Annotated in this window: 52 protein-coding genes and 1 pseudogene (2 of these 53 running past the window's edge); 34 read left to right on the top strand and 19 right to left on the bottom strand. The window is 68.4% G+C overall.

Features of this window, described 5'->3' with window-relative positions; genetic code table 11:
* The 3 genes from C5B91_RS15245 to C5B91_RS15235 all read right to left on the bottom strand — a co-directional run.
* Nucleotides 1-850, bottom strand: partial view of a branched-chain amino acid ABC transporter permease gene (locus C5B91_RS15245; RefSeq protein WP_004978186.1) — the 5' portion only. It extends 116 nt beyond the left edge of the window; 850 of the gene's 966 nt are visible here — the first part of the coding sequence; it begins with the start codon at nucleotides 848-850; its stop codon lies off the left edge, out of view.
* 93 nt (nucleotides 851-943) lie between these two features.
* Entirely contained in the window at nucleotides 944-2266 is a 1323-nt protein-coding gene (locus C5B91_RS15240) for an ABC transporter substrate-binding protein (protein WP_049913466.1), read from the bottom strand.
* A gap of 120 nt (nucleotides 2267-2386) precedes the next feature.
* Nucleotides 2387-3820, bottom strand: coding sequence for an FAD-dependent oxidoreductase (locus C5B91_RS15235; RefSeq protein WP_115819954.1), 1434 nt, complete (start codon nucleotides 3818-3820; stop codon nucleotides 2387-2389).
* A 250-nt stretch (nucleotides 3821-4070) separates the two neighbouring features.
* On the opposite strand from C5B91_RS15235, the gene C5B91_RS15230 reads away from it, so the two are divergent.
* The 8 genes from C5B91_RS15230 to C5B91_RS15195 all read left to right on the top strand — a co-directional run bounded on the left by C5B91_RS15230 (nucleotide 4071) and on the right by C5B91_RS15195 (nucleotide 11740).
* Complete coding sequence (locus C5B91_RS15230) at nucleotides 4071-4472, top strand: nuclear transport factor 2 family protein (RefSeq protein ID WP_049968857.1); 402 nt, start codon at nucleotides 4071-4073, stop codon at nucleotides 4470-4472.
* Nucleotides 4469-5446, top strand: a complete 978-nt coding sequence (locus C5B91_RS15225) for an LLM class flavin-dependent oxidoreductase (protein ID WP_115819953.1) — start codon at nucleotides 4469-4471, stop codon at nucleotides 5444-5446. The genes C5B91_RS15230 and C5B91_RS15225 overlap by 4 nt, the downstream gene beginning before the upstream one ends.
* 66 nt (nucleotides 5447-5512) lie before the next feature.
* Nucleotides 5513-6172, top strand: coding sequence for an isochorismatase family protein (locus tag C5B91_RS15220; protein ID WP_008093995.1), 660 nt, complete (start codon nucleotides 5513-5515; stop codon nucleotides 6170-6172).
* Nucleotides 6169-7569, top strand: a complete 1401-nt coding sequence (locus C5B91_RS15215; RefSeq protein WP_049968854.1) for a dihydroorotase family protein — start codon at nucleotides 6169-6171, stop codon at nucleotides 7567-7569. The genes C5B91_RS15220 and C5B91_RS15215 overlap by 4 nt, the downstream gene beginning before the upstream one ends.
* A 167-nt stretch (nucleotides 7570-7736) precedes the next feature.
* The gene (locus C5B91_RS15210; RefSeq protein WP_004978204.1) at nucleotides 7737-8942 is read left to right on the top strand and encodes a CaiB/BaiF CoA-transferase family protein; all 1206 of its coding nucleotides are present in this window, start codon (nucleotides 7737-7739) and stop codon (nucleotides 8940-8942) included.
* The gene (locus C5B91_RS15205; RefSeq protein WP_115819952.1) at nucleotides 8939-9898 is read left to right on the top strand and encodes a hydroxymethylglutaryl-CoA lyase; all 960 of its coding nucleotides are present in this window, start codon (nucleotides 8939-8941) and stop codon (nucleotides 9896-9898) included. Before C5B91_RS15210 ends, C5B91_RS15205 begins: the two co-directional genes overlap by 4 nt.
* 1 nt (nucleotide 9899) lies before the next feature.
* Nucleotides 9900-11213: a 3-isopropylmalate dehydratase large subunit gene (locus C5B91_RS15200; RefSeq protein ID WP_049968852.1), complete on the top strand. Its 1314-nt coding sequence runs from the start codon at nucleotides 9900-9902 to the stop codon at nucleotides 11211-11213.
* The gene (locus C5B91_RS15195; RefSeq protein ID WP_008093989.1) at nucleotides 11210-11740 is read left to right on the top strand and encodes a 3-isopropylmalate dehydratase small subunit; all 531 of its coding nucleotides are present in this window, start codon (nucleotides 11210-11212) and stop codon (nucleotides 11738-11740) included. The genes C5B91_RS15200 and C5B91_RS15195 overlap by 4 nt, the downstream gene beginning before the upstream one ends.
* A 100-nt stretch (nucleotides 11741-11840) precedes the next feature.
* Here the strand turns inward: C5B91_RS15195 and C5B91_RS15190 are convergent, their stop codons facing one another.
* Nucleotides 11841-12974 (bottom strand): MFS transporter, encoded by a 1134-nt coding sequence (locus C5B91_RS15190; protein WP_008093987.1) that lies wholly within the window; start codon nucleotides 12972-12974, stop codon nucleotides 11841-11843.
* Nucleotides 12975-13342: 368 nt separating this feature from the next.
* Here C5B91_RS15190 and C5B91_RS15185 point away from each other — a divergent pair, with 368 nt between their 5' ends.
* A complete protein-coding gene (locus C5B91_RS15185; RefSeq protein WP_049968850.1) occupies nucleotides 13343-13744 on the top strand; it encodes a VOC family protein in 402 nt (133 codons plus the stop codon).
* A gap of 15 nt (nucleotides 13745-13759) precedes the next feature.
* On the opposite strand, the gene C5B91_RS15180 is transcribed toward C5B91_RS15185, so the two are convergent.
* Complete coding sequence (locus C5B91_RS15180; protein WP_008093983.1) at nucleotides 13760-14410, bottom strand: helix-turn-helix domain-containing protein; 651 nt, start codon at nucleotides 14408-14410, stop codon at nucleotides 13760-13762.
* An 87-nt stretch (nucleotides 14411-14497) separates the two neighbouring features.
* Here C5B91_RS15180 and hutU point away from each other — a divergent pair, with 87 nt between their 5' ends.
* Genes hutU through hutH form a run of 4 tightly spaced genes read left to right on the top strand, consistent with a single transcriptional unit; the run spans nucleotide 14498 to nucleotide 20072 of the window.
* Nucleotides 14498-16315 carry a urocanate hydratase gene (gene hutU / locus C5B91_RS15175; RefSeq protein WP_008093981.1) on the top strand — a complete coding sequence of 606 codons (1818 nt, stop codon included), beginning with the start codon at nucleotides 14498-14500 and terminating at the stop codon, nucleotides 16313-16315.
* Nucleotides 16312-17262 (top strand): formimidoylglutamase, encoded by a 951-nt coding sequence (hutG, locus tag C5B91_RS15170; RefSeq protein WP_115819951.1) that lies wholly within the window; start codon nucleotides 16312-16314, stop codon nucleotides 17260-17262. Before hutU ends, hutG begins: the two co-directional genes overlap by 4 nt.
* Nucleotides 17255-18493, top strand: coding sequence for an imidazolonepropionase (gene hutI, locus C5B91_RS15165; RefSeq protein ID WP_115819950.1), 1239 nt, complete (start codon nucleotides 17255-17257; stop codon nucleotides 18491-18493). Before hutG ends, hutI begins: the two co-directional genes overlap by 8 nt.
* The gene (hutH, locus tag C5B91_RS15160; RefSeq protein WP_115819949.1) at nucleotides 18486-20072 is read left to right on the top strand and encodes a histidine ammonia-lyase; all 1587 of its coding nucleotides are present in this window, start codon (nucleotides 18486-18488) and stop codon (nucleotides 20070-20072) included. The genes hutI and hutH overlap by 8 nt, the downstream gene beginning before the upstream one ends.
* A 30-nt stretch (nucleotides 20073-20102) precedes the next feature.
* Here the strand turns inward: hutH and C5B91_RS15155 are convergent, their stop codons facing one another.
* Nucleotides 20103-21335, bottom strand: coding sequence for an ABC transporter substrate-binding protein (locus C5B91_RS15155; RefSeq protein ID WP_115819948.1), 1233 nt, complete (start codon nucleotides 21333-21335; stop codon nucleotides 20103-20105).
* 94 nt (nucleotides 21336-21429) lie between these two features.
* Between C5B91_RS15155 and C5B91_RS15150 the strand changes: the two genes are divergently transcribed.
* Nucleotides 21430-22686, top strand: coding sequence for an ABC transporter substrate-binding protein (locus C5B91_RS15150; protein ID WP_115819947.1), 1257 nt, complete (start codon nucleotides 21430-21432; stop codon nucleotides 22684-22686).
* Between the two features lie 90 nt (nucleotides 22687-22776).
* On the opposite strand, the gene C5B91_RS22505 is transcribed toward C5B91_RS15150, so the two are convergent.
* From C5B91_RS22505 to C5B91_RS15140, 3 genes are all read right to left on the bottom strand, one after another.
* Entirely contained in the window at nucleotides 22777-22920 is a 144-nt protein-coding gene (locus C5B91_RS22505; RefSeq protein WP_007276288.1) for an HVO_A0556 family zinc finger protein, read from the bottom strand.
* A gap of 265 nt (nucleotides 22921-23185) precedes the next feature.
* Complete coding sequence (locus C5B91_RS15145; protein WP_008093971.1) at nucleotides 23186-23842, bottom strand: lactate utilization protein; 657 nt, start codon at nucleotides 23840-23842, stop codon at nucleotides 23186-23188.
* A gap of 144 nt (nucleotides 23843-23986) precedes the next feature.
* The gene (locus C5B91_RS15140; RefSeq protein WP_115819946.1) at nucleotides 23987-25552 is read right to left on the bottom strand and encodes a cobyric acid synthase; all 1566 of its coding nucleotides are present in this window, start codon (nucleotides 25550-25552) and stop codon (nucleotides 23987-23989) included.
* Between the two features lie 195 nt (nucleotides 25553-25747).
* On the opposite strand from C5B91_RS15140, the gene C5B91_RS15135 reads away from it, so the two are divergent.
* From C5B91_RS15135 to C5B91_RS15095, 9 genes are all read left to right on the top strand, one after another.
* Nucleotides 25748-27364, top strand: a complete 1617-nt coding sequence (locus C5B91_RS15135) for a long-chain-fatty-acid--CoA ligase (RefSeq protein ID WP_049968845.1) — start codon at nucleotides 25748-25750, stop codon at nucleotides 27362-27364.
* 129 nt (nucleotides 27365-27493) lie between these two features.
* Nucleotides 27494-30196 carry a PAS domain-containing protein gene (locus tag C5B91_RS15130; protein ID WP_115819945.1) on the top strand — a complete coding sequence of 901 codons (2703 nt, stop codon included), beginning with the start codon at nucleotides 27494-27496 and terminating at the stop codon, nucleotides 30194-30196.
* A complete protein-coding gene (locus tag C5B91_RS15125; RefSeq protein ID WP_008093966.1) occupies nucleotides 30193-30567 on the top strand; it encodes a response regulator transcription factor in 375 nt (124 codons plus the stop codon). Before C5B91_RS15130 ends, C5B91_RS15125 begins: the two co-directional genes overlap by 4 nt.
* 34 nt (nucleotides 30568-30601) lie before the next feature.
* Nucleotides 30602-31768 carry a poly-gamma-glutamate biosynthesis protein PgsC/CapC gene (locus C5B91_RS15120; protein ID WP_049968844.1) on the top strand — a complete coding sequence of 389 codons (1167 nt, stop codon included), beginning with the start codon at nucleotides 30602-30604 and terminating at the stop codon, nucleotides 31766-31768.
* Nucleotides 31765-33402, top strand: a complete 1638-nt coding sequence (locus tag C5B91_RS15115) for a Mur ligase family CapB protein (RefSeq protein ID WP_081909254.1) — start codon at nucleotides 31765-31767, stop codon at nucleotides 33400-33402. The genes C5B91_RS15120 and C5B91_RS15115 overlap by 4 nt, the downstream gene beginning before the upstream one ends.
* Nucleotides 33403-33585: 183 nt before the next feature.
* Nucleotides 33586-34068: a DoxX family protein gene (locus C5B91_RS15110; RefSeq protein ID WP_004978247.1), complete on the top strand. Its 483-nt coding sequence runs from the start codon at nucleotides 33586-33588 to the stop codon at nucleotides 34066-34068.
* A 259-nt stretch (nucleotides 34069-34327) separates the two neighbouring features.
* Complete coding sequence (locus C5B91_RS15105; protein ID WP_115819944.1) at nucleotides 34328-35578, top strand: hypothetical protein; 1251 nt, start codon at nucleotides 34328-34330, stop codon at nucleotides 35576-35578.
* 196 nt (nucleotides 35579-35774) lie between these two features.
* Complete coding sequence (locus C5B91_RS15100) at nucleotides 35775-36116, top strand: winged helix-turn-helix domain-containing protein (RefSeq protein ID WP_081909268.1); 342 nt, start codon at nucleotides 35775-35777, stop codon at nucleotides 36114-36116.
* Complete coding sequence (locus C5B91_RS15095; RefSeq protein ID WP_049968982.1) at nucleotides 36116-36439, top strand: hypothetical protein; 324 nt, start codon at nucleotides 36116-36118, stop codon at nucleotides 36437-36439. Before C5B91_RS15100 ends, C5B91_RS15095 begins: the two co-directional genes overlap by 1 nt.
* A 31-nt stretch (nucleotides 36440-36470) precedes the next feature.
* Here the strand turns inward: C5B91_RS15095 and C5B91_RS15090 are convergent, their stop codons facing one another.
* Nucleotides 36471-37454, bottom strand: a complete 984-nt coding sequence (locus C5B91_RS15090) for a DUF1028 domain-containing protein (RefSeq protein WP_115819943.1) — start codon at nucleotides 37452-37454, stop codon at nucleotides 36471-36473.
* A 126-nt stretch (nucleotides 37455-37580) separates the two neighbouring features.
* Between C5B91_RS15090 and C5B91_RS15085 the strand changes: the two genes are divergently transcribed.
* On the top strand, nucleotides 37581-38336 hold the full coding sequence (locus tag C5B91_RS15085) for an SDR family NAD(P)-dependent oxidoreductase (protein ID WP_049968980.1): 756 nt from the start codon (nucleotides 37581-37583) through the stop codon (nucleotides 38334-38336).
* Between the two features lie 40 nt (nucleotides 38337-38376).
* Here C5B91_RS15085 and C5B91_RS15080 read toward each other — a convergent pair whose 3' ends face one another.
* Nucleotides 38377-38976 (bottom strand): TetR/AcrR family transcriptional regulator, encoded by a 600-nt coding sequence (locus C5B91_RS15080; RefSeq protein ID WP_049968979.1) that lies wholly within the window; start codon nucleotides 38974-38976, stop codon nucleotides 38377-38379.
* Nucleotides 38977-39057: 81 nt separating this feature from the next.
* Nucleotides 39058-39264: a hypothetical protein gene (locus C5B91_RS15075; protein ID WP_008093957.1), complete on the bottom strand. Its 207-nt coding sequence runs from the start codon at nucleotides 39262-39264 to the stop codon at nucleotides 39058-39060.
* 109 nt (nucleotides 39265-39373) lie between these two features.
* On the opposite strand from C5B91_RS15075, the gene C5B91_RS15070 reads away from it, so the two are divergent.
* Entirely contained in the window at nucleotides 39374-39802 is a 429-nt protein-coding gene (locus C5B91_RS15070; protein WP_115819942.1) for a zinc ribbon domain-containing protein, read from the top strand.
* A complete protein-coding gene (locus C5B91_RS15065) occupies nucleotides 39795-40607 on the top strand; it encodes a hypothetical protein (protein WP_181950725.1) in 813 nt (270 codons plus the stop codon). The genes C5B91_RS15070 and C5B91_RS15065 overlap by 8 nt, the downstream gene beginning before the upstream one ends.
* A 30-nt stretch (nucleotides 40608-40637) precedes the next feature.
* Here C5B91_RS15065 and C5B91_RS15060 read toward each other — a convergent pair whose 3' ends face one another.
* Genes C5B91_RS15060 through C5B91_RS22125 form a run of 4 tightly spaced genes read right to left on the bottom strand, consistent with a single transcriptional unit; the run spans nucleotide 40638 to nucleotide 43997 of the window.
* A complete protein-coding gene (locus C5B91_RS15060; protein WP_049968993.1) occupies nucleotides 40638-41057 on the bottom strand; it encodes a hypothetical protein in 420 nt (139 codons plus the stop codon).
* A gap of 58 nt (nucleotides 41058-41115) precedes the next feature.
* Nucleotides 41116-43128, bottom strand: a complete 2013-nt coding sequence (locus C5B91_RS15055) for a DUF58 domain-containing protein (protein WP_233514269.1) — start codon at nucleotides 43126-43128, stop codon at nucleotides 41116-41118.
* Entirely contained in the window at nucleotides 43125-43823 is a 699-nt protein-coding gene (locus C5B91_RS15050; RefSeq protein ID WP_008093947.1) for a DUF4129 domain-containing protein, read from the bottom strand. The genes C5B91_RS15055 and C5B91_RS15050 overlap by 4 nt, the downstream gene beginning before the upstream one ends.
* Nucleotides 43824-43847: 24 nt before the next feature.
* Nucleotides 43848-43997 (bottom strand): hypothetical protein, encoded by a 150-nt coding sequence (locus C5B91_RS22125; protein ID WP_158544187.1) that lies wholly within the window; start codon nucleotides 43995-43997, stop codon nucleotides 43848-43850.
* A gap of 182 nt (nucleotides 43998-44179) precedes the next feature.
* On the opposite strand from C5B91_RS22125, the gene C5B91_RS15045 reads away from it, so the two are divergent.
* The 4 genes and pseudogenes from C5B91_RS15045 to C5B91_RS15035 all read left to right on the top strand — a co-directional run bounded on the left by C5B91_RS15045 (nucleotide 44180) and on the right by C5B91_RS15035 (nucleotide 50311).
* Nucleotides 44180-46378, top strand: a complete 2199-nt coding sequence (locus C5B91_RS15045; RefSeq protein ID WP_115819941.1) for a PAS domain S-box protein — start codon at nucleotides 44180-44182, stop codon at nucleotides 46376-46378.
* Between the two features lie 146 nt (nucleotides 46379-46524).
* Nucleotides 46525-46641, top strand: a pseudogene (locus C5B91_RS22500) (CopG family transcriptional regulator); the annotation flags it as partial.
* A gap of 50 nt (nucleotides 46642-46691) precedes the next feature.
* Nucleotides 46692-48707, top strand: coding sequence for a hydantoinase/oxoprolinase family protein (locus C5B91_RS15040; RefSeq protein WP_008093942.1), 2016 nt, complete (start codon nucleotides 46692-46694; stop codon nucleotides 48705-48707).
* A complete protein-coding gene (locus tag C5B91_RS15035; RefSeq protein WP_115819940.1) occupies nucleotides 48704-50311 on the top strand; it encodes a hydantoinase B/oxoprolinase family protein in 1608 nt (535 codons plus the stop codon). Before C5B91_RS15040 ends, C5B91_RS15035 begins: the two co-directional genes overlap by 4 nt.
* A 222-nt stretch (nucleotides 50312-50533) precedes the next feature.
* Here the strand turns inward: C5B91_RS15035 and C5B91_RS15030 are convergent, their stop codons facing one another.
* Nucleotides 50534-51808 carry a Xaa-Pro peptidase family protein gene (locus C5B91_RS15030; protein WP_115819939.1) on the bottom strand — a complete coding sequence of 425 codons (1275 nt, stop codon included), beginning with the start codon at nucleotides 51806-51808 and terminating at the stop codon, nucleotides 50534-50536.
* 100 nt (nucleotides 51809-51908) lie between these two features.
* Here C5B91_RS15030 and C5B91_RS15025 point away from each other — a divergent pair, with 100 nt between their 5' ends.
* The 4 genes from C5B91_RS15025 to C5B91_RS15010 all read left to right on the top strand — a co-directional run bounded on the left by C5B91_RS15025 (nucleotide 51909) and on the right by C5B91_RS15010 (nucleotide 53953).
* A complete protein-coding gene (locus C5B91_RS15025; RefSeq protein ID WP_049968972.1) occupies nucleotides 51909-52634 on the top strand; it encodes an EthD family reductase in 726 nt (241 codons plus the stop codon).
* 3 nt (nucleotides 52635-52637) lie between these two features.
* The gene (locus C5B91_RS15020; protein WP_049968971.1) at nucleotides 52638-53228 is read left to right on the top strand and encodes an HD domain-containing protein; all 591 of its coding nucleotides are present in this window, start codon (nucleotides 52638-52640) and stop codon (nucleotides 53226-53228) included.
* A 65-nt stretch (nucleotides 53229-53293) separates the two neighbouring features.
* Complete coding sequence (locus tag C5B91_RS15015; protein ID WP_008093937.1) at nucleotides 53294-53665, top strand: cupin domain-containing protein; 372 nt, start codon at nucleotides 53294-53296, stop codon at nucleotides 53663-53665.
* A gap of 78 nt (nucleotides 53666-53743) precedes the next feature.
* Nucleotides 53744-53953: a hypothetical protein gene (locus C5B91_RS15010; RefSeq protein ID WP_004040881.1), complete on the top strand. Its 210-nt coding sequence runs from the start codon at nucleotides 53744-53746 to the stop codon at nucleotides 53951-53953.
* Between the two features lie 39 nt (nucleotides 53954-53992).
* Here C5B91_RS15010 and C5B91_RS15005 read toward each other — a convergent pair whose 3' ends face one another.
* Together C5B91_RS15005 and C5B91_RS15000 are read right to left on the bottom strand one after the other, a co-directional pair.
* Nucleotides 53993-54937: an NAD(P)-dependent oxidoreductase gene (locus C5B91_RS15005; protein WP_115820009.1), complete on the bottom strand. Its 945-nt coding sequence runs from the start codon at nucleotides 54935-54937 to the stop codon at nucleotides 53993-53995.
* 108 nt (nucleotides 54938-55045) lie between these two features.
* Nucleotides 55046-56358, bottom strand: the 3' portion of a protein-coding gene (locus tag C5B91_RS15000) for a thiamine pyrophosphate-binding protein (protein WP_115819938.1). The gene runs 382 nt beyond the window's last position; only the last 1313 of its 1695 coding nucleotides appear in the window; the start codon falls outside the window, past its right edge — the gene reads right to left on this strand; its stop codon occupies nucleotides 55046-55048.

Below are 56358 nucleotides of genomic sequence, written 5' to 3'. Positions count from 1 at the left end.
GAATCATCCCGACGATGAGGCCGCCGACGAACGCGCCGGGGAACGACCCGAGGCCGCCGAGGATGACGATGACGAAGGCGTTGATGAGGTACGTCTCGCCCGTGAAGGGGTCGAACCGCTGGAACAGCGCGATGGAGCCGCCGGCCACGCCGGCCAGCGCCGCGCCGATACCGAAGGTGAGGTAGTTGATTCGGCGGACGTTGATGCCGACGTAGCGCGCGCCGTCGCGGTTGTCGGCCGTGCCGCGAATCTTCCGGCCGAGGTCGGTCCGGTTCAGGAACGCCCGCACGGCGAGCATCGTCCCGAGCGCGATGACGAGCGCGTAGAACTGTCCGAGCGGGATGAAGACGCCGCCGACCTGTATCGACCCGAGCGAGAGTTCGACCTGCTGGGGGTCGGGCGTGAACACGATTTCGATGGCCGACTGGATGATAAAGAGGACGCCCAGCGTGGCGATGAGCTGGTTCTGCTGGGGGGCCTCGATGATGGGTTCGACCGTGAGTACGTGGACGACCACCCCGAGGACGAACAGCACGGCGGCGGCGATGGGGATGCCGAGGAACGGGCTGATACCCGCCATCTCGGAGACCAACCACACCGAGTACATCCCGACGACGAGGAAGACGCCGTGGGCGAAGTTGATGACGTCCATCACGCCGAATATCATGGTCAGTCCGAGCGCCGTCAGCGCGTAGACGCCCCCGAGCAGGAGGCCGAACGCGAGCAACTGCAGGAGGACGGGCTCCAGGTTGGTGATGTCAGTCAGGAACTGTACGAACGGGTCGATGAATCGGCCGAGGCCACCGCCCTGCAGCGGCAGCGGCGCGACCGATGTGACTAGGTGTCCCATGCGGTTTCTACGCTCGGGAATTGTTGGCAACCCCCATAAAAGGTGGCTATCTTTCGGGACGGTTCGTTGACGTGACGGGCGCGAGGGTCGCGGTCAGACCTGTGGGTCGGCCTCCGCGTACTCTTCGGGGTAGACGACCTTGACCGAGAGGTCCTGAACCTGGTTCACCGGGCCGAGCGCGTTGACGTTCTCGCCTTGGTCGTCGAACTCGATAGCGCCCATCGCGGAGATGTGGTCCTCGTAGCTGAGGCTCTTGAGCGCCTCGTTGATGTCGTCGCGCTCGACGCTGCCGGCCTCTTCGACCGCCTGGATGATGACCTCGGCCGCGGTGTAGGCCATCCCGACCGACGCCGAGAATTCTTGGTCGTAGTTGTCGAGGAACTGCGAGCGGACCTCGGCGGTCTTGTCGACCGTCGGGTTCAGCGCGTAGTTGTTGTCCAGCACGCCGTTTGCGAACTCGCCGATGTCGCTGACGGCGTCGTCGTCGGTGAACGTCGCGGACGCGGACGCGGTCAGATACGGCGGCCGGTAGTCTTGGTCCTGCAGCGCCTGCGCGAGCAGGACGCCGCCGGCGACGTACGTCGTGGCGATGATGGTGTCGGGGTCGGCGCTCCGGAGCCGCGACACCTGCGTGTTGGCGTTCGACGCGCCGAACTCGATGGCCGTCTCCTCGACGATTTCGACGTTCTGCTCGGGGAGGAACTCGCGGAGGCTGTCGCGAATCGCCTGCCCGTAGCTGTTGTTGATGTAGAACAGCCCCGCCGTGTCGATGGTGCCGCCGCCGTCGCGGATGACCGACGGCACGAGGTCCGCGTAGTCGCTCGCCAGCCGGCGGGCCGGGGGCTGGGGCCGGTAGACGTAGTTGAAGTCGCGGCCCTGCAGGATGTTGTCCGCCGCCGCGATGGAGATGACGAACGGGACGCCCTGCCGTTCTGCGACCTGCGTCGCCGCCGTCGTCACCGGCGAGGAGTAACAGCCGGTGAGGACGTGCGCGCCCTCGCTGAGCAGTTCCTCGCTGACCTGTCCGCCGAGTTCCTGTGCGCCCTGGTTGTCGCCCTCGATGACGGTCACTTCCGCGCCGTCGAGCGACTCGATGCCGCCCTCCTCGTTTTTCCGCATCGCGGCGAGTTTGATGGCGTTGCTCATCCCGACGCCCGTCGCGGCGAGACTGCCCGAAAGCGGGTGGTTCGAACCGATGATGACCTCGTCGACGGACTGCTCGGGCGTCCCCGTCGTGGTGCCCGTGTCGCCGCCGGACCCGCCCGAGTCACCGCCGGAGTCGCCGCCCGAATCGCCGCCGCCGTTTCCGGCGTCGTCGCTCGCACAGCCGGCTAATGTCAATGCCGCGACGCTCGCACCCGTTGCTTTGAGGAAGCGCCGCCTGTTGCTCGTCGAAGACTTGAGAGTCTTACCCATGGCAATCAATCACGAGGTTGGTGCCAATTGTAATAAATGCTATCGTACTCGTGTTGTCACGTTCCGAAGATATTCCCGCATCGAGCCGGTCGAGTCGGCCGAGTCGGCTGAGTCGGCGCGTCAGTCGAGCGACTCGCGGGCGTGGATGCCGGCGAGGCGGCCGTAGCCGAGCGCGGTCGTCAGCCCGTTGCCGGAGAGGTAGCCGCCCGCGCCGTGGCCGCTGATACCGCAGGCCGTGCCACCACCGGCGTAGAGGTTCTCGACCGTACTCCCGTCGGTTCGGAGGACGCGCCCGTCTTCGTCGACGACGAGCCCGCCCTGCGTGTGAAAGAGCGCGCCGGTGACTTTGGTCCCGTAGAAGGGCGCTTCCAGCGGGTTCGCGCCGTCGACGCGGCCCACCTCGTCCGGTTCGCCCGCCGCGGCGGCCCCGTTGTAGTCGGCGACCGTCTCCGCGGCGCGCTCGCCGTCGGCACCGAGTCGCGCGGCGAGGTCGGCGACCGAGTCGTCGCTGTGGTAGGTCCCCTGCTCGATGGCCTCGTCGAAGTCCTCGAACTGCCCGCGGAGTCGCTCGAAGATGCGCTCGTCGAACAGTTGAATCGCCTGCCCGCCGGGCTGTTTGAGCACCGAGATGGCGAACTCGCTGTACCCCGCGGACTCGTCGCCGAACCGCTCGCCGTCCCGATTCACGAGGATGCCCCCGTTCATCGTGACCGCGTAGGTCGAGAGCATCCCCGTCTGGCTCGCCACCGTCGCGTGGCCCTGATAGGCGTCCATGCAGGCGAGTTCGCCGCCGAGTTCCGCGCCGAAGCGGACGCCGTCGCCGGTGTTGCCGTCAGCGCCGAAGTACAGCGCCCGCTCGATGTCCTCCTCGCAGTAGTCGGTGACCATCTCGCGGTTGCCGGCGAAGCCGTCGGTGGCGAGGATGACCTTCTCGGCTTCGATGGCCTCGTCGTGGCCGAGGCCGGCGACGACGCCCCGGACCGCGCCGTCGTCGGCGACGAGCTGCTTCACGGGTGCGTTCGTCAGGAGTTCGATGTTCGGCGTCGACTCGACGCGCTCGACCAGTTCGGCGACGAGGTTCTCGCCGTTTCGACCCTCCGGTGCGTGCATCCGGTACTCGGAGTGCTTGGGGTACTTGAAGTCGTCCACGACGTGGAGCGTGACGTCCCAGTCGTCGACGAGCCAGTGGATGAGGTTCGTGCTCTCCTCGCAGAGGTACCGCACGCGCTCCTCGTCGGCCTCGTAATCGTTTTTCTCCAAGATGTCGCGGGCCATGTCGGCGGGCGTCTCCTCGATACCCGCCTCGCGCTGGAGTCGCGTCCCCGCTGCGGGAATCATCCCCGTCGAAAGCGAGGTGTTCCCGCCGCACTCGGGCGCTTTCTCCAGCACCGTCACACGAACGTCGGGGTTCTCGCTGGCCGCGAGCGCGGCGACGAGGCCGGTCCCCCCGCCGCCCGCGACGAGCACGTCCGTGTCGATATCCCACTCGATGTCGTCGGCCGAGACGACTTCGGCGACGCCGTCGCTCGGCGTCCGCCGGGCTAGTTCGTCCATGCACTCTGCTAGGTAGACTCTATCGTAAAACTACCGCCTCCGGCGGTGGCGGTCCCAACGAACCTCCCGATTCCGCCGGTCTCAGCGGTGCGTGCGTGAGTAGAATCGCTCGCTGTTGCATCATCGCTTGCTGTTGCATATCGTTCGCCGTTGCGTCGTCCGCTGTCGCTCCGTCTCGGACGTTCAGGAATAACAGATAGTCAGGAATATCGGAGTGAAAAATTATGTGGGTTGAGAACACGCATAGCGCATGGACTCGCCACGAGACATCGTCGAGGAGTTCTTCGACCGGATGGAAGACGACCGCAGAGACACCGTCGGAGACCTGTTCGCCGAGGACGCCGTCATCTCCCTGCCGGGTGCGACCTTCGAGGGACCGACCGCGGCCTACGACTTCCTCGCGCACCTCGAACCGCGGTACGAGTGGGCGGCCAAGGAGTTCGACCGCTGGATAGAGGCGGGCGACACCGTCGTGAGCACGGGGTCGCTCTACGGCGTCGACAACGACGGTGAGGAGTTCTCGGACGTTCGCTACGTCGATATCTACGTCGTCCGCCGGGGCCTCATCGAGCGTCTCGACATCTGGAACGACCTCGCCGTCGACGGCGTCGTCCCGGTCGAGGACGCGGCCGCAGTCCCGGCGGAGGAATGAGCGACCGAACCGCGGTTCTGTTCGCGCTCCGCGACGACCCCTCGCTCGTCGTCCGAGCCGAGGAACTCGGCTACGAGTCGGCGTGGGCCGCCGAGGGGCAGGGAAAAACCGCCTTCGGAAAGCTCGAACGCTGGGCCGTCCACACCGACGAAATCGGCCTCGCGACGGGCATCGTCAACGTGTTCTCGCGGACGCCGGCGGCGCTCGCGGCGGCCGCGGCGACCCTCGACGACCACTCGGACGGCCGCACGATTCTCGGCCTCGGCGTCGCCCACCCCGGCGTCGTCGAGACGTTCCACGGCGTCCCCTTCGACCGCCCGCTGTCGCGCCTCCACGAGTACGTCGAACTCGTGCGGCGCTACCTCCGCGGCGACGCCGACTCCTTCGACGGGGAGTTCTTCTCGCCCGAGCGCACGAGTTTCTGGGACGCGTTCGAACCCGTCCGCGAGGAGATACCCATCTACAACGGCGCGCTCGGGCCGGCGAACGTCCGACTCACCGGGCAGGTCGCCGACGGCTGGCTCCCGAACCTCTACCCCCGCCCGCAGTTCGAGGAGGCGCTGGAGTGGCTCGACACCGGGGCCGCCCGCGCCGGGCGCGACCGGAGCGACGTGGACGTGGCGATGTACGTCCTCACCGCCGTCCACGACGACCCCGACGAGGCGCGCCGGGCGGCGGCCGAACACGTCGCCTACTACCTGCGGGACGTGCCGGGCTACTACGACCGCGCGGCCGAGCAGGCCGGCTTCGGCGACGAGGTCGAGGCGGTCCGCGCCGCGCCGACGACCGAGGCGGGGGCGCGCGAACTCTCGGCCGACTTCCTCGACCTCGTGGCGCTCGTCGGCACGCCCGACGACGTGCGGGGGCGACTCGCCGAACTCCGCGAGATGGGCGTCGACCTGCCGGTCGTCCGCGCGCCCGCCGGCGTCGACCGCGAGTGGGTGGCGCGGACGCTGGAGGTGTTCGCCCCGTAACATGACCCCGGCGAACCGTGCCGTACTTTTATGCTGGATGCCACCGCATCTCAGGCGAAGCGAGTCATGACAGACCGTATCTGGGAGGACCTGCTATCTGAACAGGATAAACAGGTCATCACGAAGGCTGGTTACGACAAGGAGGGCGCCTCGTCGTGGGAGTCCCGCGGCATGGGCGAGAACCCGATGGTTCTCGTCATCGACATGCAGCGGCTCATCGTCGGCGAGAACGTCCCCATCCTCGAGGCTATCGAGGAGTACCGCACCGCGATGGGCGACATCGCGTGGGACGCCATCGAGCACATCGACCCGTTCCTCGATTTCGCGCGGGAACAGGGGCTTCCGGTGACGTACACGCGGGTCGTCCCGTCGAGCTACGACGACCCCGACCACCCCGACCTCGACATCGTCGACCCGGTCGCGCCCGAGGAGGGCGACACCGTCGTCGACAAGTCCTACGCGTCGGCGTTCTACGGGACCGACCTGCTCTCGCGGCTCGTCCGCGGCGGCCACGACTCGGTCATCATCGTCGGCAACTCCACGAGCGGGTGCGTCCGGGCCACCGCGGTCGACGCCAAGCAGAACGGCTTCAGCGTCGTCCTGCCGCAGGAGTGCATCTTCGACCGCATCGAGGCGTCGCACAAAATCGGCCTCCTCGACCTGTGGATGAAGTACGCCGAGGTGCTCGAGACCGAGGCGGTCGAAGAGTGGGTCGAGACGCTATGACCCACGACCTCGTCATCTCGAACGGCACCGTCGTCACCCCCGAACACGGCACCTTCGAAGCCGACGTCGCGGCCGACGGCGAGACCATCTCCGCCATCGCCGCGCCCGGGACGCTCTCGGGCGAGACGGAAATCGACGCGACGGGCAAGCACGTGCTTCCGGGCGCAATCGACCCGCACACCCACCACGGCATCTACCGCGGGCTGGAGGCGGACGCCGAGTCCGAGTCCAAGTCCGACCTCGTCGGCGGCGTGACCACCATCGGGAACTACTTCCGCCGGGCCGGGGCCTACGAGGAAATCATGCCGGGCTACTTCGACGAGGCGGAGCCGAACTACTACCACGATTACTTCTTCTCGCTCGGCCTGCTCTCGATGGAGCACGTCGAGGAGATACCCGCCATCATCGAGGAGTTCGGCATCACGACGTTCAAGTGGTACATGAACTACAAGGACGCCGCCCGCGAGAAGTTCGGCGTCGACTGCGACATGCACGACGACTTCGGCGACGCCTTCATCCGGAAACTCGCCGAACAGGACGTGCCGACCACGCTCGGCTACCACTCCGAGAACGTCGAAATCACGAACGCGCTCGCCGGCGGCAACGTCTACGTCACCTCCGAGTCCGACGACACCGACGCCGACGCCGACGAGGGCTACGAGGTGATGGTCGAGGAGTTCCCCGGCTACGCCGAGACCCAGAGCATGGTCGCCGGGGCCGCGCTCGCCAAGGTCCACGGCTACGACGACCGTTTTTACGCGGTCCACATCTCTGCCGGGGGGACCGCCGACGAACTCGCCGCGCTCCACGACGCGGGCTACCGGGCGTGGGGCGAGACGTGCATCCACTACCTCGCGCTCACCACCGAGGAGTGCGACGAGCGCATGAAAGTCAACCCGCCGGTCCGGTCGAAAGCCGACCAAGAGACGCTCTGGGAGCGCCTCGCCGACGGCACTATCTCGACTATCGGCACCGACCACTGCGCCAACCTCGCGGAGAACAAGTTCGGCGAGGGCATCCGCGACAGCCTGCTCGGGTTCCCCTCGACGCCGGTGATGCTCCCGCTCATCCTCTCGGAAGGTGTCAACGAAGGCCGCATCTCGCTCGAACGCGCCGTCGAGGTGACGAGCACCAACGCGGCGAAGGCGTTCAACTGCTACCCGAAGAAAGGCACGGTCAGAGTCGGGAGCGACGCCGACCTCGTCGTCGTCGACCTCGACGAGACGAAGACGGTCACGCCGGAACTGTTACACAGCGTCAGCGGCTATTCCCCCTACGAGGGTCGAGACGTCACCGGCTGGCCGACCCAGACCGTCGTGAAGGGCGAACTCGCCTACGACGACGGCGAGATAGTCGGCACGAAGGGCCACGGCACTCACATCGACCGGCCGGTGTGAACCGGCCGCGGCGACCGAAAAGGGAGTCGACGACGCTGACTGACCGGCCACGCGGGAGCCCGGGGCGCGCGGCCCGACCTGCCGCACAGACGACCGGGCACGCGGACACGCACACGCACCACCTGACGACCACCACACGCGACACAGAACGAGAAGACACACACGACATGACGAACGACACGAACGGACCACTCGACGGCCTCGTCGTCCTCGAAGCCGGGTCGATGATATCCGGCCCGACCGTCGGCCGCTTCATGGCCGACTTCGGGGCGACGGTCATCAAAATCGAACACCCGGCGTTCGGCGACCACATCCGCCGCTTCGGCCCACAGAAAGACGGCGTCGGCCTCTGGCACAAGTACCTCTCGCGGAACAAGCAGTCTATCACCCTGAACATCTCCACCGAGGAGGGCGCGGCGGTGTTCGAGGACCTCGTGAGCGAGGCCGACCTCCTCATCGAGAACTTCCGACCCGGCACGCTCGAACGCTGGGGCGTCGGCTGGGAGCGACTCTCAGATGTCAACGACGACCTCGTGATGCTCCGGATGTCCGGCTTCGGCCAAACCGGCCCGTATTCCGAGCGCCCCGGCTTCGGGACGCTCGCGGAGGCGATGTCCGGCTTTGCCTACCTCAACGGCTTCCCTGACTCACCCCCGCTGCTCCCGCCGACCGGCCTCGCCGACAACATCGCGGCGCTGTTTTCGACGTTCGCGGTGATGTTCGCGCTCTACCACCGCGACGTCCACGGCGGCGGCGGTCAGTACATCGACACGAGCCTCATCGAACCCATCTTCGGCCTGCTCGGCCCGCAACCGCTCCGCTACGACCAACTCGGCGAAATCGAGTCGCGGTCGGGTAACCGCTCGACCTCGTCGGCCCCGCGGAACGTCTACCGGACGGGCGACGACCGCTGGGTCGCCATCTCCGCGAGCGCGCAACCACTCGCGGAACGGACCTTCGACGCCATCGACCGGCCCGACCTGAAGGACGACCCGCGCTTCGAGACCAACGAGGACCGACTGGAGCACGTCGACGAACTCGACGCCATCATCCAAGGCTGGATGGACGACCACAGCCGCGAGGAGGTGCTCGCGGCGTTCGAGGAGGCCGACGCGACGCTCGCGCCGGTGTACAACGTCGAGGACATCCTCAACGACGAGCACTACGCGGCGCGCGAGGCGTTCCTGACGGTCGACGACCCGGACCTCGGCGAGGCGGTCGTGCAGAACGCCTTCCCGAAGTTCTCGGAGACGCCGGGTCGGGTCGACCACCTCGGCCCGTCGCTCGGCGAACACAACGACGCGGTCTACCGCGACCGACTCGGCTACGACGAGTCGGTGCTTTCGGACCTCGAGGCGGAGGACGTGATATGAGCCTCCTCGACTCGCTTCCGGAGCGCGTCCACGTCGTCGAGATGCTGCCCCGCGACGGGTTCCAGCGCCTCGACGAGTTCGTCCCGACCGACGAGAAAGTCGAGATAATCGACGCCCTCTCGGACACCGGCGTGGACGAAATCGAGATTTCCTCGTTCACCCACCCGAAGGCCGTCCCGACCCTGCGGGACGCCGACGAGGTGGCGAAGCGCATCACCCGCCGCGACGGCGTGACCTACCGGGCGCTCGTCCCCAACCTCCGGGGCATGGAGCGCGCCGTCGAGGCCGAGGTGGACAAGGTGAACGCGCTCGTCACGGTGAGCGAGACCTACACGAGGAAAAACCAGAACCGCACCCGCGAGGAGGTGCTCGCGGAGATGGACGACATCGTCGAACTCGCCCACGACCACGGTATCGAGGTCGAAGCCGGGATGGGAACGAGCTTCTACTGCCCCTACGAAGGCGCAATCGACCCGACGGAGACGCTCGCGGTCGTCGACAGCGTCGTCGACTCCGGCGTCGACGAGGTGACGCTGGCGACGACGATGGGCCTCGCCAACCCGGTCGAAATCACGGAGCGCTTCACCGCCGCGTTCGAGGCCCACCCCGGCCTCGACATGGGCCTGCACCTCCACGACACGAACGGGATGAGCCTCGCCAACACGCTGGCCGCGATGGCCGTCGGCGTCGACCGCTTCGACGCCTCGGTCTGCGGCCTCGGCGGCGGCGTCGTCCTCCCCGGCGACATGTCCGGCGTCGGCAACACGCCGACCGAGGACCTCGTCCAGATGCTCGAACGCATGGGCGTCGGTCACGGGGTCGATTTCGGCCGCATCGAGGCGGCCGCCCACGACGTGTCCGACCGACTGGGCCTCGGTCTGACGAGTCACGTCCTCGCCGGCGGCACGGTCGAGGGCGTCCTCGACACCGTCGCGGCCGACGGGGAGGAGGACTGAGATGTCCGGAAAAACTCTCGCGGAGAAACTGCTTTCGGCGAAGTCCGGCACCGACGCCCGCGCCGGCGACTACGTCGAAGCCGACGTGGACGTGGCGATGGCCCACGACATCACCGGGCCGCTCGCGTTCCAGACGTTCGACGAGGTGACGGGCGACGACGGCGAACTGTTCGCGCCCGACCGGACCGTCTTCACCATCGACCACCACGCCCCCGCGGACGGGGTGCAGGCCGCGAACAACCACAACGCAGTCCGCGAGTTCGCGGCGAAACACGGCGCGCACCAGTTCGACGTGGGCGACGGCATCTGCCACGCCGTCCTCGTCGAGGAGGGGTTCGTCGGTCCCGGCGACCTCGTCATCGGTGCGGACTCTCACTCGACGACCTACGGCGGTATCGGCGCGTTCGGGACCGGCGTCGGCTCGACCGACCTCGGGACCGCGCTCGCGACGGGCGAACTCTGGTTCCGCGTCCCGAAGACGCTGCGCTTCGAGGTCGACGGCGACCTCCAGGACGGCGTCTACGCGAAGGACCTCATCCTGCGTTTCATCGGCGACGTGGGCTTCGACGGCTGTACCTACATGGCCGCCGAGTACGCCGGGAGTACCATCGAGTCGCTCCCGATTCACGAGCGCCTCGTCCTGTCGAACATGGCAATCGAGATGGGCGGCAAGACGGGCCTCGTCGCGCCCGACGAGCGGACCGAGGCGTACCTCGAACGCCAGACCGGCACCGAAATCGACCTCGACGACGCGTTCGTCTCCGACGACGACGCCGACTACGAGGCGGTCCACAGCTACGACGCGGCCGCCCTCGCCCCGCAGGTCTCGAAGCCGTCGAACCCCGAGAACGCGGTCGACGTGACCGAGGTCGCGGGCACCGAAATCGACCAGCTGTTCGTCGGCACCTGCACGAACGGCCGGTACGAAGACATCAAAATCGTCGCGGACATCCTCGCGGGCGAGACCATCGCCCCGAACGTCCGGATGGTCGTCGTCCCCGCCTCGAAGTCCGTCTACCAGCATATGCTCCAGACGGGCGTCTTCCAGACGCTCACCGACGCCGGCGCGGTCATCCAGAGCGCCGGCTGTGGCCCCTGTGCGGGCTACCATCAGGGCGTCCTCGGCGACGGCGACGTCTGTCTCGCCACGGCGAACCGGAACTTCCCCGGCCGCGAGGGGTCGATGGAGTCGTCGGTCTACCTGTCGAGTCCGGCGACCGTCGGCGCGAGCGCGCTGTACGGCGAAATCACGGACCCCCGCGAGGTCGAGACGAAACGCTACGACGACACGGTCTTCGCGGAGGTGCTGCCATGACGGACGCGTTCGCCGGCGACGGCGGCCGCCCGGACCCCGCCGAACCCGGTCGCGCGTGGGTCTTCGGCGACAACATCGACACCGACCAGATAACGCCGTCGCGATTCATCGTCTCGTCGGACCCCGACGAACTCGCCACCCACGCCTTCGAGGACCTCAGACCCGAGTTCTCCGAGTCGGTCGAGCCCGGTGACTTCGTCGTCGCCGGCGAGAACTTCGGCAGCGGGTCGTCGCGGGAGCACTCGCCGCTGTCGCTCGTCGGCGCGGGCGTCTCGGCGGTCGTCGCGCAGTCGTTCGCGCGCATCTTCTTCCGCAACGCCATCAACCTCGGCCTGCCGGTGCTCATCTGCCCCGGCGCGGACGTCATCGAGGACGGCGACGAGATTCACGTCGACCTCGACGCGGGCGTCGTGACGAACCACACGCGAGACGAAACCTACGAGGCGGAGGCGCTCCCCGAGTTCCTCCAGTCGCTCGTCGAACAGGGGGGATTGAAAGCCTACACGAAGGCGAAACTCGACCGCTGAGCGAGCACTCGGCTCACGTCATCGCTTCCGCCGCACCGACCGACGACCGCACAGAGACACCCGAGAACGCCGTTCCGATGCGGTTTTCGCTTTCTGCTTTTCACCGCTTCCGCGCGTCCCAGTAGAGGAGGCCGGCTGAGACGACGAGACAGACCGCGAGCCCCGCGAACGCGGCGACGTAGCTCGCGTAGGTGGCGACGATGCCGACGTACGCCGGTCCAATCGCGTTCGCACCGAGGAACAGCGCCCGCGCGGCCCCAAGGTCGGCTCCGCGGTCGGCGTCGGGCGCGTTGTCCATGATGATGGCGTCCGCGAGGGGGAACTCCGTCTTGTAGCCGGCCGCGAGCGCGACGACGGAGACGTAGATGAGCGGGCGCGCCTCCACGGCCGAGAGGACGGCGAGCGCCCCCGCGGCGACGAGCATCCCGACGACAGCGATTGACTCGCGGCGGAACCGGTCGCTCAGGCCGCCGGCGACGGGTTTGATGGTGATGCCGACGGCGAAGACGATGGCGAACGTCGCGCTCGCCAACTGCTGGTCGAAACCTTTCGCCTCGATGAGGTAGGTCGGAAAGAAGTTGATGAAGCCGCCGACCATGAAGTAAAACAGCCCGAACGCGAGGAGCGTCCGGCGCTGTTCGGCGCTGGCGAAGAGGCGTCGGAGCGTGCCCGAGACGTGGAGTTCGGGCGACCCCACGGCGTAGCCGTCTCTCGACCAGAGCGCGTAGAGGAGGGTGAGCCCCGCGAGGGCGACGGCGACCGGGAGGAACGGCGTCCGCCACGTGGCGTAGGTCAGCGCGAGGATGGCGAGCCCCGACGAAACGAGGCCGCCGAGGTCGGTCCCGGCGGCGTAGAGGCCGAGGGCCCGGCCGCGGCGTTCGACGAACAGGTCCGACAGGAGCGCCCGCGAGGGGATGGCGAACAGCCCCTTCCCGAGTCCCGTGATGACCGCGGCGGCGACGAAGCCCGCGAGACCGCCCGCGAGGCCGAACGTGGCGAACCCGAGGACGAGGATACCGAGTCCGGGGACGATGAGCGTCGTCCGGGTCCATCGGTCGGAGTACTCGCCGCCGGGGTACTGGGTGATGGCGTAGACGCCCTGAAACAGCGCCAGCGCGATACCGGCGGTCGCCTCCGTTATCTGTAGCTCCTCGATGATAGTCGGCAGCAGCGGCGACAAGAGAAACCGACCCGTCTGGAGGACCGCCCACGCTAGCGACACGGTGACTAACATCCGACCCGGGTAGCCCGCAAGCAAGCGCTCGTCGGATGTCGGCTGTTGGTTCACACCCTCCGTACACCGACCTGCTACCAATGGGTTACGATTGCGGAACGCCGGTTCCGGTTGTCGGCGTCGCGGTTTCCCGTGGCGCTGAGTAACTCGTAAACAAATATTAGTTTATACTGAATGGTCTGAGGGAGATAAACGGAAATAAAAACGCTATAATAGCCGTCCAAACAACATAATTTTTACAAATTTTGCAATTTTTAGAAATTGTACAGTTTTAAACTTTATACAGTTTATATTCTCTCGGTTCAGCGCCCCCGTCCCCGATGGCCGCCGCACAAATTTTTACCACCCGCGGCCGCGACGGTCCGGGCATGGACGCGACGGCAATCGACCACGTGAATCTCCGCATCCCCGCCGACGGCCTCGACGCCGCGGTCGAGTTCTACCGCGACGCGCTCGGCTTCGAAATCGAGAACCGCGACCTGTACGAGTCGGGCGAAAAGCCCTTCTTCTCCGTGCGACTCACCCCGGCGAGCGTCATCCACCTCCGACCGGCCGAGAACTTCGAACCGCCGACGGAGACCGCCTTCGACCACGTCGCCATCGAGTTCGCCCACGACATCGACGAACTCCGCGGGCACCTCGACGCTGCGGGCGTCGAAATCGACCGCCAACTCGAACCCCTCGGGGCGACGGGCGTCGCGCCCGCGATGTACGTCACCGATCCCTTCGGCTACACGCTGGAACTGAAAGCCGCGCCTGACGACGACTGAGTCTCCTCTCCCGCACTACAGTACGTACTGCGCGACCGAGTCCATCACTTTTCGCTCCGCCCGGCGCAGGTGTTCCTCGGCGGTCCGCCGCGAAACGCCCATCTCGTCGGCGATGGTCGCGGTCTCGATGCCGCGCGGCAGGTCGTAGTAGCCGCCGGCGTGGGCCAGTCGCAGCGCCTCGCGCTGGCGGCCGGTGAGCTCGGGCATCGCGTCGGCGGGGGCCAAAAGCGGGCCGCTCCCGCTGGCGAACGACACCGCGCGCTTGGACTCGACGCTCACGTCGAAGCCGCTGTCCACGAGGTCGCGGAAGCACGCCGTCAGGTCGTCGGCCGAGACGGCGAGCAGGCGACAGACCTTCGCGCCGCCGCGGTAGCGAAGCGGCGGGACGAGCAGTAGCCCGTGTTTCCGCACGTAGCCCTCGATGTGGTCTATCTCGTGGTCCCGGAGGCAGTCGGCGGTGACGACGACGAGTTCGTCGCCGCGCTCGACCGACGCCGCCACGCCGACGGTGTCGTCGACGCGGTCGAGCACGTCGCTTCCGACCCCGCCGCTCACGTGGAGCATGTCGCAGTGTTCGTTGCACCACAGTTCGACGCTCGCGGCGTTGCCCGCCGTCGCCGCCGCGTAGGCGCTGTCGTCCCTGATTCGGAGGTTCGCCTCGTACATGCGCGGACCAAGGCTCGGCACGAATATATAAATCACGCACCGCATGGTGGGGGAATTGCTACCCGTCTCGCGCCCGAAGTTCGGTGTATGCACGACCAGCAATCGTCGGCACGGCGGGACCGACTCGGCGACCCGAGCGACGAGTGGCGCGCGTACCAGGGCGCGCCCACCGGGACGGACATCGAGTGCAAGGGGTGGCGACAGGAGGCGGCGCTCCGGATGCTCAACAACAACCTCGACCCCGAAGTGGCGGAGCGCCCCGAGGACCTCGTCGTCTACGGCGGGACCGGGCGCGCCGCCCGCTCGTGGGACGCCTACGACGCCATCCTCGCCGAACTCCGCGACCTCGACGACGACGAGACGCTCCTCGTCCAGTCGGGCAAGCCGGTGGGGAAGTTCCCGACCCACGAGCGCGCCCCGCGCGTCCTCATCGCCAACTCCAACCTCGTCGGCCGCTGGGACGACTGGGAGCACTTCCACGAACTGGAGGCCGAGGGGAAAATCATGTACGGCCAGATGACCGCCGGGTCGTGGGCGTACATCGGCACGCAGGGCATCATTCAGGGCACCTACGAGACGCTGGCCGAACTCGCCCGACAGCGCTACGACGACGACCTGCGGGGCAAACTCGTCGTCACCGGCGGTCTCGGCGGCATGAGCGGCGCACAGCCCCTCGCGGTGACGATGAACCACGGGGTCTGTATCGCCGCCGAGGTGCAGGCCGACCGCATCGAGCGCCGGGTCGAGACGGACTACCTGATGGAGTCAGCCGACTCGCTGGACGAGGCGCTCGAAAACGCCAAGGACGCGATTGAGGCGGGCGAGCCCTACAGTGTGGGCGTCGAGATGAACGCGGCCGACATGCTCGAAGAGCTGCTCGCGCGCGACGAGATTCCGGACGTGGTCACGGACCAGACGAGCGCCCACGACGAACTCGAAGGCTACTACCCGAGCGGCTACACCGCGGCGGAGGCCGACCGACTCCGCGAGGACGACCCCGAGAAGTACGTCGAAGAGAGCCTCGACACGATGGAGCGCCACGTGCAGGCAATCCTCGATTTACAGGACGCGGGCGCAATCGCCTTCGAGTACGGCAACAACATCCGCGGGCAGGTCCAGGACCACCGCGGGATGGAACACGCGTTCGACTTCCCCGGCTTCGTCCCGGCGTACATCCGCCCGATGTTCTGCCGCGGGCGCGGGCCGTTCCGATGGGCCGCGCTCTCCGGCGACCCCGCCGACATCCACCGCACCGACGAGGCGATTCGAGAGCTCTTCCCCGAACACGAGTCGCTCATGCGCTGGATAGACCTCGCACAGGAGCAGGTGTCGTTTCAGGGGCTCCCCTCGCGGGTGTGCTGGCTCGGCTACACCACCGACGACGAGGGGCTCACCGAGCGCGCTCGTTTCGCGCTGAAAATCAACGATCTCGTCGCCTCGGGCGAGGTCTCCGCGCCGGTCGTCGTCACCCGCGACCACCTCGACGCCGGGTCGGTCGCCAGCCCGTACCGCGAGACCGAGGCGATGCGCGACGGCACCGACGCGGTCGCCGACTGGCCCATCCTGAACGCGCTTCTCAACACCGCCGCGGGCGCGGACATCGTGAGCGTCCACGACGGCGGCGGCGTCGGCATCGGCAACTCGCTGCACACGAACAACCACGTCGTTCTCGACGGCTCGGACCTCGCGGCGAAGAAGGCCCGCGCCGTCTTCACGACCGACCCCGGCATGGGCGTCATCCGCCACGCCGACGCCGGTTACGAGGACGCGCTGGACGAGGCGACTCGGTCGAACGTCAGAATTCCGATGCGGGACCACGACGCGGCCGACCGCGCCGACCGCGCGGCCGAAGACGGCGGCCACGCGACCGAGACCGGCGAATCCGCCGCCCGAGGTGACGAATGAGCCGCACCGACCCGCCCGCGTGGGAGGGAACGTCGTCGGACCCGAACGACGAGCAGTTCGGCCACGTCGTTCGTCCGACCGAAATCGAGGACGCGGGCGACTTCCGCGCCGCCCTCGTGGGCGAACCCTACGACGGGGCCGTCATCGGCCGGCGCGGTGCCCGCGAGGGCCCCGCCGCGATTCGGCGCGCTCTCGCCGGCGTCAAGACCCACCACTTCGACGAGGGGCCGGTCGCCGGCGTCGCCGACCTCGGCGACCTCCCGGTCGAGGCGTACAACGACGCGGACGACCCCGAGAACCACGTCGCGGACGTGCAGGCCATCGTCGCCGACGAGGCCGCGGCCGTCTACGAGCGCGGCGCGCTCCCGGTCTTCCTCGGCGGCGACAACTCCCTGACCGTCGGGAACGTCACGCCGCTTCTCGGCGGCGACGACTCGGTCGGGGTCGTGAGCTTCGACGCCCACCTCGACTGCCGCGACCCCGCCGACGGCCCGACGAGCGGGACGCCCTACCGCCAACTGTTCGACGCCGGACTCGACCGCCTCGCCGTGGTCGGGGCGCGACACTTCGAGACCTCGACGGCCTACGCCGACTTTCTGCGCGACTCGGGTGGCACCATCCTCACCGCCGACGAGGTCGGCCGCGGCCCCGTCGAGACGGCCGACTTCGCCCTCGATGCGCTGGCCGCCTGCGACCGCGTCTTCGTCAGCCTCGACGTGGACGTGCTGGACCAGACGGCCGCGCCGGGCGCGAGCGCGCCGACCCCCGGCGGCGTCACCACCCGCGAACTGTTCTCGATGCTCCGCCGCGTCGCGGCCGACCCCCGCGTCGTCGGCTTCGAGGTCGTGGAGTGCGCGCCGCCGCTGGACGACGAGGACGGCCGAACCGTCAGCGCGGCCGCCCGTGCGGTCGCCCACTTCCTCGCGGGGGTGATGTCGCGTGACTGACGCGGCTTCCACGGCCGACCTCACAGTCGTCCACGATGCGGCCGAACTGGTCGTCGGCCCCGACGAGGGAACAGGCGTCGTCGTCCTCGAAGACGCCGCGTTCGCCGCGCTCGACGGCGAGGTCGTCGCCGTCGGTCCCGCGGACGAGGTGCTCGCGGACTACCCGGTCGACGACGCCGAGACGGCCATCGACGCGACCGGCAAGACGGTCCTGCCGGGCTTCGTCGACCCGCACACCCACGCGCTGTTCGCGGGCGACCGCTCCGACGAGTTCGTGGCGAAACTCCGCGGCGCGACCTACGAGGAGATTCTCGCCGACGGCGGCGGCATCCTCCGCACCGTCGACGCGGTCCGCGAGGCCTCCGACGACGAGTTGGTGGTGAACCTCACGGAACACCTCGACGCGATGCTCGCCCACGGGACGACGACGGTCGAGGTGAAGAGCGGCTACGGCCTCGACACCGAGACCGAACTGCGGATGCTCTCGGCCATCGACGCGGCCGGTTCGGACCACCCGGTGGACGTGATTCCGACGTTCATGGGCGCGCACGCCGTCCCGCGCGGCGTGGACGCCGAGGGGTACACCGAGTCGGTCGTCGCCGACCAACTCCCCGCGGTCGCCGAACAGGGCATCGCCGAGTTCTGCGACGTGTTCTGCGAGCGCGGCGTGTTCACCGCCGAGCAGTCCCGTCGGATTCTGGAGGCGGGCCGCGACCACGGCCTCGCGCCGAAGATTCACGCCGACGAGTTCGCCGCCATCGGCGGCACCGACGTGGCGGCCGCGGTCGGCGCGGCCAGCGCGGACCACCTGCTCCACACCGACGACGGGGGCCGCGAGACCCTGGTCGACGCCGGCGTCGCGCCCGTGATGCTCCCGGGCACGGCGTTCGGCCTCGGTGCCGACTACGCCGACGCCCGCGCCTTCCTCGACGCGGGCCACGAGGTCGCGCTCGCCACCGATTTCAATCCGAACTGCTTCTCCCGAAGCATGGGATTCGTCGCCACGCTCGCCAGCGTCGGAATGCGAATGACTCCACACGAGGCCATCCGCGGCGTCACGAGCGCCGCCGCGGGTGCGCTCGACCGCGACGACGGCACGGGCACGCTCCGCACCGGGGCTCCCGCCGACGCCGTCGTGCTCGACGTGCCGACCGCGTCACACCTCTCGTACCGGTTCGACACGAACCCCGTTTCGACCGTGCTGAAATCGGGGGTGGTCGCCCATGAGTGACCGCGCAGGCCTCCCCGACTCGGTCGTCCTCGACGGCGAGTCGCTGACGCCGGAGGACGTGGCCGCCGTTTCACGCCACGACGCACCCGTCGAACTCGCCGCCGAGTCGCGAGAGCGGATGCGCGAGTCGCGCGAGCGCGTCGAGTCCGTCCTCGACTCCGGCGAGCCGGTCTACGGCGTCAACACCGGCTTCGGTCACCTCGTGGAGACACACATCGACCGCGAGGACATCGAGCGCCTCCAGACGAACCTCGTCCGCAGCCACGCCGCCGGCGCGGGACGCGAACTCACCCGCGAGGAGGTCAGGTCGATGATGGTCAGTCGGGCCAACACGCTCGCCAAGGGCTTTTCGGGCATCCGACCCTCGGTGGTCGACCTGCTCGTCTCGATGCTCAACGAGGGCGTCCAGCCGGTCGTCCGCTCCCGCGGGAGCCTCGGCGCGAGCGGCGACCTCGCACCCCTCGCGCACATGGCGCTCGTCCTCATCGGGGAGGGCGAAGCCCGCGTCGACGGCGAGCGACGCCCGGGCGACGAAGCCCTCCAAGCAGTCGGCTTGGAGCCGGCGACGCTCGCCTCCAAGGAGGGCCTCGCGCTCATCAACGGGACGCAACTGACGGTCGGCCTCGCCGCGCTGTTCGTGGTCGACGCCGAGCGGACCGTCGAGGCCGCCGACGCCGCGGGCGCGCTCGCGACCGAGGTGACGATGGGGACGACGGCGAACTGCGACCCCGCCATCCACGAGGTTCGCCCCCACCCCGGCCAGAAAGAGAGCGCGGCGGCGATTCGCCGCCTCACCGCCGACTCGACCGTCCTCGAATCGCACAAGGACTGCGAGCGCGTGCAGGACGCCTACTCGATTCGCTGTCTCCCGCAGGTCCACGGCGCGGTCAGAGACGCCGTCTCACACCTCCGCGAGGCCGTCGAAGTCGAACTCAACAGCGTCACCGACAACCCGCTCGTCTTCCCGGCGGGCGCGGTGGACGAGCGCGCGCCCGGTACCGACGTGGCCGCCGTCGTCTCCGCCGGCAACTTCCACGGCGAACCGCTGGCGCTCCGCCTCGACTACGCCGCTGGCGCGCTGACCGAACTCGCGGCCATCTCCGAGCGCCGGACCGACCGGATGCTCAACCCCGACGTACAGGAGTCGTATCTCCCGCCGTTCCTGACCGAACGCAGCGGGCTCCGCTCCGGCTACATGATTGCGCAGTACACCGCCGCGGCGCTCCTCAACGAGTGTCGGTCGCTCGGTCGCCCCTCTATCGATTCGACGCCCGTCAGCGGCGGGCAGGAAGACCACGTGAGCATGAGCGGCCAGAGCGCCCTCAACGCCCGCACGGTCGCCGAGAACGTCGCGACCATCGTCGGCGTCGAACTCCTCTGTGGGTCGCAAGCCGCCGAGTTCCTCGACGAGGGCCTCGAACTCGGGACCGGCACTGGGGCCGTCCGCGACGCGATTCGGTCCGTGGTTCCGCCGCTGGACGAGGACCGCCGGCTCGACGGCGAACTGGAGACTGCGGTCGACCTCGTTCGGTTCGGCGCGATTCGCGCGGCCATCGCGGACGCCGGGCTCTCCGGCTGAGCGGGCGCGCCAGTACCGCCGGTCGCCGGCTCAGAGGTTCCCGTTGATGATGTCGGCGACGCGCTGCCGGTCGAACAGCTGTTCCTCCTCGGGAATCTCGGGGTACGGCCCCTCGCTGTACTGGGGCCACGCGCCGAAGCGGTCGGGGGAGAGCTGTTTCGCGGTCATCTCCAACTGGAACAGATTGAGTATCGGTCCCTGGTAGCGGCCGCCCTGCGCGTAGATGCGGTCGTTCTTCACGGCCGAAATCTCGGCTCCGACGGGGTCGTCCTGGAATCCCGTCCGGATGTCGGGCATGCTCGTGTTCGGGTGCATCCCGCCGAGCGTGAGAATCACGTCGGGGTCGGCTTCGAGGAGCGTCTCGAAGTCGACGGTCGAGCCGGACTCGACGTCGTCGCCGAACGCGCTGACCGGCTTCAGCGGGCGGGTGTGGGCGGTCAGGAAGCCCGGCGTGCTCAGGTTGTAGGCGTAGATGGACTCCAGGTCGCTCGGGCCGAGGAGCACGGCGGTCGGGCGGTCCTCTTCCGCCGGGAGGTCCGCCGCAATCGCCGCGAGCAGTTCCTCGCGGACCGTAGTGAGCGCCTCGTACTTCGCTTCCTCCTGTAGCACCTGCGCGACCTTGGCGAATATCTCCCAGAGGCCGTAGTACTCGTAGGCGTCGGTCCACTCGGTCGGCGGCGCTTGATGCCGCGCGCTGAAGCTGTTGCCGAACCACGGACTGACGTTCTCCTCGATTTCGTCGAGGTCGTCCTGGCTCCAACTGCCGAGCGCCGAGACGCTGGCGGGGTCTGCGAGGTGTACGTCGCTGTCGAGTTCGTAGAGCCGCTCTTTCGACGGCTCCCACGACGAGTACAGGCCGGTCCAGTCGAGTTCGACGCCGGGGAGCCGCGGCGTGAACTGGTTCCACAGCGCGTCGTAGTAGTCCGGAGCGTGCATCGAGTTGACGGCGTCGCCGTGGCCGAGGGCGAACGCCATCCCCGCGTGGTGGGTCAGCCGCGTGAAGATGCTCTCGGGAACGCGCTCGAACGTCACCTCGCCCATCGGGGCCATCGACACCGTGTACGAGTCGGCCTCGTCCGTCGATTCCGCGGTCGACTCGGCCGTCGGCGTCGATTCGGCCGCGGCGGTCTCCGTCGCGGTCGCGCCGGTCGTGGTCGCGTCCGACTCGGACGAACCGGTACAGCCGGCGAGCAGTCCGCCGGCGGCGACCGAACCGCCGTAGGTCAAGAACTTCCTGCGCGTTGGTCCGTCGCTGTCTGCCATCGTATTTTTAGGCCCGCCTAATACATATAGGCGTACCGATTTAGGCCGACCGAAATTCCGAAACGGATTTATCCGTTTGGAATTGGCTAAAGCCATGGACCAAGACCTCGTCGACCGGGCGGCGCGCACGCGCCGAGCGTACCTCAAGGGCGGCGGCGCGCTTCTCGCTGGCGGCTTGCTGGCCGGCTGTGCCGGGCAGAACGACGCGGAATCAGCGACGGACGCGACCGAGACGGCCGCAGCGACGGAACCCACGACCGAAGCGTCTACCGAGGCAGAGACCGAGGCCGAACAGGCCGGGTACACGGTGTCGATGTCGCCCGCCGGCGACGTGACGTTCGAGTCGGTTCCGGCGGACGTGATGGTGTACAACCTCGTTTACGCCGACGCGGCGGTCGCCTTCGGCCACGGCGACGCGGTGAACTCTCTCGGCTTCGACAGCGACGCCGGCGGCCGGACGCTCGACGCCTACTACGAGCGCCTCGACGGCGTCTCGTTCGACCGGAGCGAGCTCGCGCAACTCAACTCCGGGTCCGGGAGCGTCAACATCGACAAGGAACTCGTCTACGAACTGGACTCCGACCTCCACCTCGTCGACCCGGCGCTCGTGACCAGCTTCGACGGCTGGGACCAGTCGGACGTCGAGGAGATTCGGAAGCAGGTCGGCCCGTGGTTCGGCAACGCCTACAGCCGCACGCACGCCCAACCGCCCGAGCCGTACGCCGCCGACTACCAGTACTACACGCTCTGGGAAATCGTGGAGAACGTCGGGCAGGTGTTCCAAGAGGAAGACCGCTACGCGGCGCTCGAGTCGGTCCACAGCGACCTCCTCGACACGATTCAATCGGACCTCCCGCCCGAGTCGGAGCGCCCGTCCGTCGGCGTCGTCATCTACATGGACGAGACATTCTACCCCTCGAAAATCAACGTTCCCGGCTTCGCGACCTCGCACGTCCGTCCGCTCGGCGTCACCGACGCCTTCGCCGCCGGCGACGTGACGTTCGAGACCTCCTACGACTTCGAGACGATGCTGGAAATCGACCCCGACGTGTTGCTCCACAGCTACGGTATCGACTCGTACTACGACGTGGCGTCGACTCGCGAGACCCTCGAAGACCACCCCGTCGGGAGCGAACTCAGCGCGGTCCAGAACGACCGCGTCTTCCCCTCGGGCACGCCGGTACAGGGGCCGATTATGAACCTGTTCCAGACCGAGATGACCGCCAAGCAGCTCTCCCCCGACCGCTTCGGCGCGTGGCCGGAGTACACCGGTGGTGCGTATCCCGAGATTCCCGAAGACGAACAACTGTTCGACCGCGAGCGCGTCGCCGACATCATCAACGGGAACTGAGAACTGAGCCGACCGGCTTTCACCGGCCGCTTCTCTCGCCACCCGGCGCTGGCGGGTGACTCGTTCGACCCGCTCGGCTCGCTCAGGCGCTTACCAGAGCTGGACGGCCGGCGTCCCGCAGTCGTCGCAGACGATGGCGTCGTTGTCTTTGTAGCTCCCCGTCACGAGGTCGCCGTCGCAGTAGGTGCAGTCCTCTTCGTCGAACGAATCGAGCAGGTACGCGGATTCGGGCATATCCGACGATTCGGCTCCAGTCGTAAGAACATTTCTCCGGTTCGATATATCGCGGTCCGTGACACTCCCGAGAACTGTTCGGTTCGAACCGTCGTTTCGTCGGCGACGGGGCGCGGCTCACGACGTGGGACCGCAAAACGTGGGTTCCGGAGGAACGGTGGTGGGATGCCCGGTGAGGTGGTGGTGGTGATGGTGATGGATTGTCCGGGCGCAGGAAGCTCCCCGGAGGAGCGTGGGAACGTGTCGAGGGGGAGGCGAGTCGGACTTAGTAGCCCAGTTGCTCGCGGATGAGGACGACGGTGGTGCGGCCCTCTTCGACTTCCTGCCGGAAGATGAGTTGCTTCGCAATCATCGACTCGACGCCGTAGGCCTCCTTCGCGCGCTCGTTCTCGAGGGGGTACGCGACGGATTCGAGGCGGTCGAGCGCGTCGTCGAGCGTCGGCACGATTTTGTTGACGCCGCTGACGATGACGACGTTGCTGGCGGCGAAGGGGTACGCGCCGATGCGACTGCCCGAGAGGTCCGCGGCGACGAGTTCGCCCGTCTGCGCGATGGCGTTGATGCCGCCGAGGAAGTAGTCGGCCGTCTGGGACTCGCGGCGGGCGGCCTGTCGCTCCGCGTCGTCGTCGATGCTCCAAATCTGGTCCGGCAGGCTCTCCCACTCGTGGTCGCCCTCGCTCAGGTAGTCGTCGAACCCGACTTCTTCGAGGGTCGTCGAGTGGCCGTTCATCACGGAGACGCCCGCGGGGATGTGCGACTGCAGGGTTTCGAGCGCTTCGTCGGCCGTATCGACGACGACGACGTCGAACCCGTTCGCTTCGAGGTTCTCGACGGTCGCTTCGACGACCTCGTCGTCGGGGAGTTGGTCGAGTTCGGCGTCGATATCGGCGTCGTCTGCGTAGTCAGATTTCTGCTGAGACATGTGTGAGTGTGGTAGTGGAGTCGGTGGATGCTCCGACGCCCGAGTGTAGCGCCTAACGGATGTTAAACGCTCGCTGACGGCGGTGTAAGGTGGTTACAGGCGTGTTACCGCCCCCGCTGACGGGTCGTGGTTTCGGTCACTCCGCTACTCCAGTCCGAGCGCGTCGCAGAGCGCCGCCACGTCGAGGTTGTCGGCGACGAGCGCGGCGGCGCGGTCGTAGGGGTCGCCCGACGCGCCGGCGTCCGCGTCGGCCTCGGGCGTTCCCGCTGTCTCCGCTCGTTTTCCCCCTGTCGCGCCCGCCGCGCTCGTCGCCGGACGGTCGCGCCCGGCCGACTCGTACACGGCGTCCACGAACGCGTTTCGCGGCGAGTCGTTGGCGAATAGGTCGTGAATGTACGTCCCCGCGACCCGTCCGAGCGCCGCGCCGTCGCCCGAAACCGGGGCCGCGTCGCCGACGATGCGGCTGTCGCCCATGTGTATCTCGTAGCCGTCGATAGTCCCCACCGCGCCGGCCAAGGGTCCCGCGCCGTCGAACTCGACGGAGACGGGTTCGACCCGCTTGTCGCGGGAAAAGCGTGTGACTATCGGCAGGAGGCCGAACCCGTCGACCGTCTCGTCGTCCCCCGTGCCCTCGATGTCGGCATTCTCGATGGTCTCGCCGAGCAGTTGGTAGCCGCCGCAGATGCCGACGACCGGGCCGTCGAAGGCGGCGAGTTCGTCGCCGAAGCCGGCGTCGCGGAGCGCGAGCAGGTCGTCGACCGTGTTCTTGCTGCCGGGGAGGACCACCCCGTCGATGCCGTCGAGCGTCGCGTCGAGCGGGAGGTAGGCGACCCGGACGCCGGGCGTCTCGGCCAGCGGGCCGAAGTCCGTGGCGTTCGAGATGCGCGGGAGTCGCGGCACGCCGATTGTGACGGCGCGCTCGGCCGCGACGCCGTCGTCGTCGCCGACGGTGGCGCGCTCGCCTTCCGCGGGGAGCGCGAGGCTGTCTTCCTCCGGGAGACCGGGGTCGTCGTAGGGAAGCACACCGAGGACGGGCACGCCGGTCCGCTCCTCGATTTCGTCGAGCCCCGGTTCGAGGAGGCTCGGGTCGCCGCGGAACTTCGTGATGACCGCGCCGACGACCCGCTCGCGCACGTCCTCGGGGAGCAGTTCGAGCGTTCCCAGCAGGCTGGCGAAGACCCCACCGCGCTCGATGTCGGCCGCGATGAGGATGTCGGCGTCGGCGAAGCGGGCGGTCTCGATGTTCGCCAAGTCGCGGTCGTGGAGGTTTATCTCGGCGATGGAGCCGGCCCCCTCGGCGACGACCACGTCCGCCTCGGTCGCCAGCCGACGATGCGATTCGACCGCCGCCTTGCGGGCGTCCTCCCAGTGGGTCGCGTAGTAGTCGCCCGCGGCGTTGAGGCCGACTGCCCGGCCGTGGACCACCAGTTGCGACGTGCCGTCACCGTGGGGCTTGAGCAGGACCGGGTTGTGGTCGGTCGTCGGCGCGACCCGCGCGGCGCGGGCCTGCACGTACTGCGAGACGCCGATTTCGCCGAAGTCGTCGCCGTCGGCGGTCGCGACCGCGCGGGCGTTGTTGCTCATGTTCTGCGCCTTGAACGGCGCGACCGAGAGGCCGCGGTCGGCGAACAGGCGACAGAGCCCGGCCGCGACGGTGCTCTTGCCCACGTGGCTCGCGGTCCCCGCGACGAGGAGGGTCGGCGTCGTCATCTGCCGGGAGTCAGGGCCGCGCGGTTCAAAGGTGTTCGTTTCGGCGGCGCGAAGGGAAGTTCGAACCTCCTCCAGTGAAGGGTCAAAACCGCTCGCCGACGACGTCCCCCGCCATACTGTGGTGGTCACGTCGATTCTGTGAAATGTTGCCGGAAGTGGTGCGTTTAGTTCCCTCGCCCGCTCGGTCTATCATGAATGAAGAAACAGTTACTCGTGACGGACTTCCTCGACCGGGCCCGGACGTACTACGGCGATTACGAGGCTGTCGTCGGCGTCGACGGGGAGCGCTTCACCTACGCGGAGTTCGGCGAGCGGGTGGACAGGTTTTCGGCGGCGCTCCAATCCCGCGGCGTCGAGAAGGGCGACCGAATCGCGGTGCTCGACCCCAACACGCACTGCCACCTCGAGGCGGCCTTCGGCGCGATGCAGTGCGGCGCGCTCCACGTCCCGTTGAACTACCGGCTCACGACCGAGGACTACGAGTACCTGCTTTCGGACTCCGGCGCGAGCGTGGTCTACGCCGACTACCAGTACGCGGGGAAAATAGAGGCCGTCCGCGACGACGTGCCCGCCGAGGTGTTCGTGACGAACGACCCCGCCGCCGTCGACGGCGACTGGCTCGACTTCGAGGCGTTCCTCGACGAGGCCGACGCCGACGACTACGAGCGCCCCGAGATGTCCGAGGACGAACTCATCACCATCAACTACACCTCGGGCACGACCGGCGACCCGAAGGGCGTCTGCCGCACCCACCGCACCGAGTCGCTCCACGCCCAACTGGTGACGATTCACCACCACATCTCAGACGACGACGTCTACCTCTGGACGCTCCCGATGTTCCACGTCAACGGCTGGGGCCACATCTACGCCGTCACCGGCCGCGGCGCGAAACACGTCTGCACCCGCGGGGTCGACGCCGAGCAGGTGTTCGACGCCATCCGCGACGAGGACGTGTCCTTTTTCTGCTGCGCGCCGACGGTGCTGTCGATTCTGCGGGAGTACGCCGAGGAACACGACCCCGCGTACGCCGGCGACAACCCGGTCCGCGTGACCGCCGCCGGCAGCGCCGCGCCGAGCGCGACGATTCGCCACACCGAATCCGAGTTCGACTGGGAGTTCACCCAACTCTACGGCGCGACCGAGACCGGCCCGCTCATCGCCACCTCGGACGCGAACCGCCTCATCCCCGACGAGGGCGGCCTGCGCTTCTCGCTCAAACAGCGGCAGGGCGTCGCCCCGCTCGGGACCGACCTGCGCGTCGTCGACGAGGACGGCGAACAGGTCCCGCGCGACGACGCTACCATCGGCGAGGTGGTCGTCCGCGGCAATCAGGTGATGGAGAAGTACTGGAACAAGCCCGACGAGACCCACGACGCCTTCAACGACCGCCTCGAAGGCTGGTATCACACCGGCGACCTCGCGGTCGTCAACGAAGACGGCATGATAGCGATTCAGGACCGTAAGAAGGACATCATCATCTCCGGCGGCGAGAACATCTCCTCGGTCGAACTGGAGGACACGCTGTTCGACCACGACGCCGTCGGCGACGTGGCGGTCATCCCCGCGCCGTCCGAGAAGTGGGGCGAGACGCCGAAGGCGTTCGTCGTCCCCGCGAACGGCGACGTGGAGAACCCCGGCATCACCGCCGAGGAGTTGGCCGAGTACACCCGCGACCGCCTCGCCGGCTACAAAGCCATCCGCGAGTTCGAGTTCGTCGAGGAGATTCCCAAGACGGCGACCGGCAAGATTCAGAAGTACGAACTCCGCAAGCGCGAGTGGGACGACGAAGAGCGGATGGTCGGACAGGGGTAGGCGGCGACCCGACGCCCCGGCGACCCCTGACTCGGCGGCCCGCGCGACCCGCTTCGACTCTCGTCTCCCGGTGAGTCGGCCGCTTCGCCCGCAAGATATTATTGGCTCACCGAGTATCTCGTATCTAACATGTCTTCTCCGAGTTCGGGAGGCACCTCCGCCGGCGCGATTCTCTACGTCACGGCTGACGGCGCTGCCTCCGGTGCGGTCGTCTCGGCGCTCCGGGACGCCTTCGAGCGCCCGGTCACGCGCGCCGAGAGCGTCGACGCCGTGCGGTCGGCGCTCGACGACCGCCCCGTCTTCTGTCTCGTCGCCGCCGCCGACCTCCCCGACGGACTCGAACTGGATGCGCTCGTCTCCCGCGACGGCTCTCACGCCGAGTTTCCGGTCGTCGTCTACGCCGCCGCGGGCGACGAAGTGTTCGCCGCTCGCGCCGTCTCGCTCGGCGTCGACGACTACCTGATCCGCGACGACGTCGACGACTCCCACGCGGAACTCGTCGCGTCGGTTCGGTCGCTCGTGGATCCGGACACCGGCGACTCCCGCCCCGGCACTCGGAGCCACCGCGTCATCGTCGAGGCGATGGAAGACGGCGCGTTCGTCCTCGACGACCGAAGTCGCGTCGAGTACGTGAACCCCATAATCGAGGAGATAACGGGGCGAGCCTCCGAGACGCTCCGCGGCGAGCAGTTCGAATCGCTCGTCGACGCCGGCCTGTTTCCCGCGGGCGAGTACGAGCGGTACCGCGACGCCGTCTCGCGGGTTCTCTCGGAGGGCACCACCGAACGCCTCGACGTTCGGTTCGTCGACGCCGAGGGCGACCCGCGGCTGTTCGAACTCCAGCTCTCCCCCGCCGCCGACGGCGAGAAGGTGACCGGCGTCGTCGGCATCCCGCGAGACGTGACCGACCGCGAGGTCGCCACCACCCAGCGGGGCGAACTGCTCGAACGCATGACGGACGCCTTCTTCGCCCTCGACACCGACTGGCGCTTCGTCTACTTCAACGACCGCGCGAAGACCATCTTCAGCGAGATTCGCGAGCCCGAACTCGGCGAGCGCATCTGGGACATGTATCCGTCGGTCGTCGACACCGAACTGTACGACAACTACCACGAGGCGATGCGGACCCAAGAGCCGGTGACGTTCGAGACCTACGCCGAGCAGCACGACAGCTGGTTCGAGGTCCGGGCGTACCCCTCGCCGTCGGGACTGTCGGTCTACTTCCGCGACGTGACGACGCGGAAGCGCTACCTCCATGCCCTCGAATCGACCAACCAGCGCCTCGAGACGCTGTTGCAGAACCTGCCGGTCATCCTCTCGGCGTTCGACTCCGAGGGCGTGTTCACCATGTCCGAAGGGGCCGGTCTGGAGTCGCTCGGCCGCGACCCCGGCGAGGTGGTCGGCCGGTCCGCCTTCGAACTGTACGACGACACGCCCGCGGCCACCGACGCCATCGCCCGCGGGCTGTCGGGCGAGGCGGTCGACACGCGAATAGAGTACCACGGCGCGGTCTACGACGTGTGGTACCGCCCCGTCTTCGACGACGACGGCGAGGTGTCGAAGCTCCTCGGCGTCGCCATCGACGTCACCAACCGCGCGCGGTTGGAGGACGGTCTCCGGTTGCTACAGGCGGTCACGAGGGACCTCATTCTCACCGAGAGCGTCGAGGAGGTCGCGGCGCTGGCGGTCGAGGCCGTCCCCGAACTCGTCCCCGACGCCGAGGCAGCCATCTGGCTCGCCGACGACGGCGAGGGACTGTCGCCGGCCGCTTCGACAGGCGACGGGTTCGAGTCGGCGGTTCGAACCGAGACCGTCCCGGGCGGCTCCGAGTCGGACGCGGTCACCCGAGTCGACTCCGCGGCCGTCGATGACCGACTCCTTCCCCCCGAGTCGGACGCGGCGTCTGCCCTCCGCGTCCCGCTCGGGAGCCACGGTCTCCTCGTCGTCTCGACCGACGCCGACGCGTTCCTCGACGTGGACGTGGACCTGTTCGAACTCTTCGGCTCGACGGTCGCCACCGCGCTCTCGGGAACGGTCCGCGAACAGGAACTCCGCAACCGCGAGGCGGACCTCGCCGCGGCCAACGAGCGACTCGACGATTTCGTCTCTATCGTCGCCCACGACCTCCGAAACCCGCTCGCGGTCGCCACCGGCTACCTCGACCTCGGGATTGAGTCGGGCGAGCGGGCGCACCTCGAACGCGCCGCCAACGCGGTCGAGCGGATGTCCGAACTGGTCGAGGAGGTGCTCGACCTCGCTCGCCAGCGGACGCCCGTGGTCGACGCCAAATCCGTCGACCTCGCCCGCGTCGTCGACCACGCGTGGCGCTTCGTCGACACCGGCGACGCGACGCTCGTCCGCGGGGAACTGTTCGTCGTCGAGGGCGACGACGGCCGCCTGCTCAGGCTCTTCGAGAACCTCTTTCGGAATGCTGTCGAGCACGGCTCGACAGACCGCCGGGATTCTCCCGGCGACGCTGTCGAACATGGTTCTACAGGCAGTCGGATTCCATCCGACGACGCCGTCGAACACGCCGAACCGCCGGACGACCCGCTTGCCGTCCGCGTCGGCGCGCTCGACGACCGAATCGGGTTCTACGTCGAGGACAACGGCGGCGGAATCCCCGAAGAAATCCGCGAACGCGTTTTCGACCACGGCTACACCACGACGCCGCGGGGCACCGGCTACGGCCTCGCCATCGTCCGCGACATCGCCGACGCACACGGCTGGTCCGTCTCGCTCGCCGAGTCGGTCGAGGGTGGTGCGCGGTTCGAGTTCGTGACGCCGTCGGGGCGGTCGACGGCGACTGATTCCGAGGAACCAGACGAATGACACACACGATACTCATTGCCGAAGACGACGAACCGATGCGACAGATGATAGTCGAGACGCTCTCGGCGTACGACGTGGTGCCCGTCGAGGACGGCGAGGCCGCGTGGGCGTATCTGACCGACGACGACGCGCCGGACCCCGCCCTCGCCATCTTCGACGTGATGATGCCCGAACTCGACGGGTTCGGGACGCTCGAACGACTTCGCGGGGCGGACGACGACGACCTCGCGTCGCTCCCTGTCGTCGTTCTCACCTCCCGCGGGCGCGAGGCCGACGTGCTCCGGGCGCTCGACCTCGATGCTACCGACTTCGTGACCAAGCCCTTCAGACCGTTCGAACTGCGCGCCCGCGTCGAACGAATCCTCTCATGAGCCGACTACACGCTCGTAACCACGGTGTCTCGTCATGCTAATCGCCACTCTCGTCGCTGCGTTCGGCTTCCTCGTCGTCGCCGGCGTAACCCAACTGCGCGGCTACCGACTCGGCGGCACGATTACGCTTGGCGTGCTCGCCGTCTACACACTCAAGAACTTCGCGATGTTCCCGGTGTTCCTCCTGAGCACCCTGCTCGCGTACGTCGGGCTCGACTTCTTGAAGCGCCGGACACTCATTTACGGCCGCAGCGAACTCCTCGCGGCGATTCTCGTCGGGACGCTCATTCCGGTGACGCTGTTGGCGACGCTCTCTCAGTTCTCGGGGGACGTTCGAAACATTGCCTTCGTCGGCAGCATCCTTCCGGGGCTGGCTGCGTACAACTACCACCAGATGAAACCGGGCCACCGCCGGAACGACGCGCTCGCGACGCTCGTCGTCTTCGCCGGCCTCGTGGCCGTCGGCGCGGCGCTCGTTTCGCCGGGAATCGCGCGGGCCGTCGGTGGGCTCACGCCCGCGGTGCTGTTCAGCGAGACTTCCGAAATCGCGGTCCTCCGCGGTGCGGTCGTGCCCGGCTCGCCCGAGTCGTCGCTCATGCCTCGCCAGAGTCTCGTGTTCGTGCTCGTCGTCGGGATGCTCGCCGCCGAGTGGCTTCGCTCACAGTTCGACGTGCGGACCGGCGTCATCGCCGCCGCACTCGTGGCCGTGTTCACGGTCGAGAGCCGCTGGTTGTTCGTTCTCTACGTCGTCGTCGTCGCGCTGTCGTATCTCTGCATTACGACCGTCCACCGCCGGACGCTCCGGTACGGACGGGTGCTCCTCGGTACGGGGTCGGCGTTCGCCGTCGTCGTTACTCTCGGGTTCACCGTCTTGCTCCCCATCTCGCGCGGGCTCGCGGCGTTCTTCGTCGGCGTCGTCGCGGGCGTCATGGCGTACAACGCTCACGCGACCGCGCCGAAAGAGCGGCGACTCGTCGCCCCGCTCCAACTCGCCGTGTTCGTCCCGATGCTGCTTCTCGTCCGCGCGCTCGCAGCCCCCGGACCCAACGGCTTCCCGCAGACGCTGTCGGTGCCGGTGGTCACCGCCGGGGTCGTCGTCACGCTCGGCGCGTTCGCCTCCGCGTATGTCCAGACCGTGCGGCAACCGGACGACGACGCCGTGCTCTCGGCGTCGGTGCTCTCGGGAGGTGACGGCTCGTGAGCGACACCGCCTTCGAGGTCTACGGCCGCGGCTTCGGTTGGTGTTGGCGGCTCCGTGACGGGAGCGAACCGGTCGCCCACTGCGGGAGCCACTACGACCGCTCGAAAGACGCCCGGATGGCCGTCGACCGCGTCAGAAGCGCCGTCGGTGAGAGTGACACTGCGGCGACTTTCGCGGGACCGGCAGTTCGATCGGCCGCGTTTGTGACCGAGCGCTACCCCGACGCCGCCGGCGAGTACGCCGCCGACGGACACGACTGGGTTTGGCGACTGGAGACTGACGACGAGACGCTCGCACACAGCGCCCAGCAGTATCCCTCCGAGGACGCCGCCCGCGAGTCGATTACGCGGTTCGTCGCGGTCGCGAAGGGCGCACTCCCGGTGTTCATGGTCGGCGCGGAGCACGACTGGCAGGCCGACCCCGACCCGGTTCGGGTCGGCCTGCCGTCGATACGCGAACTGCTCTCGGAACTCTCCCGCGGCCGCCGCCACCGCGAAGCACTCGACCGCTTCGACACCCGAATCGTCGTCTCCGGGTCGCGCGGGAAGTCCTCGACGACCCGCCGTCTCGACGACGTGTTCAACCGCCGGGGCTACGACACGTTCACCAAGATAACGGGCAACTACCCCGTCATCATCCACAACGGCGAAGTCTACCCCATTTCGCGGCTCGGTCCGCGGACGACGCTCTACGAGAACATCAACGTCATCGGCGAGTTCGCCCCCGAACTCGACGCTTACGCCCCAGACGACATCGGCATCTTTGAGAATCAGGCGATTACCGAGTACACGACGGGGCTCGTCAACCGGACGTTCGTCGACCCCGACGTGCTCGTGTTGACCAACGTCCGAAACGACCACAACGACACGCTCGGTCGGCGACGACAGGACATCGCTCGGTCGCTCGCCCGGGCGGTCCCGGCGGACACCCACGTCATCAGCGGCGAGCAACACCCGGCCATTCACGACTACATGCGCGAGGAACTGGAACATCGCGGCGCGACCATCGAGCAGGTCGAGGTCCCGCCGCGCCACGCGGACCTCATCGGCGCGGAGACCGTCCACGCCATCGACGCCGTGTTGGAGTGGCTCGGCGAAGACCCGCTCCCGGCGGGCGAACTCGACGCCTACCTCGACGCGATGCAACCCGAATGGTCGCGCGTCCCCGGCGGCCGCGTCTACAACGCCGCCGAGGTCAACGACGTCGAGAGCACCGAACTCGTCCGCCGCGCGCTCACTGAGGACGACGAGCAAATCCTCCCGTTCGTCTACCTTCGTATCGACCGCCGGGGGCGGACGGCTTCGTTCGCCGAGTACGTGAACCTCCTCGCCGAGCGCGACTGCATCGACCGCGTCAGGGTCGGCGGCGCAGAGACCGGCGCGTTCGCCCGCGCCGTTGACGTGCCCACAACGCAACACACCCCCGACGACGACGCCGGCGTGGTCCTCGACGAGATGCTCGCCGAGGGCGACCCGGTCGTCCTGATGGGCAACACCGTCGACGACTTCATGCGCGACATGGAGGGCGCCATCGCCGAGCGAATCGTGGCGTACAGAGATACGACGGTCGCCGAGGGCGCGGACTCCGTGGCGGCGGTCCCGAGCCACACCGTGCTCGACTCGACCGACAGCTGAGTTTAGAGTTCGAACGACGACCGAACCGGACGGTATCGTGGCTCACACTTTCGATTTCGGTCGTTCTCGATTCCTTAGATTCGGAAATCACGCTCTCTTTATATGCTATGGGGGGTCGTCCGTCCACTTGTTAGGTGAAAGACAATGGCCGCTAACTCACAAATCGAGATGCTGGGGAACAGGATGGACTTCGACTACTCGCAGGGCGTCACGGGCTACGTGCTCGTGCTGACCCGCCTCATCACCGGTTACTGGTTCTTCCACGCCGGTGTGACGAAGCTCGGCGGCTTCAGCGCCGCGGGCTACCTCGCGAACGCCCCCGCCGCCTCGCCGCTGCAGGGCTTCTTCGCGTGGGCCGCCGCGACCCCGTGGCTCCTCGAGTTCACGAACTTCATGATTCCCGTCGGTGAGACGCTCATCGGTCTCGGGCTCATCGTGGGTGCACTCGTCCGGCTCGCCGCCTTCTTCGGCGGCGTCCTGATGGTGTTCTTCTACCTTGGGAATGCCGACTGGGCCCACGGCGTGGTCAACGGTGACCTGTTCGGGCTGATGATGTTCGCCATCGTCGGGACGCTCGCAGCGGGCCGTATCCTCGGCCTCGACGCCATCATCGAGAAGATGGAGTTCGTCCGCCAGCGCCCCGCGCTCAAGTACCTCCTCGGCTGAGCGGGACTTCCTTTCCCCCTCGCGGCCGTGTCGGTGCGCCGCGGTGACCCACCAACGCCATCGCATCCGGCGCGCTTCGGCGAGACGGGAACTGAGAGACGAGACTGATTTTCGCGGCGTTTCGACTGTTCTTCCCTGAGCTGACGGCGTTTGCCGGAACGACCGCTCTGACTGCTACTTATACCTGTCGCCGAGCTGCGCCCGTCTGCACTCGATAGTTCGGTTATATGATCCTGTCGGGTGACCGCCACGTTGCCGCATGTCCCCTGACGACTCTCGGCCCTCCACAGGCTCGACGCGACGACAGTTCCTCGCGACCGGAACCGCCGCAGCGGCCGCGTCGCTCTCCGCGCTGACCGCCGGCTGTCTTTCGGACCTCCCCCCGCTCGGCGGTGCCCAGCGCTACGGCCGCCTCGACGTCCCCCCAACGCCCGCCCCGGCGTATCGGCGCTGGCTCCCCGCACCGTCGAGCGTCGAGCGACCGCCAGACCGGTACTACTTCAGTTCGTCTCGGAAGCCGAGGATTCGGCCCGACGCTCCGCGGCTGTTCGTCGCTCGGCAGGCGTACGACAAGGCGGCGCTAGACTACTTCGGCATCGGTTTCGACCGCTACGACCGCCTCGTTGACTCGGTTTTCGGGAGCGTAATCGAGGCGTCTTTCGAGCGTTCGTCTGTCGGTCGGACGCTCACCAAAAGCGGGTACGAGCGGGCCGGCACGTACCGCGGCTACGACATGTTCGCCCGCGACGACGGCCCCCGCCGGGTAGCGGTCGGCGACGACGTCATCGTGTTCACGAGCGCGAACCTCCACGACGAACCGAATCTGGAGGCGCTCGTCGATACTGGCGCAGGCGAGCGACCCCGGTACCACGAGGTCAATTCCGACTTCGAGCAGTTGACCGCGGCGGCTGGCGAGCCGTCCCACGCCGGCATCAACACGAGCCTCCACGACCCCACGGACCACCCGGCGATGCTCGCCGACGGTTTCCGGTTCGACCGCGACAACGCCTATCAAATCGTCCACTACCAGTACACGACCGACCGCGTTCCCACGAAAGAGGCGCTCGAATCGGCGCTCAGGGACGATCACTATCGCTTCGCCGACGCCGCCGACACGTTCGACGTGTACGTCGACAGCCGGCTCGCCACGGTCGAGGCGCGCGTCCCGCTCCGGCCCGACGGCGAAATCGACCCGCGGTACCGGCTTCCGCAGGTGACGTGGGGGCTGGCCTACGACGAGGCGGCCAACCGCGTTACGGTGCGCCATGAGGCAGGCGAGACCGTCCCCGCTGACCGACTCTTCTACGACCTCTCTCTTCCCGAAGCTCCCGGGCGCGTCGAGAAAAAACCGCTCTGGCCGGGAGCTGAGACGGTCGCGCCCGGCGCGGAGGCAACCATCGACCTCGGTGACTCTCCCGGTGTCGACCGTGCGAGCGTCGTGTACTCGATAGGAGGCACGCACTTCGCCGTCCTCTTCGGCCGCGAACTCGGCGGTGAGACCGATGTGTGAGGATGTCTCGTGCGCCCGTGTCGGCCGCTTTCGACACCTATGCTCTCCCCCGTGCCAGTCTTCCGTCCCCCCTCACCGGCCTCACCTCCCGCCGCGCCCGCCGTTTTCTCCGAGCGGCGGCACGACTAGCTTCGATTTCCACACCGACGATGAGACACAGCACCTATGGACGAGTCGGATGACCCGTAGAGACGAGATGGCAGACGTCGACCTGGCGACCGTCGTCGAACTCCTCGACGACGAGCACGTGCGGTCGATTCTGGCGGCGACGAGCGAGTCGCCGCGGTCGGCGAAGGAACTCAGCGAGCGGTGCGGGCTTTCGACCTCGTCTATCTACCGCCGTCTCGACCGGCTCGTCGACGCGGACCTCGTCGCCGAGCGGACGCGACCCCGGGCCGACGGTCACCACGAAACGGCGTACGTCTCCCAACTGGACCGGTTCGAGGTGACGGTCCGCGACGGCGACCTCTCGTGGGAACTCGACCGCCGGAGCGACGACGTGGCCGACCAACTGACGCGGATGTGGGGGAAGTTCTGATGGCGCTTCCCGGCTTCGGCACTCCCATCGGGCTCCTCGCCGGCGGCGCGGCAACGCTCTCCGCACTCGTCGGCCTCTACATCGGCTATCAGGCCTACCGCGGCCTCCGGCGGAACGACGAGCGGTCGATGCGGTGGCTCTCGGTCGGCATGATTCTCCTGTTCGGCGTCACCTACACGCTCGCCGTCGCGGGGCAGGGCCTCGTCGCGTTCCGCCTCGTTCCCATCCACTTCCAGGGGGTCTTCCGGTTGCTCGTCAGACTGACGCAACTCGCCGGATTGGGCTGTATCGCCTACTCGCTCCGTATCGCGACGGACCGGTAGGCGTCGGTTTCCACCCGTGTCTCGGAATCGACTACTTCCTATCGAGCCTGCTGAGGCCCTGCCAAACCGCCTCGATGAGCCGCGCTTCTCCGTCGATTTCGCCCGTCGAATCGTCTTCGTCCGCCGCCTCGCCCTCGCTCGCTGTCTCCCCGCCATCAACGTCGTCCCAGCCGCGAGCGATGGCGTCTTCGAGGACGGAAAGCGAGTGGTTCTCGAAGTTGTTCATGCCCCGGAACGATTCGAGCGCCGCGACGGCCTCGTCGCCGAACTCGCCGCTCGGCGTTCCGTCGTAGAAGCCGAGGTCCGACAGCGTTTCGAGCACCGATTCGGCCGTCTCACCCGATAGCGACCGGGTCTCCTCGGGCGCTTCGCGCTCCAAGAGCGTGATGTCGTACAGCTTGAACACGCGTTCGAGCTCGTCTATCGGGTGGTCGTGGTCGTCGACGCGCACGTCGACCCAGCGGTCGTTGCCGCCGTCGTAGCCGCCCTCGGGCTTGGCGATGTACATCGACGCCGACTGCTCGCCGCGCTTGTCGCCGCCGGCGTCGTTGCCGGCGTGGAGCGCCGCGAGCAGGCGCTCGGGGAGGCCGCCGTCGGTCGTCTCGAACGCCTCGGCCATCGCTTCGAGCGTCGCCTCGTTTTCGAGGATGTTCCCCTGGACGGTGTAGTGCTCTCCTTGGATGTCGCCGGCCACGTCGAAACACTCGTCGCCGGTAAAAGCCGCGATGCTCCCGTCCGCCCCTACGACGCCGACCTGCCTGCTCGGGGCCTCGTCGTCGGCGTCGGTCAGTTCGGCGACGACTTCCTCGGCCGAATGCCCCTCGCGCAGGAGGTCCAATCCGTCGGGGCCGTAAGCGACGTTCGCGAAGCTCTGGGTGGCGACTGCGCCGGCGTCCGCGCTGACGAACGGGACGACGGAACCGACGCTCACGAACTTCGACTGGACGGCCACGCCGACGGCGCCCTGTTCGGGGTCGCGGGCGACGATCGAGAAGGTCGACGGTCGCGGTGTCATGGTCGGAACCGACGGACGCCGGGCGAATAAGGGTTCACGTCCCGGCGGGATGGACGGTGACGAGCGATTTTCGAATGTCGCTTCCTCACCTCGATATTTATATATTGACAAAATATTCAGCAAGGTATGGCAGACCGATTAGACGGCAAGACTGCGGTCGTGACTGGTGCGAGTAGCGGAATCGGGCGCGCGAGCGCCAAGCGGCTCGCCGACGAGGGTGCGAACGTGGTGCTCGGCGATATCGACGCCGAGCGCGGGCGCGAGGTCGTCTCCGAAATCGAGGCGGACGGCGGCGACGCGACGTTCGTCGCGGTCGACGTCACCGACGCCGACGACGTGCGGTCGATGGTCGAGACGGCCCGGGAGACGTACGGCGGCCTCGATATCGCGCACAACAACGCGGGAATCGAGGGCGACAACGACCCGCTTCCGGAGCAGTCGCGGGAGAACTGGGACCGAGTGCTCGGAATCAACCTCACCGGCGTCTGGCTGGCCATGAAACACGAGCTCCCGGCGCTGATGGAAGGCGGCGGCGGCTCGGTTATCAACACCTCGTCCATCGCCGGACTCGCCGCCGACGGGAGCGAACCTTACGTCGCGAGCAAGCACGGCGTGGTCGGATTGACGAAGTCAGCGGCCGTGCGGTACGCCGAGGAGGGCGTCCGCGTCAACGCGGTGTGTCCGGGCGTCGTCAGGACCCCGATGGTCGAGCGGTCGCTCGAAGCGAACCCCGGCGCGGTCGAGGCCATCACCGCGGAACAGCCCCTCGGACGGATGGCGGAACCGGAGGAGATTGCGAGCGTCGTCGCGTGGTTGGCCTCCGAGGACGCGTCGTTCGTCAACGGCCACGCGCTTCCCGTCGACGGCGGTAAACTGGCCTGAACCGGTGCGACCGCGACCCGGCCGCACGCCTCGGCGCGGGCTACGCCGAGATGCGGTCGATGTGCGACTCGATAGCCGCCCGGAGCGACTCGATGGACTCGTCGGGTTCGAACACCGTCAGCCGGCGTGCGCGCGTCCCGGTTAGAATCGAGAGAAACAGCTCGGCCTCGGCCTCGGGGTCGGCGACCTCGAACTCGCCCGCCTCGACGCCGCGGACGAGGATGTCCCGCAGCAGCTCCGTGAGTTCGGCGTCGACGTGGCGGTACTCCTCGCGGCAGTTCTCGTCGTGCGGCGCGTTCACCCGAAGTTCGAACATCGACAGTTGGAGCCGGTAGGCCTCCTCCGAGAGCGTCTCGGGCAGGAGCGCGTCGACGAGCGTTTCCAGTTCCTCTCTGGGCGTGCGGTCCCCCTGCGGGAGGCCGTCCAAGAACCGCGCGAGGACGTAGTCGAGGAAGTCGACGAGCAGCTCGTCTTTCCCGTCGTAGTGGTAGTACAGGAGCGTCTTGCTGTTTTCGAACTCGTCGGCGATGTGCTGAATCGTCAGATTTCCGTAGCCGTGCTTCCGGAGCGCCCTGTCTGTCGCTTCCATGATACGCCGCTTCGCCGGCTCCAACTCCTCGGCGCGACCGTCCTGCGTCATATCCCGGCGGTTCGCGTTCGACGGAAGTGTCGCTTTCGGGTCGTCGCGGGCGGCGGCGGGATGACTCGCCGACGACCGCGCTCAGACCCGAATCAGGTAGGCCACCCAGAACAGCACCGAGAGCGACCCCGCCCCGGCCAGCAGATAGCTGTAGATGTTCTTCGTGTGCCCGTGTACCTTGTAGCCGCTGTAGACCGAGACGACCCCCGCGATAGGGAGGACGAAAAGCGAGAGCACCGCGCTCAGTCCGCCAATCGCGAGATACCTCCGCGTTGTTGTGTCGTTCATGGTGTGTCCACGGCGCTGTTGAATATCAATTCAATATTTAAGCTATCGGTAGCGGTACCGCGGTTCGGCGACCAGAATCGCTATACGTGGCTGAACAAAAATTCAATATATGAATCAACGGACAGTCAAGCACCCGTTTCTCGCCGCGCTGCTCTCGTCGTTCGTTGCGGGGCTCGGACAGTTGTCCCTCCGCCGTTGGAAGCGCGCGTTCGCGTGGGCCGTCGTCCTCCTCGGCGTCGGCTCTCTGAGCGGTCCCGATGTGGTCACGACGTACCTGCGGGGCGCGGGTGACTTCTGGAGCGCCGCGCCGCTGTTCGTCGTTACTCTCCTCGCCACTATCGACGCGTACGTGGTCGCCCGCGCCCAGAACCGCGCGTCGAGGCGGTCCGGGAGCCGCGACGGCCGGGTCTGTCCGAACTGTCGACGCATCGCCGACCCGTCGCTCGAGTTCTGTGAGTGGTGTGCGACCGAACTCGATTCGGTACCCGGTTCCGAGGCCGAGGCTGACGCCGCCGAAGGGGGGCTCGAACGTGACTGACGCGACCGACGCGGCGGGTCGCTCGTCTGACGCCGATTCGACCGTCGAATCCCGTTTCCGGTCGCTCTTCGACGGCTTGGACGGGTCGGCGGCGGCGACCGCTCGCGAGGTCGTCGAAGAGTCCAAGACGCCGTGGTACGCCAACCTCCTCGCCGACACGGTCGACACCGTCTCCGAGACCGACGACGCCGTCGACGCTAGCTCCGTGCGCGCCGCGGGGTCAGCGGTCGAGCTCCTGTGGGGGTACTACCGTGTTCGGGGCCGACTGCTCGTCCAGCTCTCGGACGCTCGCGCCCACTCGCTCACGATGGACTCGACGACGGCGCTCCTCGCCGGCGACTACCTCCACGCGGCCGCCTACTCCTCGATTAGCTCGGTCTCTTCGTCGCACCTCGGTTCGTGCGTCGAACGGCTCAACGAGGCGGCCCGGGGACTCGTCGGTACGTTCCGCTCCGCAGAGCGGGCCCCGGTTCGGACCGAGGCGGAGGTGGTCTCGTACTGCGAGGACACGGCCGGTCGGCTCGGCGAGACCGCGTCCGCTCTCGGCTCGATGCTCGCCGACGCGGACGAGCCCCAGCGCCGACTGCTCGGCCGCGTCGGTCGCGAGACCAGCGTTGCGCGTCAACTCCGTCGTATCTGCGAGTCCGACCCCGCCGCAACCGCGATTTCCCCGCCCGAGTGCGACGAGTCGCTTCTCCGGGAACGGGCAGCGCGGCGGCGGGATGACGCGCTCGACGCCCTGCGGGAGCTTCCCGGGTCCGTCGACCGGTCCGTGTTACGCGCGTCCGTCGGTCGGCCGGAGTGACTGGGCTCCGCCCTCGCTCTCGACGACCCCTCACGTCCGCAACGCGAACAGGAGCGCCACGGAACCGACGAGAAGCGCGAGGAGCGCGACGACCGACCGTCCGCCGGTGACGCCGGCGTATATCCCGTAGCCGAGCGTCGCACCGGCCGCATACACGAGGGCGCTGCTCAGCCCGTGGACGGCCTCGATTCGGAACGTCGAGGGCTCCCGCCCGACCTCCCGCGCGATGCCGAACCCGTGTTTCCCCACGTCCCACGCGAGGAGTACGAGGAACGCGGCCGCGAGCAGGAACGGCGGTTTCAGACCCAAGACGCCCGCGAGCACGACTGACCCCGCGAGGAGCGCGATGCCCGGCGCGTAGGCCGACTCGACGCCGAACGTGAGTGCACCGGCGAGCGAGAGCACTCCCAGCGCGCCCATCGCGAGCGCGGGGACCGAGACCGCGGTAATGACGGCCGCACCGATCGCGGCCGCGAGCGCACCGCCGCTACTTCGGAGCGGCGGGGCGCTATCTGGACGTCGTGGCACGGCTTTGACCACTGCGCGTCACCTCCCGTAGCGGTTCGGTCGGGTCCCAATCGCTCGCGGGGATACCGGCCGCTCGAAGCCGCCGCAGCCGTCGCTCCCTTGCGAGCGACGCGTATCCGGACTCGTAGCCACGAGCGCGCGTCCGAGCCGCTGGGTCCGGGCTGAGAACCGAAACGGGGTGCCCGTGTGCGTCGAACCGCCGCGCGGCGGTCACGCTCGGGTCGTCGGAGAGCGGCGAGACGAAGACGACCCGCGTGTCCGCCCGCACTCGCCGGTGAATCTCGCGAACCGCCGCGGACGCGTCCACCTCGCCGTCCGGAGGCTCCCATCCGAACGCGGGGCTGGCCACCAGCGCTTCCTGAAGCCGGCGATGGTGGTCGCCTCCGCGGCCGGGCGGGAACCGACAGGACCGCGGTGAGAGCGCCGCGAGACCGACCGGGACACCCGCGGAGCGGAAGCGAGAGACGAGGGCGGCGGCGGCGGCGACGCCCCGCTGGACGACCGGCTCACCGTTGCCGTTGCCGTCGCCATCGCCCCCGCCATCCCATGCGACGTAGGCCTCGGCCCGCGCGTCGACGACGACCAGCACTCGCTGGCGTCGGTGTTCGTGAAACGCCACCGTCGAGAACTCCCCCGTCTTGGCCTTCCGTCTCCAGTCGATTCGGGATGGGGGGTCACCCGGTCGATACTCTCTGACGGAGTGGAACTCGACGCCCGGCCCCGGGGCGTCCGACCGCGACCGCCCCGCTCGCGTCGTCGTTCTCGCGGGAGCGCCACCCGGAAGTGATTGCGCCGGCGGGCGACACGAAACCGTCGTCTCGGTGTCGACGAGCGTTTCCCGCTTGCGTACCCCGAGGGCGTCGCGCGTGACGACGAGCGCCGGGTCGAACGCGTGGTCGCCGCGGGCGGCCTCGACCGTGTACGTGACGCTCGCACGCTTCCCCGATCGGAGCGCGGTCGCGAACTTTGGCGACCCGTCGACGACGGCGAGCCCCGGCGGAACCCCGTCGACGAGTCGGAGGTCCGCGAGCGTCGCGTCGCCGACGTTCCGAACCGAAAGGGTCACCTCGACCTCGTCGCCGACCGCGGGTTCGGCGTCGCTGACCGCTCTTTCGACCGCCACCGCCCGCGACGGGGCCGGGACCGCGCGGGCGTACCCCGAGACGGTGATTCCGAACAGCGCGAGGAGGAGCAGCCCCGGTCGCAGCGTGACGATTCCGAGCCCGCCGACTGCGAGCGCTGCGGCGGTCACGCCGCGGACCCGGTCAGTCGCCGACTCGCGTTCGCGGCTCTCCTCGCCGTCCGGGAGATATCGGCTCGTCCGCACGGCGGGTTCGTCCCCGAACGCCACCCGAACGTCTGCCGACGGGGCCGGTGTCATGTCGCCCGCCCCGGCCCGCTTCGACAGCGCGGCGGCGGCGCGACCCGCCCGACGAGCGAACGGCGGCTCGCCGCGGACCAGCGCGCGGACGTACCCCGAGAGCGACAGCGACGGGACGAGGTCGCCGGCGAAGAACGCCGACGCGAGCGGGTCGTCCGTCCAACTCCCGTCGCGGAGCCGCCTTTCGACCTCTCTCGGGCTCGGCCCGGAACCCCCCGAGAGCGCGCTCGTCGCCGCGTTCCGGAGGTCGTCGCGGAGCTCCCGGCGGTTCGCCGGCTCCGCGTCGCGCCGGTCGGTCCACCCGATTGCGTCCACTCGACGGGCAAACTCCGTCCCCGGCGGGTCGTAGCGCGGACGACGCTCCGGCGAGGGGAACGCGCCTGAGGTGGTCGCCTTTCTCTCGCCGTCGCCCGTGGCGTTTCCTCTGCGAGCGTCCAACAGCGAGCGGGCGGCGAGGGCGGCGGCGGCGACGCCGACGACGGCGACGGGCACCGTTCGGGCGGCCCCCGTGAGTGAGACGCCGCGGGCGACGCCCGGGGAGGCGACGAGCAGTACGCCGACGAGGCCCGACGCGAGGCCGACGACCAACAGCCCGCGGCGAGCGCGGCTCACGGTTCGCGCCCGCCCGGCCAGTTCTCGTCTCGCCGCAGCGCGTCGAGCGCGTCTTCGGCCCGTCGCTCGCGCTCGTCGGTCGGCCGCTTCCCGCCGTACCGAACTGCGCGGAACAGCTCGGTGAGTGACCCGACCGTGCCCGCGGGCAAGCCGGCGTCGGCGGCCGTGCGGGCGAGTTCGGCTGGCGTCTGTCGCGGGGTGGCCGCCGCGCCGAGCGCGGATACCATCGCGAACCACGCGCGGGAGACGCCGTTCGCCGGCGGGCCGCCCCAGTCGGACGGCGCCGGCGCGTTCCGTTCCGACGGTTTGTGGTCCGTGCCTCCCCGCTCCTTCGTCGTCTCGGACGCCCGCGCGTCGTCGTCGGTGAGTCGGCGGAAGACGAGCACCACCGCACCGACGACGAGTGCGCCCCCGACGACGAGGCGCGAGCGCAGTCCGCCGGCCGGTGACGACTGCTCCCCGAGACTGCCGAGTACGCCGTCGTCCGGGAGTACCAGTCGACCGACTGAGGGTCGGTCCGGGCGGTCAGATTGCCTGCTCGACCCCGACTGCTCGCGGAGCGCTACCGACCCGTCGGCTGACTCCGAGACGGCCGGTCCATCCGGTCTCGCGGCGTCGAACGACCCCGCGGCGAGGCCGAGGGTGACGAGCGCGAACGCGGTGACGGCGAGGGCGGCGACGTGGGAGGTACGCATGGGTGTGCGGACTGTGTCGGGTCGTCACCGCCTCGCGACGAGTCCGATGAGGACGATGCCACTAGTAGCCGCTCCGAGGGCGTACGTTCCGCGGAGCCCGGCGAGGAGGGCCGCGAGGGACCGTTCGACGCCGTCCGTCGAGACGCGAGGGAGGGAGTTCGTAACGGAGGACATACCCTAGAAAGTTCAATCTGTTGTTAAAAATCCCACGGTGGTCCTTCCCGAAGTCGGGGTTTGACCAGCTGTTTTTCCTCGTGCCATTGGCGAATCGTTATCACATCCGAAATCACACCGCTCCCTAACTATAGAGGTCGAACCTATGTGTCGCCTCGGGAGTTACCATTTGATAACTACCGATGACGATCTCGAAATCTCCGCACATCGTCTATGTTGACGACAATTCGGCGCTCTTGGACCTCGGCGAGACGCACCTCCGAAAGCTCTCTTCGTTCGAGGTGACGACCTGTGCTGACCCCGAGGCCGCGCTCGATATCGTTCGTGATTCTGATATCGACTGCGTGGTCAGCGACTACGACATGCCGGCGATGACCGGCGTCGAACTCCTCGAAACGGTCCGCGAGGAACACGACTCGCTCCCCTTTATCCTCTTTACCGGCAAGGGGAGCGAGGAGGTCGCGAGCGACGCCATCTCCGCGGGCGTCACCGACTACCTGCAGAAACAGCCCTCCTCCGAGCAGTACGAACTGCTCGTCAACCGCATCGAAAACAGCGTCTCGGAACACCGGGCGACCCGTCGCGCGGAGCGCTACGAGACCGTCCTCGAGGCCCTCGGGTACCCCGTCTACGTCGTCGACGAGCGCGGCCGCTTCACCTACGTCAACGACGCCTTCGCGGACCTCTCGGGCTACGCCGTCGACGAGATTCTCGGGCGCGGCCCGGAGCTCGTGAAAGGCGACGAAGACGTGCAGAAGGCCGCCGACGAACTCGGGGAGACTCTCTCGTCGCGCGGCCCCGACACGACCCAGTTCGAAATCGAGATACGGACGGCCGACGGCGAGGTAGTCCCGTGCCGCGACCACATGGGTTATCTCCCCTACGAGGGCGAGGCGTTCCGGGGCTCGGTCGGTATCCTCCGAGATATCTCCGGCGAGCGGGCGCGCCGGGACGAGCTCGCCCGCGACGAGCACATCATCCGCGCCGCGGGCGACCCGGTTTACTCGCTCGACTCCGACGACCGCTTCGAGTACGTCAACGACGCGTTCGTCGACCTCGTCGGCCACGACCGCGAACGCGTCCTCGGCTCGCACCTCTCGTCGTACCTCCCCGACGCGGACTACGAGACCTACGAGTCGCTCCGGGCGTCGCTCGGCGACGGCGCGGAGACCGACCGGCTCACCTTCGAGACGCAACTCCTCGCGGCTGACGGCGACGGCCGCGACCGCGTGCCCATGGAGTGTCACCTCACGCTCTTACACGACGACGGCTGCGAGGTCGTCGGCACGACGGGCATCCTCCGGGACATCTCCGAGCGACTGGCGCAAGAGGCCGAACTGTCGCTGATGCGCCGCGCCATCGACGAGGCCTCGGTCGGCATCACCATCACGGGCCCGAGCGAGGACGACTGTCCCATCGTCTACGCCAACGACGCCTTCGAGGACCTCACCGGCTACGACGCCGAGGAGGTTCTCGGCGAGAACCACCGCGTCCTGCAGGGACCGGACACCGCCGAAGAGGACTGCGAGCGGTTCCGCGAGGCCATCGCCGACGAAGAGCCGTGCAGCGTCGAACTCCTCAACTACCGCCGCGACGGGACGCCGTTTTGGAACCAGTCCGAGATAACGCCGGTCCACGGCGACGACGGGAGCGTCACGAACTACATCGGCTTCCAGCGCGAGGTGACAGAGCACAACGCCCGCCAGCGCCTGCTCGAACGCCAGAACGAGCGCTTCAGCGAGTTCACGCGCGTCGTCTCTCACGACCTCCGGACCCCGCTGGCGACCGCGCGGGGCTACTTCGACATCGTCGCCGAGTCGCCCGGCGACGCGGACGCCGAGGACCTTCGAAAGCTCGGACAGAGCCTCGACCGGGTCGAGGAGTTGCTCTCGGACCTGACTGCGCTCGCCTCGCAGGGTGATGCGGTCGCCGAGCCGGAGCCCCTCGACTTCCGGCGCGTGGCCGAACGCGCGTGGGAGACGGTCCCGACCGCCGACGCCGAACTGCGGTTCGGCCGTCCCGACGGCGGCGCGTCGCGGACGATAGCGGCCGACGAGAGCAGACTCCGACAGCTCCTCGAAAACCTGTTCGAGAACGCCGTCGTCCACGGCGGCGAGGACGTGGTCGTGACGGCCGGCCGGACCCGAAGCGGGTTCTTCGTCGAGGACGACGGCGAGGGCTTCCCCGACGGCACGCCCCCCCACGAGTGCTTCGAAGCCGGCGTGAGCGAACGCCGCAGCGGCGGTCTCGGCCTCGCCATCGTCAAGCAAATCGCGGCCGCCCACGACTGGACGCCCGCCGCGGAGTACGGTTCGACCGGGGGCGCGCGGTTCGTCTTCATCGAGTCGGCGACGGCCGCGAGACCGCCCGCCCAGCGATAGCGGGGTGACGGCTGACACCCGCGCCGCCGATTACAATTTCTAAAATTTTCACACTTTTTAGACGACTGGTCCCGGTTCGTCACTCGTTCGCGGCTCGCGACGGCCGTCCGCACATCCTTAAGAACCCCTCCGAGAGTTAGACACCCATGGTCACGAATCGCATCACGGTGTCGCTCGACGAGGACGCCCAGTCGGCGCTCGACGGCCTTACCGGTCGGACCGACAAGGTACAACGCGAACTCGTGACGCTCGTCGTCGTCTGGCTCGGCCTCCGAACGCTCTATACGGTCGCCGCCGATATGGGGGTGTTCTGATGGACTCCGAGACACGAATCGGCGTCGACGTCGGCGGCACCTTCACCGACGTGGCGCTTTTGACCCCAGAGGGCCGCCTCGTCACCGCGAAGGTCCCGAGCACGGACGACCAGAGCGTCGGCGTCGTCCGCGGCATCGAGAAGGCCTGCGACGACGCCGGCGTCGACCCGGCCGAGGTCGACGCGTTCACCCACGCGATGACCGTCTCCGTGAACGCGCTCCTCGAAGACGACGGCGCGAAGACCGCGCTCGTCACCACCGAGGGCTTCCGCGACGTGCTCGAAATCGGCCGACAGGCCCGCCCCGACCTCTACGACGTGACCGCGGACAAGCCCGACCCACTCGTCCCGCGACGCCGTCGGTTCGAGGTGACGGAGCGCGCGACGGTCGAAGGCATTCAGACCGAAGTCGACGAGCGCGAGGTCCGCGCGCTGGCCGACGACATCCGCGACTGCGGCGCTGAGAGCGTCGCCGTCTCGCTCTTACACGCCTACCAGCACCCCGAAAACGAGCGCGTCGTCGCCGACGTGCTCCGCGAGGAACTCGACGCGCCGGTCTCCGCCTCCCACGAGGTGCTCGCCGAGTTCCGCGAGTTCGAGCGTACCTCGACCACCGCGGTCGACGCCTACGTGACGCCCGCTATCGACAGCTATCTCGGCCGCCTCGAATCGCGGGCCGCGGACCTTGGCGTCCCGGTTCCCAAAATCATGCAGGCCAACGGCGGCATCGCCCCGGCCTCGACCGTGCGCGAGCACGCCGTGACGACCACGATGTCCGGCCCGGCCGCGGGCGTCGTCGGCGCGGCGGAGACTGCGACCGACTCCGCCGACGACCTCGCGGGGCTCGTCACCTTCGACATGGGCGGCACCTCCAGCGACGTGAGCCTCGTCCGCGACGGCGAGGTCGAGCGGACCACTGACGCCGAAATCAACGGCCGGCCCATCAAGACGCCGATGGTGGACGTGAACACCGTCGGCGCGGGCGGCGGGTCCGTCGCGTGGGTCGACTCGGGCAACGCGCTCCGCGTCGGGCCGCGCTCGTCGGGCGCGAACCCCGGCCCGGCCTGCTACGGCCGCGGCGGGACCGAACCGACCGTGACCGACGCGAACGTCGTCCTCGGCTACATCGGCGGCAGTTCCGCCCTCGGCGGCGAACTCTCCCTCGACGTGGACGCCGCCCGCGACGCGCTCTCCGGGCTCGCTGACGAGGCCGGTCTGGACGACGCGCTCGCGGCCGCCCGCGGCGTCTACCGCGTCGCCAACGCCAACATGACGCGGGCGATTCGGGCCGTGACGGTCGAGCGCGGCCGCGACCCGCGGCAGTTCGGCCTCGTCGCCTTCGGCGGTGCCGGGCCGATGCACGCCGCCGCCCTCGCCGAGAGCCTCGACATCGAGACCGTGGTGGTCCCGCGGGCCTGCGGCGTCCTCTCGGCGTACGGCCTGCTCGCGGCCGACCAGAAACACGACTCGGTGCGGACGCTCCGCCGACCCCTCTCCGGCCTCGATGCCGGGGCGGTCGACGCCGCCTACGCCGACCTCGAAGCCGACACGCTCGAAGACGTGGCCGACCCCGACGACGCGGCGGTCCGGCGCGCCGCCGACCTCCGGTACGTCGGTCAGAGCTTCGAACTGACCGTCCCCGTCGGCGAGACGTTCGACGCCGAGGCGGTCGAAGCGCGGTTCCACGGGGCCCACGAGGGCGCCTACGGCTACCGCCTCGACGACCCGGTCGAACTCGTCAACGTCCGGGCGACCGCCGTGGTCGAGCGCGACCCGCTCGACGTGACCTACCGCGGCGGCGGCGACGCCCGCAAGGACACCCGCGAGGCCTTCTTCGACGGCGAGTTCCGCGAGACGCCCGTCTACGACCGCGACGGCCTCGGCGCGAGGACGACCGTCGAGGGGCCGGCCATCCTCGAACAGCACGAGAGCACCGTCGTCGTGCCTCCGGCGTGGGGCGGGACGGTCGGAGCCGACGGGACGCTCGTCCTGACAAGCGGGGGTGACGGCGAATGAGCGACCGCGAGGTCGACCCCGTGACGCTCGAAATCATGCGCAACCAGTTCGAGAGCGTCGCCGAGGAGATGGGACAGGTGCTCATCACCTCGTCGTACTCGCCGAACATCAAGGAGCGCCGCGACTGCTCGACGGCGCTGTTCGACGCCGACGGCCGCCTCGTCGCGCAGGCCGAACACATCCCGGTCCACCTCGGCGCGATGCCCGAGGCCGTCGACACGGTCCTCGACTACGGCCCGGAACCGGGCGACGTGTTCGTCCTCAACGACCCCTTCGAGGGCGGGACGCACCTCCCCGACGTGACGATGGTGTCGCCGCTTTCGGTCGACAGCGAGGTGCTCGGCTTCGCCGTCTCGCGGGCGCACCACGCCGACGTGGGCGGGATGACGCCCGGCAGCATGCCCGCCGGCGCGCGCGAAATCTATCAGGAGGGGCTTCGACTCCCGCCGGTCAGACTCGTCGCCGGCGGCGAGACCAACGACGACGTGCTGTCGCTGCTCCTCGCCAACGTCCGCAACCCCGGCGAGCGTCGCGCCGACATCCGCGCCCAAATCGCGGCGAACGAGCGCGCCGAGGAGCGACTGGCCGACCTCGTGGCGGAACACGGCCGGTCCCGCGTCCTCGCGGCGTTCGACGCCGTGATGGACTACTCCCGGAACCGCGTCACCGCGGAACTGCGCGACCTGCCCGACGGCGAGTACCGCGCCCGCGACGTGCTCGAAGGCGACGGCGTGACCGACGACGACATCCCCATCGAGGTGACCGCGACGGTCGACGGCGACACCGTCGAATTCGACTTCGCGGGGACGGCCGACCAGGTCGCCGGCAACGTCAACGCCCCGCTCGCGGTCGCGAAAAGCGCGGTGTACTTCGTCGTTCGCTGCGTCACCGACCCCGAAATTCCGCCGAACCAGGGCTGTTACGACCCCATCTCGGTCGAGGTCCCCGACGGCTCGCTCCTCAACCCCGACGCCCCGGCGGCGGTCGTCGGCGGCAACGTCGAGACCAGCCAGCGCGTGACCGACGTGGTCTTCGCGGCGCTCGCCGACGCGGCCCCCGAGCGCGTCCCCGCGCAGGGACAGGGGACGATGAACAACCTGACCATCGGCAGTCGCGCCGGCGGTTCGGACGGCTTCACCTACTACGAGACTATCGGCGGCGGCTTCGGCGGCCGCGCGGGCGGCGACGGCATGGACGGCGTGCAGGTCGGGATGACGAACACGCTCAACACGCCGGTCGAGGCGCTGGAAGCCGAGTACCCGCTTTTCGTCGAGGCGTACGGCCTCCGCGAGGGAAGCGGCGGCCGCGGTGAGTTCCGCGGCGGTCTCGGTATCGTCCGGTCGGTCACGGTCGAAGCCGACGCGACCGTCTCGCTTCTCACCGAGCGCCGGCGGGTCGCCCCCCGCGGCATCGCGGGCGGCGAGGACGGGACGACGGGAGCGAACCTCGTCGACGGCGAGGCGGTTCCGTCGAAGACGACCCGCGACGTGGCCGCCGGCACGACCGTCACGGTTCGGACGCCGGGCGGCGGCGGTTACGGCGACCCCGACGACCGCGACGCCGACGCACGCCGCCGGGACCGCGAGGACGGAAAAGCGGACTAGCGTCGGCCGGTCAGTTGGGCTCTGGCGAGGGGACACGGGGAGTCCCCGCGCCGGCGTAATCAGTCGCCATAGAAATCACACACTGCTGACTAAACGGTTCGATATTCGGGTTGTACTCTCTCCTGACGAGCTGTGGCCCGATGGACGCGTGCTTAGATGGGCTCGAGCAACAAATTCTACAATTTTTAAAATTTGTGAGTGGTCCGCTTATCGTGTCAGGAATCAGTGTTCGATAACCGTTATCTCCTCGACGGGCCACTGACTGAGGAGCTCGACGCCGTCGTCGCGGACGACGACCATCTCCTCGACGCGGACGCCCTGTCTCCCCGCCGGCTCTTGGGTCTCGACGGCCATCGTCATCCCCGCCTCGATTTCGATGGGATGGTCCGGCGAGAGGCCGCGCCAGATGAGCGGTACTTCGTACAGTTGAAGGCCGAGGCCGTGGGCCCAGTGATTGGTCGTCAACTGCCAGTGGTCGTCCGCGCCGTACCAGTCGGCGTGTTCGCCCGCCATGTCCGGAAACGCCGCCGCGATTTCGTCGGTGGTCTTCCCCGGCTCGATTTCGTCGAGGACGGCGTAGAGGTTGTCGCGGGCCGTCTCGTAGGCGTCGCGCTGTTCGTCGGTCGGTTCGCCCATCGAGAAGGTCCGGTAGTAACACGAGCGGTAGCCGAGGTAGCCGACGTTGTAGAAGTCGGCGTAGACGAGGTCGCCGGGGCGAATCAGTCGGTCCGTGGTGTTCGCCTGGTGCTTCGGCCACGTGTTCGGCCCCGACGTGAGGTAGCCGCCCTGCGCCATCGCGCCGTGCCGCCAGAGTTCGCGGACGGCGTCGCCCCACACCTCCGACTCCCGCGCGCCCGGCTTCGCGTTCTCGGCGATGGCCTGAAAGCCCGCCTCGCAGACGGCCGCGACCTGCCGCAGACACTCGATTTCGTCTTCGGTCTTCGTCTTTCGGGCGTCCTCCATCACCGCCGCGCACTCGGCGGGTCGGGTGTCGATATTCTTCGATTCGAAGGCGTCGAGCAGCCCCGCGTGGCCGGTGTCGATGCCCATCGCCTCGTCGGCGAGGCCGTACTCGTCGAGGGCGTCGACGACGGTCTGGGCCATCTTGTCGAGGAGGAACGACCGGGCCGAGTCGCGGCCGGAGGCCCGCGGGACGTTCCCCAGTCCGGGACAGGCGTAGCGAACGTCGGTCAGCCACGGGCAGTTGTATCGCTGGTTGCTCGCGTGGTCGGCGGTGTCCCAGTGGACGACCGTACCGTCTTCCAGAAGCAGCGAGTAGTGGTCCGCACCCGACCCGCCGGTCATCGCCAACCCGGTCACGTACCGGATGTTCGGGTCGTCGATGAGGAGCATGCTCCCGAGGCCCGCCTCGCGCATCCACGAGAGAGCGCGGTCCTTCCGCTCCTCGCGCATCCGCTTCACGTCGATGCGCTGTTCCCAGTCGACGGCCATCGTCCCGCGGGTCCCGCTCATGAACCCCCGCTCGTGGAAAGGCATACGCCCACCACTCGTGACTATCACATTAATTTGTTGTAGATGGGCAGTGCGAGTGTACCTCATGATTTATTGTCTTATACGTGAATCGGCAGGTGTACGCATGTACAAGCACGTAGCCCTGCTTGTCCGCAAGGCGGGGATGAGTCACGACGAGTTCGTCACCTACTGGCAGGACAATCACACGCCCATCGCCCGCGACATCGAGGGCGTCGTCCGCTACCAGACGGTGGTTCCGGTCGACCCCGAGGTCTCCGAGTTCGACGGTCTCGCGGAGTTGTACTTCGACGACCTCGGCGCGCTCCACGACGCGCTCGGCAGCGAGGGCTCGCGCGACTACGACCCCGCGAAGGGGACGGCGAAAGCGGCGAGAGACGACGTGGACAACTTTCTCGACGTCGAGCGACGCCCCCGAATCATCGGCGAGGAGGTCGTCGAGAAAGACGAGACCGGCGGCGACACGACGGGACTCTACAAGCACTCGGCGTTTCTCGTCCGCAAAGACGGGATGAGCCACGACGAGTTCCTCGACCACTGGGCGAACACCCACGTCCCCCTCGCCCGCGAGATTCCCGGCGTGGTCCGGTACGCCCGCGTCGTCCCGACCGACCCCGAACGCGCCGAGTTCGACGGCGTCGCCGAACTCTACTTCGAGAGCCTCGACGCGCTTCGGGCGGGCCTCGGCCACGAGTCCTCGCGCGACTACGACCCCGACCACCCGAAGGCGAAAGCGCCCCGCGAAGATGTTGACAACTTCCTCTCCATCGGCGACCGCCCGCGGTTCGTCGGCCGCGAGACGGTCCAGAAAGACGTGACTGGGGGCCGCTGAGCGATGTCGCACGACTACCGCGCGCAGGTCGAGGCCGCCTTCCCTGAACTCGCCGACATCGAGGACGCCGACCTCCGCGAGCGAGTCGTCGAGGCGTGGTGTCTCGGTCTCGCCCGCGGCGGCTGGCGCGACATCGACGACATCCCCTACGCGTGGAACATCCACGAGGTGACGAACGTCGAGCACGTCCGCGGCGTGACGCGAATCGCCGTCCGCGCCGCCGAGGAACAGCGGGATTTCCACGGCGCGGACCCGGAGTTCGACGTGGTCCGCGCGGCCTGCCTCCTCCACGACGTGGGCAAGTGCTACGAGTACGTCGATTTCGTCGACGACGACGTGCTCGACGACCCCGACCCGGAGTACGCCAGCGGGGAGATTCCGCACTCGCTTTCGGGCTACGCCCTCGCCCACGAGGTCGGCTGCCCGCTCGCGGTCCAGCGCGCCATCCCCCACTTCATCGGCGAGATTCCGACCCGGACGCTCGAAGCCGAACTCGTCAAGAGCGCGAACTCGGCGTCCTCGAACGCCATCACGCAGGCCGCGATGGGAATCAGCCTACAGGAGTGGGTCGAGCGGTACTCCCAGACCCAGTAGTCCGACGCGAACCGCCGCGACACTCGTCAGCATACCTATTACCCCGCGCTTCGTAGCTCGCGCCGATGTACGAGCGCGTCAACCTCGCTGACCTCGAACCGCACGACGTGGAGAACGCCGACGCCCGAGTCAAGGCCGTCGGCTACGAGCTTCGCCCGCGGAAGATGCGCCCGTCGGTCTGGTCGTTCGACGCGGGCGGGTCGGGACCGATGCACTACCAGCGCGAACAAGAGGAACTGTATCACGTTCTCTCCGGCGCGTTCGAACTCGCCTTCGCCGGCGACGACGGCGAGGAGACCGACGTGCTCGACCTCGAACCGGGCGACTTCGTGGTCGTCTCGTCCGACGAGGTTCGGCAACTGCGCTGCGTCGAGGACGGCGAGGTGTTCGTCGTCGGCGCGCCGAACGCGAAGGACGACGGCGTCGTCGTGGAGTGAGCGGGCGGCTCGCGCTCGGCATTCGTCGGAAACGCGACGAGTGCCGTGTTATAAGGGTGCTCGCGACAATCCGGTGATATGGTCATCCCCGGTTACGACCCGGACGACCTCGACGACAGACTCGAGGAACTGCTCACAGAACGCGACCTCGCGGACTATCTCACGCCCGACGAGCGCGAGCGCTACGACTCGGGCGAGAGCCTCGTCGACCTGCTGTCGCCCGACGATATCCGCGACCTGCTGGACGGTCCCGAGACCGAGGGCGCCGACGACGCTCGGCGGCCGTGACCGACTCCACGGCGGCGTTTCGGCCCGTCGGCTCTCGGCTCAGACCGGCTCCAATCCGTGTTCCTTCCGAAGCACGTTGAGGTAGTCGCGGAACCCGGTTTCGAGGTCGTACTCGGGGTCGTAGCCGAGGTCGGCTTGCGCCTTCGTCATGTCGAGTTCCTGGGTCCACGGGAGTTCGCCCTCGTCGGAGACCGTGAGGTCGGCGTCGGGGAGGAGTCGCCGTACCGTCTCCGCGGCCTCGCGAATCGTCGCCAACTCCCCGCGAACGTTGTAGACGCGTTGGGTGAGGTCGTCTTCGGGGGCGAACGTTGCCTTGCGGAACGCCTGCGCGATGTCGCGGACGTGTTGCCAGTCGATAACTTGGTCGCCGTAGTCGACGCTGAAGGGCTCGCCGAGCGCCGGCTTTTCGACGATGTTGGCGAGGAACGCGGACCCGCCGGTCTCGCGGTACGGGCCGTAGGCGACCGTCGGCCGGAGCGCGACGTGCGAGACGCCGAAGTCCTCGTAATAGACCCGGGCCTGGTGCTCGTTGTACTCCTTGGTCGCTCCGTAGAGCGTGTCGGGGTAGACGAGGTCGGACTCGGTCACGAAGTCGCCGCCGTAGTTCGCGGGCGGGGCGTACACCGCCGCCGACGACGCCCACGCGACGCGTTCGACCTGTTCGGGGAGGGCGCGCGCCGCCTCGAAGACGTTGTTCGTCCCCTGGACGTTCACGTCGAGCGCGGTCCGCGGGTTTTCCCGCGCCGTCGTCGTCAGGAGCGCCGCGAGGTGGACGATGTGCGTCGTGCCGGTCTCTCGCACCCCCCGGAACACGTCGGTCGGGTCGGTCACGTCGCCGCGGCGTATCGTCACGTCGTCGGCGACGCCGAGTCTGTCGAGGATGCGCGGGTCGGTCGAGCGGTCGTAGGCGACTACGTCGTGGCCGGCCGCGACGAGGTCCGACGCGACGTACGAGCCGATGAACCCGGTCCCGCCCGTAACCATCACGGTCGATGCTGACATGCTATCGTAGTTCTACCTGCGCGCGAGAAAAGTGTTTCCCGGGGAGCGGACCGCCGAGAGGGTCGGCGACGGCCGACTCGTCACCGCGCGCTACTCGTGGAGTCCGCCGACCGACGCGTAGAACGACGACTGGAGCGTCGCGGCCATGTCCTGACTGCGGTCGATACGGGCGTCGATGACCGTCGGGAGGCTGTGCGTCTTCGCGTCGGCGAGCGCGTCGCCGAGTTCGCCCGGCGTCTCGACGCGGACGCCCGTCGCGCCGAACGCCTCCGCGACCCGCGCGAAGTCCGTGTCGTGGAACTCGACGCCCGCGATGTCGTCGGGAGCGTGCTGCATCTGTCTGACCATCCCGAGGCTGGTGTCGTTGAGGACGACGACCGTCGGCGCGACGCCGTGTTCGACCGCCGTCTCGACGCTCGTCATCGTCATGGCGAAGCCGCCGTCGCCCGCGACGCCGACGACGCGCTTGTCTGTCGCCAGCGCGGCCGACACCGCGGCGGGCGTCGCCCAGCCCATGCCGCCGACGCCGCCGGAGCCGAAGTAGGTCCGAACCGCCGGCGTCTGGAGGTAGTTGAGCAGCCAAAAGCGGTTGTTGCCGGAGTCGGCGGTGACGATGGTGTCCTCGTCGACGACGCGCTCGATTTCCTTGACGGCCCGCTGGGGGAGGATGGGGGCGGCGTCCGACTCGCACTCGGGCGCGTGGAACGACTCGCGGGCCTTCCGGGCCCGGTCCTCGGCCCAGTCGTTTTTGGTGCCGCCGGCGGCCGCGAGTTCGCGCAGCGATTCGGACGCGTCGCCGATGAGTCCCACGTCGGCGGGGTAGACCCACCCGGCGTTCCGCGGGTCGATATCGGCGTGGATAATCGTCTGCTCGTCGGGGCGGATGAAGTCGGGGGCCTGCCAGTTGGTGTCCATCGGGTTCATGCGACAGCCGACGACGAGGAGCGTATCGGCCTCGCTGACGAGTTGGTTCGCACCCTCGTGACCGAACGAGCCGATGACGCCTCCGGCGAGGTGGTGCGTCTCGGGGACCGTCGATTTCCCGAGGTAGGAGGTGACGACGGCCGCCTCGTAGGCCTCGGCGACCGCGGCCAGCTCCTCGTACGCGCCCGACGCGTGGACGCCGTTGCCCGAGATGATGACCGGTCGCTCGGCCGCTTCGAGCGCCTCGGCGGCGGCCGCGACGTCGCGGGCCGTCGGCGCGGCGGTCCACGTTCTGGTCTGCGTCTCGTCGTTCCAGACCGGCGGCACGGACTCGGCGGGGAACTCCTCAGTGACGGCGTCGCCGTCGAGGACGACCGCGGTCGGACCGGGACGCCCGGCGACGGCGTGTTTGAACGCGAGTTGGAGGCTCCGAACCGTCTCGGTCGGGGTCCGCGGGAACCAGTGTTCCTTCGTCACGG

Source organism: Haloferax sp. Atlit-10N, from assembly GCF_003586325.1.
GTDB classification, from domain to species: Archaea; Halobacteriota; Halobacteria; order Halobacteriales; family Haloferacaceae; genus Haloferax; species Haloferax prahovense.
This window is presented reverse-complemented; position numbering and strand designations above follow the sequence as displayed.

What these genes read in the sequence shown, in the direction of transcription:
- C5B91_RS15025 (WP_049968972.1), top strand. Translation starts at nt 51,909, where the DNA reads ATGTACAAGCACGTAGCCCTGCTTGTCCGCAAGGCGGGGATGAGTCAC.
- C5B91_RS15205 (WP_115819952.1), top strand. Translation starts at nt 8,939, where the DNA reads ATGAGCCTCCTCGACTCGCTTCCGGAGCGCGTCCACGTCGTCGAGATG.
- C5B91_RS15110 (WP_004978247.1), top strand. Translation starts at nt 33,586, where the DNA reads ATGGACTTCGACTACTCGCAGGGCGTCACGGGCTACGTGCTCGTGCTG.
- C5B91_RS15135 (WP_049968845.1), top strand. Translation starts at nt 25,748, where the DNA reads ATGAAGAAACAGTTACTCGTGACGGACTTCCTCGACCGGGCCCGGACG.
- C5B91_RS15100 (WP_081909268.1), top strand. Translation starts at nt 35,775, where the DNA reads ATGGCAGACGTCGACCTGGCGACCGTCGTCGAACTCCTCGACGACGAG.
- C5B91_RS15125 (WP_008093966.1), top strand. Translation starts at nt 30,193, where the DNA reads ATGACACACACGATACTCATTGCCGAAGACGACGAACCGATGCGACAG.
- C5B91_RS15145 (WP_008093971.1), bottom strand. Translation starts at nt 23,842, where the DNA reads ATGTCTCAGCAGAAATCTGACTACGCAGACGACGCCGATATCGACGCC.
- C5B91_RS15075 (WP_008093957.1), bottom strand. Translation starts at nt 39,264, where the DNA reads ATGAACGACACAACAACGCGGAGGTATCTCGCGATTGGCGGACTGAGC.
- C5B91_RS15180 (WP_008093983.1), bottom strand. Translation starts at nt 14,410, where the DNA reads ATGTACGAGGCGAACCTCCGAATCAGGGACGACAGCGCCTACGCGGCG.
- C5B91_RS15085 (WP_049968980.1), top strand. Translation starts at nt 37,581, where the DNA reads ATGGCAGACCGATTAGACGGCAAGACTGCGGTCGTGACTGGTGCGAGT.
- C5B91_RS15035 (WP_115819940.1), top strand. Translation starts at nt 48,704, where the DNA reads ATGAGCGACCGCGAGGTCGACCCCGTGACGCTCGAAATCATGCGCAAC.
- C5B91_RS15210 (WP_004978204.1), top strand. Translation starts at nt 7,737, where the DNA reads ATGACGAACGACACGAACGGACCACTCGACGGCCTCGTCGTCCTCGAA.
- C5B91_RS15105 (WP_115819944.1), top strand. Translation starts at nt 34,328, where the DNA reads ATGTCCCCTGACGACTCTCGGCCCTCCACAGGCTCGACGCGACGACAG.
- C5B91_RS15050 (WP_008093947.1), bottom strand. Translation starts at nt 43,823, where the DNA reads ATGCGTACCTCCCACGTCGCCGCCCTCGCCGTCACCGCGTTCGCGCTC.
- C5B91_RS15190 (WP_008093987.1), bottom strand. Translation starts at nt 12,974, where the DNA reads ATGTTAGTCACCGTGTCGCTAGCGTGGGCGGTCCTCCAGACGGGTCGG.
- C5B91_RS15235 (WP_115819954.1), bottom strand. Translation starts at nt 3,820, where the DNA reads ATGGACGAACTAGCCCGGCGGACGCCGAGCGACGGCGTCGCCGAAGTC.
- C5B91_RS15185 (WP_049968850.1), top strand. Translation starts at nt 13,343, where the DNA reads ATGGACGCGACGGCAATCGACCACGTGAATCTCCGCATCCCCGCCGAC.
- C5B91_RS15095 (WP_049968982.1), top strand. Translation starts at nt 36,116, where the DNA reads ATGGCGCTTCCCGGCTTCGGCACTCCCATCGGGCTCCTCGCCGGCGGC.
- C5B91_RS15045 (WP_115819941.1), top strand. Translation starts at nt 44,180, where the DNA reads ATGACGATCTCGAAATCTCCGCACATCGTCTATGTTGACGACAATTCG.
- C5B91_RS15030 (WP_115819939.1), bottom strand. Translation starts at nt 51,808, where the DNA reads ATGCCTTTCCACGAGCGGGGGTTCATGAGCGGGACCCGCGGGACGATG.
- C5B91_RS15140 (WP_115819946.1), bottom strand. Translation starts at nt 25,552, where the DNA reads ATGACGACGCCGACCCTCCTCGTCGCGGGGACCGCGAGCCACGTGGGC.
- C5B91_RS15200 (WP_049968852.1), top strand. Translation starts at nt 9,900, where the DNA reads ATGTCCGGAAAAACTCTCGCGGAGAAACTGCTTTCGGCGAAGTCCGGC.
- C5B91_RS22125 (WP_158544187.1), bottom strand. Translation starts at nt 43,997, where the DNA reads ATGTCCTCCGTTACGAACTCCCTCCCTCGCGTCTCGACGGACGGCGTC.
- C5B91_RS22505 (WP_007276288.1), bottom strand. Translation starts at nt 22,920, where the DNA reads ATGCCCGAATCCGCGTACCTGCTCGATTCGTTCGACGAAGAGGACTGC.
- C5B91_RS15215 (WP_049968854.1), top strand. Translation starts at nt 6,169, where the DNA reads ATGACCCACGACCTCGTCATCTCGAACGGCACCGTCGTCACCCCCGAA.
- C5B91_RS15090 (WP_115819943.1), bottom strand. Translation starts at nt 37,454, where the DNA reads ATGACACCGCGACCGTCGACCTTCTCGATCGTCGCCCGCGACCCCGAA.
- C5B91_RS15225 (WP_115819953.1), top strand. Translation starts at nt 4,469, where the DNA reads ATGAGCGACCGAACCGCGGTTCTGTTCGCGCTCCGCGACGACCCCTCG.
- C5B91_RS15080 (WP_049968979.1), bottom strand. Translation starts at nt 38,976, where the DNA reads ATGACGCAGGACGGTCGCGCCGAGGAGTTGGAGCCGGCGAAGCGGCGT.
- C5B91_RS15070 (WP_115819942.1), top strand. Translation starts at nt 39,374, where the DNA reads ATGAATCAACGGACAGTCAAGCACCCGTTTCTCGCCGCGCTGCTCTCG.
- hutG (WP_115819951.1), top strand. Translation starts at nt 16,312, where the DNA reads ATGAGCCGCACCGACCCGCCCGCGTGGGAGGGAACGTCGTCGGACCCG.
- C5B91_RS15130 (WP_115819945.1), top strand. Translation starts at nt 27,494, where the DNA reads ATGTCTTCTCCGAGTTCGGGAGGCACCTCCGCCGGCGCGATTCTCTAC.
- C5B91_RS15005 (WP_115820009.1), bottom strand. Translation starts at nt 54,937, where the DNA reads ATGGTTACGGGCGGGACCGGGTTCATCGGCTCGTACGTCGCGTCGGAC.
- C5B91_RS15240 (WP_049913466.1), bottom strand. Translation starts at nt 2,266, where the DNA reads ATGGGTAAGACTCTCAAGTCTTCGACGAGCAACAGGCGGCGCTTCCTC.
- C5B91_RS15020 (WP_049968971.1), top strand. Translation starts at nt 52,638, where the DNA reads ATGTCGCACGACTACCGCGCGCAGGTCGAGGCCGCCTTCCCTGAACTC.
- C5B91_RS15155 (WP_115819948.1), bottom strand. Translation starts at nt 21,335, where the DNA reads ATGGCAGACAGCGACGGACCAACGCGCAGGAAGTTCTTGACCTACGGC.
- C5B91_RS15150 (WP_115819947.1), top strand. Translation starts at nt 21,430, where the DNA reads ATGGACCAAGACCTCGTCGACCGGGCGGCGCGCACGCGCCGAGCGTAC.
- C5B91_RS15010 (WP_004040881.1), top strand. Translation starts at nt 53,744, where the DNA reads ATGGTCATCCCCGGTTACGACCCGGACGACCTCGACGACAGACTCGAG.
- C5B91_RS15220 (WP_008093995.1), top strand. Translation starts at nt 5,513, where the DNA reads ATGACAGACCGTATCTGGGAGGACCTGCTATCTGAACAGGATAAACAG.
- C5B91_RS15015 (WP_008093937.1), top strand. Translation starts at nt 53,294, where the DNA reads ATGTACGAGCGCGTCAACCTCGCTGACCTCGAACCGCACGACGTGGAG.
- C5B91_RS15195 (WP_008093989.1), top strand. Translation starts at nt 11,210, where the DNA reads ATGACGGACGCGTTCGCCGGCGACGGCGGCCGCCCGGACCCCGCCGAA.
- C5B91_RS15120 (WP_049968844.1), top strand. Translation starts at nt 30,602, where the DNA reads ATGCTAATCGCCACTCTCGTCGCTGCGTTCGGCTTCCTCGTCGTCGCC.
- C5B91_RS15040 (WP_008093942.1), top strand. Translation starts at nt 46,692, where the DNA reads ATGGACTCCGAGACACGAATCGGCGTCGACGTCGGCGGCACCTTCACC.
- C5B91_RS15230 (WP_049968857.1), top strand. Translation starts at nt 4,071, where the DNA reads ATGGACTCGCCACGAGACATCGTCGAGGAGTTCTTCGACCGGATGGAA.
- hutU (WP_008093981.1), top strand. Translation starts at nt 14,498, where the DNA reads ATGCACGACCAGCAATCGTCGGCACGGCGGGACCGACTCGGCGACCCG.
- hutH (WP_115819949.1), top strand. Translation starts at nt 18,486, where the DNA reads ATGAGTGACCGCGCAGGCCTCCCCGACTCGGTCGTCCTCGACGGCGAG.